The organism is Bradyrhizobium sp. HKCCYLS3013, assembly GCF_051167615.1.
Classification (GTDB): Bacteria; Pseudomonadota; Alphaproteobacteria; order Rhizobiales; family Xanthobacteraceae; genus Bradyrhizobium.
In genome coordinates this window covers 57,488-114,290 of the sequence record NZ_JBNPTK010000007.1, presented here as the reverse complement: position 1 = coordinate 114,290, position 56,803 = coordinate 57,488, and the positions used below count along the sequence as shown (strand labels likewise).

51 protein-coding genes, 1 tRNA gene and 1 pseudogene (2 of these 53 cut by a window edge) are annotated in these 56,803 nt (G+C 66.3%); 20 read left to right on the top strand and 33 right to left on the bottom strand.

The features are described from left to right. Window positions 1-930, top strand: partial view of an ATP-dependent helicase gene (locus tag ACQR1F_RS15160; protein ID WP_434913377.1) — the final stretch only. 1,131 nt of this gene lie to the left of the window's left edge; only the last 930 of its 2,061 coding nucleotides appear in the window; its start codon lies off the left edge, out of view; its stop codon occupies window positions 928-930. Between the two features lie 488 nt (window positions 931-1,418). On the opposite strand, the gene ACQR1F_RS15155 is transcribed toward ACQR1F_RS15160, so the two are convergent. Both ACQR1F_RS15155 and ACQR1F_RS15150 read right to left on the bottom strand, forming a co-directional pair. Next, window positions 1,419-2,381 carry a fatty acid desaturase family protein gene (locus ACQR1F_RS15155; RefSeq protein ID WP_434913376.1) on the bottom strand — a complete coding sequence of 321 codons (963 nt, stop codon included), beginning with the start codon at window positions 2,379-2,381 and terminating at the stop codon, window positions 1,419-1,421. A 14-nt stretch (window positions 2,382-2,395) separates the two neighbouring features. Next, entirely contained in the window at window positions 2,396-3,427 is a 1,032-nt protein-coding gene (locus ACQR1F_RS15150) for an alpha/beta fold hydrolase (RefSeq protein WP_434913375.1), read from the bottom strand. 878 nt (window positions 3,428-4,305) lie between these two features. Here ACQR1F_RS15150 and ACQR1F_RS15145 point away from each other — a divergent pair. Both ACQR1F_RS15145 and ACQR1F_RS15140 read left to right on the top strand, forming a co-directional pair. Next, window positions 4,306-5,343 carry an LLM class flavin-dependent oxidoreductase gene (locus ACQR1F_RS15145; RefSeq protein ID WP_434913374.1) on the top strand — a complete coding sequence of 346 codons (1,038 nt, stop codon included), beginning with the start codon at window positions 4,306-4,308 and terminating at the stop codon, window positions 5,341-5,343. 234 nt (window positions 5,344-5,577) lie between these two features. Further along, entirely contained in the window at window positions 5,578-5,961 is a 384-nt protein-coding gene (locus ACQR1F_RS15140) for a hypothetical protein (protein ID WP_316216811.1), read from the top strand. A 10-nt stretch (window positions 5,962-5,971) separates the two neighbouring features. On the opposite strand, the gene ACQR1F_RS15135 is transcribed toward ACQR1F_RS15140, so the two are convergent. The 3 genes from ACQR1F_RS15135 to ACQR1F_RS15125 form a co-directional block, all read right to left on the bottom strand. Continuing rightward, entirely contained in the window at window positions 5,972-8,107 is a 2,136-nt protein-coding gene (locus ACQR1F_RS15135; RefSeq protein ID WP_434913373.1) for a tetratricopeptide repeat protein, read from the bottom strand. Window positions 8,108-8,189: 82 nt separating this feature from the next. Continuing rightward, window positions 8,190-8,882 (bottom strand): flavin reductase family protein, encoded by a 693-nt coding sequence (locus ACQR1F_RS15130; RefSeq protein ID WP_434913372.1) that lies wholly within the window; start codon window positions 8,880-8,882, stop codon window positions 8,190-8,192. Between the two features lie 187 nt (window positions 8,883-9,069). Further along, window positions 9,070-9,146 (bottom strand) — tRNA-Arg (locus tag ACQR1F_RS15125). Window positions 9,147-9,536: 390 nt separating this feature from the next. On the opposite strand from ACQR1F_RS15125, the gene ACQR1F_RS15120 reads away from it, so the two are divergent. From ACQR1F_RS15120 to ACQR1F_RS15110, 3 genes are read left to right on the top strand one after another with little or no spacing between them, the layout of a single operon-like run. Next, entirely contained in the window at window positions 9,537-10,460 is a 924-nt protein-coding gene (locus ACQR1F_RS15120) for a spermidine synthase (protein ID WP_316216814.1), read from the top strand. Then, the gene (locus ACQR1F_RS15115; RefSeq protein WP_315800559.1) at window positions 10,457-11,074 is read left to right on the top strand and encodes a fused MFS/spermidine synthase; all 618 of its coding nucleotides are present in this window, start codon (window positions 10,457-10,459) and stop codon (window positions 11,072-11,074) included. Before ACQR1F_RS15120 ends, ACQR1F_RS15115 begins: the two co-directional genes overlap by 4 nt. A 21-nt stretch (window positions 11,075-11,095) precedes the next feature. Next, window positions 11,096-12,040, top strand: coding sequence for a M28 family peptidase (locus ACQR1F_RS15110; RefSeq protein WP_434913371.1), 945 nt, complete (start codon window positions 11,096-11,098; stop codon window positions 12,038-12,040). 9 nt (window positions 12,041-12,049) lie between these two features. Here ACQR1F_RS15110 and ACQR1F_RS15105 read toward each other — a convergent pair whose 3' ends face one another. Further along, the gene (locus ACQR1F_RS15105) at window positions 12,050-14,176 is read right to left on the bottom strand and encodes an FAD-dependent oxidoreductase (protein WP_434913370.1); all 2,127 of its coding nucleotides are present in this window, start codon (window positions 14,174-14,176) and stop codon (window positions 12,050-12,052) included. Between the two features lie 353 nt (window positions 14,177-14,529). On the opposite strand from ACQR1F_RS15105, the gene ACQR1F_RS15100 reads away from it, so the two are divergent. The 3 genes from ACQR1F_RS15100 (at window position 14,530) to ACQR1F_RS15090 (ending at window position 16,238) form a co-directional block, all read left to right on the top strand. Next, window positions 14,530-15,246, top strand: coding sequence for a hypothetical protein (locus ACQR1F_RS15100; RefSeq protein WP_316182931.1), 717 nt, complete (start codon window positions 14,530-14,532; stop codon window positions 15,244-15,246). 101 nt (window positions 15,247-15,347) lie between these two features. Then, window positions 15,348-15,944: a YidB family protein gene (locus tag ACQR1F_RS15095; protein WP_315800563.1), complete on the top strand. Its 597-nt coding sequence runs from the start codon at window positions 15,348-15,350 to the stop codon at window positions 15,942-15,944. A 27-nt stretch (window positions 15,945-15,971) separates the two neighbouring features. Beyond that, a complete protein-coding gene (locus tag ACQR1F_RS15090) occupies window positions 15,972-16,238 on the top strand; it encodes a GlsB/YeaQ/YmgE family stress response membrane protein (RefSeq protein ID WP_315800564.1) in 267 nt (88 codons plus the stop codon). A 131-nt stretch (window positions 16,239-16,369) separates the two neighbouring features. Here ACQR1F_RS15090 and ACQR1F_RS15085 read toward each other — a convergent pair whose 3' ends face one another. Further along, entirely contained in the window at window positions 16,370-17,149 is a 780-nt protein-coding gene (locus ACQR1F_RS15085; RefSeq protein WP_315800565.1) for an SDR family NAD(P)-dependent oxidoreductase, read from the bottom strand. A 246-nt stretch (window positions 17,150-17,395) separates the two neighbouring features. On the opposite strand from ACQR1F_RS15085, the gene ACQR1F_RS15080 reads away from it, so the two are divergent. The 3 genes from ACQR1F_RS15080 (at window position 17,396) to ACQR1F_RS15070 (ending at window position 20,677) form a co-directional block, all read left to right on the top strand. Then, window positions 17,396-18,460 (top strand): acyl-CoA dehydrogenase family protein, encoded by a 1,065-nt coding sequence (locus ACQR1F_RS15080; RefSeq protein ID WP_434913369.1) that lies wholly within the window; start codon window positions 17,396-17,398, stop codon window positions 18,458-18,460. Between the two features lie 19 nt (window positions 18,461-18,479). Next, window positions 18,480-19,637, top strand: coding sequence for an acyl-CoA dehydrogenase family protein (locus ACQR1F_RS15075; RefSeq protein WP_316216819.1), 1,158 nt, complete (start codon window positions 18,480-18,482; stop codon window positions 19,635-19,637). Window positions 19,638-19,870: 233 nt separating this feature from the next. Continuing rightward, on the top strand, window positions 19,871-20,677 hold the full coding sequence (locus tag ACQR1F_RS15070; RefSeq protein ID WP_316216820.1) for an enoyl-CoA hydratase/isomerase family protein: 807 nt from the start codon (window positions 19,871-19,873) through the stop codon (window positions 20,675-20,677). 57 nt (window positions 20,678-20,734) lie between these two features. Here ACQR1F_RS15070 and ACQR1F_RS15065 read toward each other — a convergent pair whose 3' ends face one another. The 3 genes from ACQR1F_RS15065 to ACQR1F_RS15055 form a co-directional block, all read right to left on the bottom strand. Beyond that, window positions 20,735-21,505: a hypothetical protein gene (locus ACQR1F_RS15065; RefSeq protein ID WP_434913368.1), complete on the bottom strand. Its 771-nt coding sequence runs from the start codon at window positions 21,503-21,505 to the stop codon at window positions 20,735-20,737. Between the two features lie 68 nt (window positions 21,506-21,573). Continuing rightward, on the bottom strand, window positions 21,574-22,368 hold the full coding sequence (locus ACQR1F_RS15060) for an enoyl-CoA hydratase (RefSeq protein WP_315800570.1): 795 nt from the start codon (window positions 22,366-22,368) through the stop codon (window positions 21,574-21,576). Window positions 22,369-22,513: 145 nt separating this feature from the next. Further along, window positions 22,514-23,698: an ABC transporter substrate-binding protein gene (locus ACQR1F_RS15055; RefSeq protein ID WP_316182943.1), complete on the bottom strand. Its 1,185-nt coding sequence runs from the start codon at window positions 23,696-23,698 to the stop codon at window positions 22,514-22,516. A 222-nt stretch (window positions 23,699-23,920) separates the two neighbouring features. On the opposite strand from ACQR1F_RS15055, the gene ACQR1F_RS15050 reads away from it, so the two are divergent. Together ACQR1F_RS15050 and ACQR1F_RS15045 are read left to right on the top strand one after the other, a co-directional pair. Continuing rightward, window positions 23,921-24,697, top strand: a complete 777-nt coding sequence (locus ACQR1F_RS15050; protein ID WP_434913367.1) for a thermonuclease family protein — start codon at window positions 23,921-23,923, stop codon at window positions 24,695-24,697. 48 nt (window positions 24,698-24,745) lie between these two features. After that, window positions 24,746-26,212, top strand: coding sequence for a M48 family metalloprotease (locus ACQR1F_RS15045; RefSeq protein ID WP_315800914.1), 1,467 nt, complete (start codon window positions 24,746-24,748; stop codon window positions 26,210-26,212). A 92-nt stretch (window positions 26,213-26,304) separates the two neighbouring features. On the opposite strand, the gene ACQR1F_RS15040 is transcribed toward ACQR1F_RS15045, so the two are convergent. The 3 genes from ACQR1F_RS15040 to ACQR1F_RS15030 are packed head-to-tail and all read right to left on the bottom strand — an operon-like array spanning window position 26,305 to window position 27,879. Beyond that, window positions 26,305-26,697, bottom strand: coding sequence for a hypothetical protein (locus ACQR1F_RS15040; protein ID WP_434913366.1), 393 nt, complete (start codon window positions 26,695-26,697; stop codon window positions 26,305-26,307). Continuing rightward, window positions 26,619-27,164 (bottom strand): MBL fold metallo-hydrolase, encoded by a 546-nt coding sequence (locus ACQR1F_RS15035; RefSeq protein WP_434913365.1) that lies wholly within the window; start codon window positions 27,162-27,164, stop codon window positions 26,619-26,621. The genes ACQR1F_RS15040 and ACQR1F_RS15035 overlap by 79 nt, the downstream gene beginning before the upstream one ends. Further along, complete coding sequence (locus ACQR1F_RS15030; RefSeq protein WP_434890427.1) at window positions 27,124-27,879, bottom strand: SDR family NAD(P)-dependent oxidoreductase; 756 nt, start codon at window positions 27,877-27,879, stop codon at window positions 27,124-27,126. The genes ACQR1F_RS15035 and ACQR1F_RS15030 overlap by 41 nt, the downstream gene beginning before the upstream one ends. A gap of 135 nt (window positions 27,880-28,014) precedes the next feature. Here ACQR1F_RS15030 and ACQR1F_RS15025 point away from each other — a divergent pair. Then, window positions 28,015-28,905: pseudogene (locus ACQR1F_RS15025) on the top strand (AraC family transcriptional regulator N-terminal domain-containing protein). A gap of 130 nt (window positions 28,906-29,035) precedes the next feature. On the opposite strand, the gene ACQR1F_RS15020 reads toward ACQR1F_RS15025, so the two are convergent. The 5 genes from ACQR1F_RS15020 to ACQR1F_RS15000 form a co-directional block, all read right to left on the bottom strand. Continuing rightward, window positions 29,036-29,866 carry a CarD family transcriptional regulator gene (locus ACQR1F_RS15020; RefSeq protein ID WP_315800572.1) on the bottom strand — a complete coding sequence of 277 codons (831 nt, stop codon included), beginning with the start codon at window positions 29,864-29,866 and terminating at the stop codon, window positions 29,036-29,038. 499 nt (window positions 29,867-30,365) lie between these two features. Continuing rightward, window positions 30,366-30,704 carry a ferredoxin FdxA gene (fdxA, locus tag ACQR1F_RS15015; protein ID WP_035660174.1) on the bottom strand — a complete coding sequence of 113 codons (339 nt, stop codon included), beginning with the start codon at window positions 30,702-30,704 and terminating at the stop codon, window positions 30,366-30,368. Between the two features lie 113 nt (window positions 30,705-30,817). Further along, window positions 30,818-31,075, bottom strand: a complete 258-nt coding sequence (locus ACQR1F_RS15010; RefSeq protein ID WP_315800916.1) for an RNA-binding S4 domain-containing protein — start codon at window positions 31,073-31,075, stop codon at window positions 30,818-30,820. A 73-nt stretch (window positions 31,076-31,148) separates the two neighbouring features. Beyond that, complete coding sequence (locus tag ACQR1F_RS15005; protein ID WP_434873422.1) at window positions 31,149-34,706, bottom strand: helicase-related protein; 3,558 nt, start codon at window positions 34,704-34,706, stop codon at window positions 31,149-31,151. Window positions 34,707-35,244: 538 nt separating this feature from the next. Next, window positions 35,245-36,021 carry a DUF3108 domain-containing protein gene (locus ACQR1F_RS15000; RefSeq protein ID WP_315800917.1) on the bottom strand — a complete coding sequence of 259 codons (777 nt, stop codon included), beginning with the start codon at window positions 36,019-36,021 and terminating at the stop codon, window positions 35,245-35,247. A gap of 608 nt (window positions 36,022-36,629) precedes the next feature. Here ACQR1F_RS15000 and rpmB point away from each other — a divergent pair. Both rpmB and ACQR1F_RS14990 read left to right on the top strand, forming a co-directional pair. After that, window positions 36,630-36,938: a 50S ribosomal protein L28 gene (gene rpmB / locus ACQR1F_RS14995; protein ID WP_172114511.1), complete on the top strand. Its 309-nt coding sequence runs from the start codon at window positions 36,630-36,632 to the stop codon at window positions 36,936-36,938. Between the two features lie 342 nt (window positions 36,939-37,280). Beyond that, a complete protein-coding gene (locus ACQR1F_RS14990) occupies window positions 37,281-38,543 on the top strand; it encodes a T6SS phospholipase effector Tle1-like catalytic domain-containing protein (RefSeq protein ID WP_434913364.1) in 1,263 nt (420 codons plus the stop codon). 60 nt (window positions 38,544-38,603) lie between these two features. Here ACQR1F_RS14990 and ACQR1F_RS14985 read toward each other — a convergent pair whose 3' ends face one another. The 3 genes from ACQR1F_RS14985 to ACQR1F_RS14975 form a co-directional block, all read right to left on the bottom strand. Further along, the gene (locus ACQR1F_RS14985; RefSeq protein WP_315800575.1) at window positions 38,604-38,852 is read right to left on the bottom strand and encodes a hypothetical protein; all 249 of its coding nucleotides are present in this window, start codon (window positions 38,850-38,852) and stop codon (window positions 38,604-38,606) included. A 152-nt stretch (window positions 38,853-39,004) separates the two neighbouring features. Beyond that, entirely contained in the window at window positions 39,005-39,241 is a 237-nt protein-coding gene (locus ACQR1F_RS14980; RefSeq protein ID WP_434888174.1) for a transcriptional regulator, read from the bottom strand. A gap of 136 nt (window positions 39,242-39,377) precedes the next feature. Then, window positions 39,378-39,584, bottom strand: coding sequence for a cold-shock protein (locus ACQR1F_RS14975; protein WP_315715242.1), 207 nt, complete (start codon window positions 39,582-39,584; stop codon window positions 39,378-39,380). A gap of 458 nt (window positions 39,585-40,042) precedes the next feature. Between ACQR1F_RS14975 and rpsU the strand changes: the two genes are divergently transcribed. Next, on the top strand, window positions 40,043-40,366 hold the full coding sequence (gene rpsU / locus ACQR1F_RS14970) for a 30S ribosomal protein S21 (RefSeq protein WP_315800918.1): 324 nt from the start codon (window positions 40,043-40,045) through the stop codon (window positions 40,364-40,366). Window positions 40,367-40,413: 47 nt separating this feature from the next. On the opposite strand, the gene ACQR1F_RS14965 is transcribed toward rpsU, so the two are convergent. The 11 genes from ACQR1F_RS14965 to cobS form a co-directional block, all read right to left on the bottom strand. Further along, entirely contained in the window at window positions 40,414-40,602 is a 189-nt protein-coding gene (locus tag ACQR1F_RS14965; protein WP_315800577.1) for a hypothetical protein, read from the bottom strand. Between the two features lie 261 nt (window positions 40,603-40,863). Next, window positions 40,864-42,474, bottom strand: coding sequence for an ABC transporter ATP-binding protein (locus tag ACQR1F_RS14960; protein WP_434913363.1), 1,611 nt, complete (start codon window positions 42,472-42,474; stop codon window positions 40,864-40,866). A gap of 131 nt (window positions 42,475-42,605) precedes the next feature. Then, complete coding sequence (locus ACQR1F_RS14955; RefSeq protein ID WP_316182914.1) at window positions 42,606-43,445, bottom strand: ABC transporter permease; 840 nt, start codon at window positions 43,443-43,445, stop codon at window positions 42,606-42,608. Further along, a complete protein-coding gene (locus ACQR1F_RS14950; protein ID WP_315800580.1) occupies window positions 43,442-44,413 on the bottom strand; it encodes an ABC transporter permease in 972 nt (323 codons plus the stop codon). The genes ACQR1F_RS14955 and ACQR1F_RS14950 overlap by 4 nt, the downstream gene beginning before the upstream one ends. Before the next feature lie 80 nt (window positions 44,414-44,493). Further along, the gene (locus ACQR1F_RS14945; protein WP_434913362.1) at window positions 44,494-46,041 is read right to left on the bottom strand and encodes an ABC transporter substrate-binding protein; all 1,548 of its coding nucleotides are present in this window, start codon (window positions 46,039-46,041) and stop codon (window positions 44,494-44,496) included. A gap of 311 nt (window positions 46,042-46,352) precedes the next feature. Then, window positions 46,353-46,778 carry a hypothetical protein gene (locus ACQR1F_RS14940; protein ID WP_315800582.1) on the bottom strand — a complete coding sequence of 142 codons (426 nt, stop codon included), beginning with the start codon at window positions 46,776-46,778 and terminating at the stop codon, window positions 46,353-46,355. Window positions 46,779-46,972: 194 nt separating this feature from the next. Beyond that, a complete protein-coding gene (locus ACQR1F_RS14935; protein ID WP_316182913.1) occupies window positions 46,973-48,073 on the bottom strand; it encodes an LLM class flavin-dependent oxidoreductase in 1,101 nt (366 codons plus the stop codon). A gap of 217 nt (window positions 48,074-48,290) precedes the next feature. Beyond that, entirely contained in the window at window positions 48,291-49,403 is a 1,113-nt protein-coding gene (locus ACQR1F_RS14930) for an NADH:flavin oxidoreductase/NADH oxidase (protein ID WP_434913361.1), read from the bottom strand. A gap of 103 nt (window positions 49,404-49,506) precedes the next feature. Then, window positions 49,507-50,583, bottom strand: coding sequence for an esterase-like activity of phytase family protein (locus ACQR1F_RS14925; RefSeq protein WP_434873418.1), 1,077 nt, complete (start codon window positions 50,581-50,583; stop codon window positions 49,507-49,509). A gap of 64 nt (window positions 50,584-50,647) precedes the next feature. Then, window positions 50,648-52,549, bottom strand: a complete 1,902-nt coding sequence (cobT, locus tag ACQR1F_RS14920) for a cobaltochelatase subunit CobT (RefSeq protein ID WP_315800586.1) — start codon at window positions 52,547-52,549, stop codon at window positions 50,648-50,650. Between the two features lie 144 nt (window positions 52,550-52,693). Next, entirely contained in the window at window positions 52,694-53,692 is a 999-nt protein-coding gene (gene cobS / locus ACQR1F_RS14915) for a cobaltochelatase subunit CobS (protein WP_315800587.1), read from the bottom strand. A 296-nt stretch (window positions 53,693-53,988) separates the two neighbouring features. Between cobS and ACQR1F_RS14910 the strand changes: the two genes are divergently transcribed. After that, window positions 53,989-54,645, top strand: coding sequence for a DedA family protein (locus tag ACQR1F_RS14910; RefSeq protein WP_315800588.1), 657 nt, complete (start codon window positions 53,989-53,991; stop codon window positions 54,643-54,645). 4 nt (window positions 54,646-54,649) lie between these two features. Here ACQR1F_RS14910 and ACQR1F_RS14905 read toward each other — a convergent pair whose 3' ends face one another. Beyond that, window positions 54,650-55,873 (bottom strand): citrate/2-methylcitrate synthase, encoded by a 1,224-nt coding sequence (locus ACQR1F_RS14905; protein ID WP_434840289.1) that lies wholly within the window; start codon window positions 55,871-55,873, stop codon window positions 54,650-54,652. Window positions 55,874-55,955: 82 nt separating this feature from the next. On the opposite strand from ACQR1F_RS14905, the gene ACQR1F_RS14900 reads away from it, so the two are divergent. Further along, a protein-coding gene (locus ACQR1F_RS14900; protein ID WP_434907403.1) for a citrate synthase/methylcitrate synthase crosses the window boundary here: on the top strand, window positions 55,956-56,803 show its 5' portion. The gene runs 241 nt beyond the window's last position; the window shows 848 of its 1,089 coding nt (coding positions 1-848); it begins with the start codon at window positions 55,956-55,958; the stop codon falls past the right edge of the window.

The window sequence follows — 56,803 nt, the reverse complement described above, 5'->3', positions numbered from 1 at the left end:
CGCACGTCGTCGCACAGCGGTCCCCTGGAGTTCGAGCTCACGCGCCGCAACATCCCGTTCGTGAAGTTCGGCGGGCTGAAGTTCCTCGATGCCGCTCACGTGAAAGACGTGCTGGCCTGCCTGCGCTTCGTTGCCAATCCACGCGACCGCATCGCCGGCTTCCGCGTGCTGCATCTGATCCCGGGCATCGGGCCGGCTTCGGCGCAGCGCCTGCTCGATGCCATCAGCGACAGCGCCGATCCGATCGCGCGGCTGTGCGAGCAGGCCGCCCCGGCGCGCGCCGGCGAGGACTGGACCGCGTTCGTGCGCACGCTGGGGCAGTTGCGCGTCTCGCAATGGCCCGGAGATATCGAGCGCGTCAGGCACTGGTATCAGCCGCATCTCGAGCGCGTCCACGACGACGCCGAGGTCCGCACCGCCGATTTGCTGCAGCTCGAGCAGATCGCGAGCGGCTATCCCTCGCGCGAGCGCTTCCTCACCGAGCTGACGCTCGACCCGCCCGACGCCACCTCCGATCAGGCCGGCGTGCCCCTGCTCGACGAGGACTATCTGATCCTCTCCACCATCCATTCCGCCAAGGGGATGGAGTGGAATTCCGTACACGTCCTCAACGTCGTCGACGGCTGCATGCCATCCGATCTCGGCGCCGGCTCCAGCGCCGAATTGGAGGAGGAACGCCGGCTGCTCTATGTCGCGATGACCCGCGCCAAGGACGATCTGCATCTCCTGGTGCCGCAGCGCTTCTTCGTCCACGGCCAGCCGGTGCGCGGCGATCGTCATGTCTATGCCTCCCGCACGCGGTTCATTCCCGAAGCGCTGGTGCCGCTGTTCGAGCGGACCAGCTGGCCGCGGGCGCAGAGGGGCGCGGCGGTGGCGAGCCAGGGGCCGCGCATCGATCTTGGCGCGCGAATGCGCGAGCGGTGGCGGTGAGCTGACGGCACAGCGATGACATCAGCGCGGCGCCAATGACTGAGCCTCCCCCATAAGGCGGGTGCCGGGAAGTAGCGCACCGGTCGAGTGCAATGGTTTGCCGAAATCTTTAGCGACGTGGTCGGTCTGCGCCTCCCCCGCTTGCGGGGGAGGTCGCATCGCATCGTCAGATGCGATGCGGGCGGGGGATGCTCTGGAAAGACTGCCGCTGTGGCGCCCCCACCCAGCCCTCCCCCGCAAGCGCAGGGCTATCGCATATGGCCACTCTGAGTGTGTCGCGAAACCGTCTCCACATCGTCATGCCCGGGCTCCGTCCCGGGCATCCACGTCGTTCTCAGCATGCCGGACGACGTGGATGGCCGGGACAAGCCCGGCCATGACGACGCGGAGGGAGATGGGCGCAAAACATCGATCGCCATATGCGATAGCCCTGCCCGCAAGCGGGAGAGGGAGCGCACCGGCCGAGCGGCGATAACTCGGACCCGAACTCATGATGGATGAGACTTCGTTTCCTTCCACTGAGCGCGAAACCATGCCCGGGTGTGCCGCGTCACGGCGAGGTAGCCCTGCCCGCGATGCTTGATCTCGCCGTCGACGATCGCATGCAGCTTCGGCAGCGCGTGGAACGGCACTGCCGGATAGGCGTGGTGCTCGACGTGATAGGGCATGTTCCAGGCGAGCCAATGCACGACCTGCGTGGTGAAGGTGGTGCGGGTGTTCTGGAAGGCACTCTTGGCATGATCGCAGCCGGTGTGCTCGGCGTAGAGATAAGGCCGCAGGACCAGCTGTCCCAGCAGCAGCGGCAGCACCCAGATCCAAAGCAATAGCGCGCTGTGCAGCGCGAACGAGCCGATCAAGAGCAGCGCGTAGCCTGCGGCGTAGGCGCGCGCCTCGCGCACGATGGTGGCGCGGCGGCCGGCGGGGACCCAGGGCACCGTCACCTCACCGGTCACCGCATGCTTCAGCAGCAGCCTGAGACGGCCGGCCACCTGGACCAGGCCGGAATAGGCGATCGCAAGCTGGGTCTCCGAGCGCGGCTTGGGGCCGACGATCAGCTCCGGATCGCGGAGGGGATCCTGGGTGTGGCGGTGATGCTCCCAGTGGAACAGGCAGTAATATTCATAGGGCAGTCCGATCAGGAAGCCGGAGAGATTGCCGATCGCGAGGTTGAGCCTGCGGCTGTCGAACGCGGTCTTGTGCGCAGTCTCGTGCACCGCCATGAACAGGAACGCGATCAGCACGCCCTGCACCGGCAGCAAGGGCAGCGCCCACAGCGCACCATGCGTCGATGCGATCACTCCGATCAGCGCACCCACCCCGATGATCGCACCGTAATGGCTGAGCGTGCGGAGCGCGCCCTGCAGGTTGGAGCGCGTGCAGAGCTGCTGCAACACCGGCGGTGTCAGCAGCTTCGGGCGGGGCGCGAATTCGTCGGTGGGCACGTCGGTCATGTCGAACTCGGGTGTCAGCTCTGGAGAAGCGCGGAAACGTTGGCCTTGATGAAGTCGTGATCGGCCGGGATGCGGACGGGATTGCCGGCCCGGTGGCCGTGGATCGAGGGGATCGGCCGCAGCACGGCGGAACGGGCGTTGACCAGTTTCGGCAGCTCGCGTTCGTTGTCGCGCCAGTCGAAATAGCGGTCGGTCTGCCCCGGCATCAGCAGTATGTGCGCGCTGATCGCCGCCAGCGCCCGATCGAGATCGCCGCCGAACGCCGCGCAATTGCTGATGTCGCCACCCTGCCAGATCGCGATCTGCGCCAGCAGGTTGTCGGCATCGCGATGCGCGAACGCTAAGTCCCAGGTCGCGGCGAGATAGTCCTCCTGCGAGCCAAAACCCTGCTCGCGCCAGGCCTCGTCGCGGTAGAACTCATAGGACATCGCCCAGCCGGCATAGATGCGGCCCATGGCGCGCAGGCCGGCGACAGGCTTCTCGACGAAGCGGCCGTTGCGGAACGCGGGATCGGCCGTCAGCGCCGCCTTCACGGCGTCCAGGAACAGATGGTTATACGGCGAGCAGCGCGCGCTGCCGCACACCACCGCCGCACGCTCCACCATGTCCGGATGGCGCGCGGCCCAGTGATAGGCCTGCATGCCGCCCATCGACCAGCCATACACCAGCGCAATCCGGCTGATCCCGAACTGCTCCTCCACGAGCCGGCGCTGCACCGCGACCGCGTCGTGATAGTTGATCGACGGGAACGGCGCGTCGCCGAACAGTTCGCGCGTATTCGAGGGCGACGACGACAGGCCATTGCCGAACAGGTTCGGAATGATGATGAAGTAGCTGCTCGGATCGAGCGCGCCGCCGGGCGCGACCAGCCACTCGGTGTCGACGTGCTGGGCGCCGAACGAGGTCGGATAGAGGATGACGTTGTCCTTGGCCGCGTTCAGCGTGCCATAGGTCTTGTAGGCGAGCCGCAGTGACGGGAACGTCACGCCCGATTGCAGCACGATGTCGCCTGCCTCGAAGATCTGATAGTCGCTGCCGGTCGCCATGTGCGTCATCCCGTTTTGATCGATGATCGGAGCCTAGGTGATGCGCGGCCGCGCCACACGCCCATTTTTTGGCATGGCATGACCGCACAAGAGGCGCGGCCGGCCATCGCGTCGGCCGAGGTCACGCGGTCGCGCTCTCGCGGCCGCGCAAGCCCGAGCTTTGTCCGGATCGTTTGCCCTCCGAAACGTGAGGGCGCAGGGAAGACCGGGAGCTCGCCGCCCCCATGGCCCGCCTGCGAAAAAAATGCAGGCGGCAGGAACCACAGGTTCGGCTGGAACATCCCGGCCTTCCCTGCGCGATGGTCTTAACAGCTGCTTCGCGATCTCCCTGGGGACCGGCTGTCTTGCCCCCATCGTCGGCGCGGTGCGCTGCCGCACCGCCATCCGGCTTGACCTCAGCACCGGGAGGCCAGGACCACGCGACTTGACTGTCCGTAACGGATCGTTCGTCGGCGCGAAACCGCGCTGCGACCCGCTGCGGCCACCGCATCCCCGCCTCGCGTCTCGTGACGACCGCGCGTACGCCCCTCATCGATGAGGCAGGATAGATGCAATAGAGCACACTTTCTGGAAAAACGAAAGAGAATTTTTTGCCGCCTTGACATTCACGCGGACGGTGACCGAGCCGCCTTCTCCCCCTCCCTCCACCGTCATGGCCGGGCTTGTCCCGGCCATCCACGTCGTTCGCCGGATGTCGATGGGCGTGGATGCCCGGGGCATGACGTGCCTCAAGCCAACAGGCGAGCTCTCCACAGGGGATTCTGTCGTTGCCGCACCATCGAAACCCTGTGTTTCGCTCCAGCCGCTTGCAATCCTGCTCCGCCCCTTCCAGCTGACGGCGTGACGCCGTATGACGGCCCGACGCAATGGAATGAGATATGACCACACGGATCGAATTCGGCCTGGACACGTTCGGCGACGTCACCCGCGGCGCTGATGGCGACATGGCCTCGCATGCCCAGGTGATCCGCGACGTGGTCGAGGAAGCGGTGCTGGCCGACCAGCTCGGGCTCGATTTCATCGGGCTCGGCGAGCACCATCGCGGCGATTTCGCGATCTCGGCGCCCGAAGTGGCGCTGGCCGCGATCGCGGCGCGGACCTCGCGCATCAAGCTCGGCTCGGCGGTGACGGTGCTGAGCTCGGACGATCCGATCCGCGTGTTCCAGCGATTTTCGACGCTGGACGCCGTCTCGAACGGCCGCGCCGAGGTGATCCTCGGCCGCGGCTCCTTCACCGAGTCCTTCCCGCTGTTCGGCTTCGATCTCAAGGACTACGAGGCGCTGTTCGAGGAGAAGCTCGATCTGTTCGTCAGCCTGCTGCCGCAGCAGCCGCTGACCTGGCAGGGCAATCTGCGCCCGCCGCTGCGCGAGCAGCTGGTCTACCCGCCGGTCGAGCACGGCCGGCTGAAGGCCTGGATCGGCGTCGGCGGCAGCCCGGAGTCCGTGGTGCGCGCGGTGCATTACGAGCTGCCGCTAATGCTCGCGATCATCGGCGGCGATCCGAAACGCTTCGCTGCCTATGTCGAGCTGTACCATCGCGCGATCAAACAGTTCGGCCGCGAGACGAAGCCGATCGGCGTGCATTCGCCCGGCTATGTTGCCGACACCGACGAAGTGGCACGCGAGGAGCTGTGGCCGGACTACAAGACCATGCGCGACCGCATCGGCCGCGAGCGCGGCTGGCCGCCGATGGGCCGCGACGAATTCGTGCAGGAGGCCGACCACGGCTCGCTCTATGTCGGCTCGCCGGAGACCGTGGCGCGGAAGATCGCCGCGACGATCAAGGCCCTCGGCCTGTCGCGCTTTCAACTGAAGTATTCGGCCGGCCCGCTGCCGCATGCGAAGCTGATGCGCAGCATCGAGCTGTATGGCCGGGTGGTGGTGCCGCGGGTGCGGGAGTTGCTGGCGGAGCAGTAGGCCGCCTCCGCGGTTCTTGACCATGTCCGCAACCGCGCCTGGCTCCTGCATCACGGGACCTGGATCAAAGGCGGGCGGCTCGTTCAGGACAATCCAAGCGAGCCGATTAAGAGAGCCTTCGTGACACGCAGCATAAGCTCGACGTCGCGCACGCCTGCTCCGATCAAGGGGGCGCAATCCGATCGGCTGCCCGGAGGCAGACGACGATCTCGCGGGCCTGGGAACGAACTGATGTTGCTGAAGATCATCGCGGTGGTTTACGGACTCTGGTTCGTCCAGGCCGCCCTGGACTCCGGCTTCTACGATACGCCGGCTCACATGGTGAGCTCGACGCTCGCGCTCGGCGGGTTGCTCGCGCTGTTCGATCATGCCTTCAGGATGGGCTTGCTCTCCGCCAACATCTGGCGGGTGGTTGCGCTTGTCTACGTCGCCGACGGCCTGGTCCACGTGGTACCGAGCGCCAAGGCTCTGATCGAGGCGCAACGTTTCGAGGTGCTGGCAGGCGCTGCGGCGATCAGCTTCGTTTTCCAACTCCCGATGCTGTTCAGCTTGTGGCGATTGTCGTTTCCGTCCACGCGCTCGGATCAGACCGGTCTCGCACGCATGGCCACGCGATAGGCGTCGGGCCTCATAAGCCTTCGACGTCCGCTCTCGGCCTCATACCCGGCCCGGGCGACAGCAGCCCGCGCTCACCTGCTACCAGCCGCGCAAGCTCCCCGGCCGTCCGCGCCAGCACACCATCCCAGGCCATCGGCTTGTCCTGGCGGAACAGCCGCATGGTCGGATACCACGGGCTGTCGGCGCGGGCGCGCAGCCAGCGCCAGTCGAGCGCGTAAGGCAACAGCACCCAGACCGGGCGGCCGAGCGCGCCGGCGAGATGCGCCACCGACGTGTCGACGGAGATGACGAGATCGAGCGCGGCGACGGCAGCTGCGGTCTCGGCGAAGTCGCTGAGCAGCGGCCCGAGATCGATGACGTCGGTGCCAAGCTCGGCGAGCCCTAGCGCATCGCCCGGCCGCGGCTCCTTCTGCAAGGAATAGAGCTGCACGCCCGGCATCACCAGCCGCGGCAGCACCGCCTGCGCGGTGAGCGAGCGCTGGCGGTCGCCCTTGTGCCTGGGATTGCCGGCCCAGACGACGCCGACTTTCAACGACGGCGCGCGCCCGAGCACGTTGCGCCACGCGGCCATCTTGATCGGATCGGCCGCGAGATACGGCACCTCGGCCGGGATCGTCTCCAAGGTCGTGCCGAAGATCCGCGGCAGATCCATCAGCGGCAGTTGCAGGTCGAACGGCGGCAGCTTCTCGCCGCGCCCGACCACCGTGACGCCGTCGAGGCTGCGCAGCAACGGCGCGATCGCCGGCTGCACCTGCAGCACGATGTTGCCGCCCATCGCCTTGGCGCGATCGACATAGCGCACGAACTGCAGCGCATCGCCGATGCCATATTCGGCGAACAGCAGCAGGGTGCGTCCGTCGAGCGGCGCGCCCTGCCATTCCGGCGCGTCGAAGCGCGGCATGCCCGCGGAGAGGTCCGGACAGTCGCGGCCCCAGCGATGCTCGGCAAAACCGTTCACGAGGTCGCCGCACATCAGCAGGAAATGCGCGTGATTGTAGCGGGCGAGCGCATTGTCGGGCGCCAGCGCGATCGCACGATGCGAGGCGGCCAGCGCCGCGTCGATGTCGCCGGCGTTGCGCAGCGCCACCGCGAGGTTGGCGTGGCCCTTGGCGTAACCGGGATCGGAGGCCACGGCGCGGCGATGCGCCGCGACGGCCTCGATGGTCTCGCCGCGCATCTCATGGATGATGCCCAGATTGGTATGCGCCGGGGCGTGATCGGGCAGCAAGGCCAGCGCGTGCTCGCAGGCGGCCATCGCCGCATCGAGCTGGCCGGTCCCGCACAGGCAGGCCGCGAGATTGCTGAGCACGACCACATCGGTGGGATCGAGCACGGCGGCGCGCCGATAGGCCTCGACGGCCTCGGCCGGGCGGTCGGCCTCATGCAGCGCGTGCCCGAGCAGCCGTGCAGCGTTGACATCGCCGGGCGCGAGATCGCAGGCCCGACGATAATGGAGCGCGGCCTCGGCAAAGGCGCGCTGCTTGTAGAGCACATCGCCAAGGCTGAGATGCAGGCCGGCATCGGCCGGATGGACGGCGAGCGCATGCTGATAGGCCGGCACCGCCGCCGCATGATTTGCCTGGTCGGCGAGCACATGCGCCAGCGCCCGCCACGCCTCGGGGTAGGCCGGGTCGCGTTCGAGCAGCGCACGGTAGACGGCTTCGGCCTCCGCGAGGCGGCCCTGACGCGTCAGGGCCAGCGCGAGATTCCAGCGCGCATGCGCGAGCGCAGGATCGAGCGTCAGCGCGTGGCGATAGGCGGCCTCGGCCTCGGCGAAGCGCGACAGCTCCAGCAGCGCGCTGCCGAGCCTGCTGTGAATTGCCGCATCAAGCGGCCGCAACGCCGCTGCGCGTGCGAACGCATCGGCGGCACCGTTGCGCTCGCCTTTCACCGCCAACGCATCGCCGAGCGTGACATAGGCTGGCGCATGGTGGGGATCGCGGGCGAAGATGCGCCCGAGCAGCTCCGCGCCCTCGGCCATGCGGCCGTCGGCAAAGGCGAGGATCGCGGACAGATGCAGCGCCGGCAGATGATCCGGCACCGCCTGGAGGATGTCGCCGCACAGTGCCTTGGCCGGTCCGGCGCGCTCCGCATTGTAATGATCGGCCGCCTCGATCAGCAGCCGGTCGACAGCCACAGCCCCCATGATGTCCTTGACCTCTCGCACCCGGATGCAAGCTTGAACGGGCGGCCGGGTGATTCCAGGCGAGACTCGAGGCCGAGCCGGCTCAGCCGGCCGCCGCCTCCATCCGCGTCGGCACCTTGCGCGCGCGCTCGACATCGGGCGTGCGATAGGCCGCCTCTGGGATGGTGCCCAGCCGCGAATCGTGAAGGCGCGGGCCGAGGCCATAGAACTGCTGGAAGCTCATGATCAGCGGCCGCCATTTGTCGGGATCGATGCGGTCGCGCGCGCCGTCCACCAGGAGGGCGCCGTCGACATGAACGCGCTGGACGCGGACCTCGAAGCACAGGATGTGCCCCTTCAGCAGCGCGTCGTCATCGGCGACGCCATGCACCGCTTCGACGCGCGCTTCGAGCTGAACCGGACATTCGGCGACACGCGGCGCGGCCACCGTTTCGGACCTGACCGCGGTGAGGCCGGCCGCGGCGAACTTGTCCGGCTCATGGCGGTAGCCCTTGCGCTGCTTCATTGCCGGCACCGGGTCCGATCCCGTGGTCAGCGCCAGGCGATCGACCGCGGCGACGAGATCGACCGACGCCAGGTTCAGCACGCACTCGCCGGTGCGGCGCATGTTCTGCGGCGTCTTCGATCCCGCCGCGAGGCCCAGCATGCAGCGCCAGCCGAGCCAGAATGCCGACGACATCGGCGCGAGATTGAAGCCGCCGTCCTCGTTGACCGTGCTGATGAGGACGACCGGCGTCCCGAAATAAAGAATGCCCGGCTCGATGGTCGTATGCATGGAAAACTCTCCAGGGTGATGCGTCTCGGCGGCGACTGCGCGCCGCGTGGACGGGGCTCAGGCCGCCGTCTCACCCGGAGAAGGTCCTCGATGGCAGCGACGCGCTCCACCCGATTCCCGGTCGGGCCTGATCAAGCACGCAATGGGTTTGATCTGGAGAGGTCTGCGCGCGCAAGGCTGCGGCAGATGGCGATCCCGGCATGACTCGAACATGCGACCTACGGTTTAGGAAACCGCCGCTCTATCCAGCTGAGCTACGGGACCGGAGCCTGCACCGAAGTGCACCTGCTTCGCTGCCTCCATAGCAGACCCGGCCACCGACCGGAAGCCTCTCCGGTCAATGCCTGGACCGGACAGCCGGCCGTGGCACAACGACGCTCGGGTCCTGCGATGGGAAGACGGTGGGAACGCGGCCGCGCGATCCCGGTTGAGGCGGCGCCGACCGATCACACCCCCGTTTGGGAGGGGCGGTTTGACTATCCGGACGGCAGCCGATGGTCTAAGAGAACGGCGCCGATCCGGAACCCGGCCTCGGGATTGCCGTATTGGTCGTGCCTGAGCGCATCTCGTGGCCGGGCCAGCCGGCCGGCGCCGCGAGATCCGACTTGATTCAAGCGCGCCTGCCCATTTCAGCCGAGGGAAACAGACAAGTCGATGCTCATCCGGTCGGTCATTTCAGGCGCGCTCGCAAGCTTCCTCTCCATCGCCGCCGCAAGCGCGCAGGACACCCGCAATCTGCTGGAGTCCAAGGAGTCGCTCTACAACAACATCTATGTCTATGAGCAGGCGCCCTACCGCAGCATGACGTTCGGTCACAACCGCCGCATCTATACCGAGAGCGTCTACAACACCCGCGACGAGCTCGACCTGCCGGTCGACTATACCCGCTTCATGACCGCGAGCGTGATGTACGCCAAGAATGTCAGCTCCATTCTCGAGATCGGCTTCGGCGGCGGCCGCACCGCGTGGTACCTGCACCGCTTCCTGCCCAAGGTGCAGGTGACGTCGGTCGAGCTCGATCCGACGGTGCTGGAGCTCGCCAAGAAATATTTCGGCATCAAGGAGGAGCCGAACTTCCACGTCGCCAACCGCGACGGCCGGCTGTTCGTGCAGGAATCCAAGGACCGCTACGACATCATCCTGATCGACGCCTATCGCGGGCCGTTCGTGCCGTTTCATCTCCTGACCAAGGAATTCTACCAGCTCGTCAAGGACCATCTCGCCGAGGGCGGCGTGGTGGCGCAGAACGTCGAGCCGTCGACGATGCTGTTCGACGCCGCGGTGAAGACCATTCACAGCGTGTTCCCGCAGGTCGACTTCTACGAGGCCGGCGGCAACATCGTCATGGTCGCCTATCCCGGCGACGAGCGGAAGGCGGAAGATCTCGCCGGCATCGCGCAGGAGCGCGACAAGGAATTCGGCTTCCGCTACAAGCTCGCCGACATGCTGGCGCAGCGCAAGCGCATCGACATCGACAACGGCCAGGTGATCGACGCCAAGGCCAAGGTGCTGACCGACGACTTCGCGCCGGTGGAGGCGCTGAAGAGCATCGAGCGCCACAACAAGAAGCTGCCATGAGCGAGCACGTGTCCCGCGCCGGCATGCTGGCGATCTATGTCTGCTCGTTCCTGGTCGGCTGCGTGCTGATGGGCTTCGAGATGCTCGGCAGCCGCTACCTCAACCCGTATTTCGGCAGCGGCATCGGCGCCTGGGCGAGCCTGATCTCGACCGTGCTGTGCGCGCTCGCGATCGGCTATTTCGCCGGCAGCGCCATCGTCGACCGGCAACCGTCGACGCGCACCATCGGCACCATGATCCTCATCGCCGCCGCCTACATGGCGCTGGTGCCGGCGACCGCCGATACCGTGATGGCCGACATCCTCGACAGCATCGGCGACGGACCGATGGCGACGCTGATGGCCTCGACCGCGCTGCTGCTGGTGCCGCTGACCCTGCTCGGCACCTTCTCGCCGATCGCCGTCAGCCTGCTGACGCGCTCGGCCGGCGAGGCCGGCCGTGTCGCCGGCCTGGTCTACGGCGTCTCGACCATCGGCAACGTCGTCGGCACGCTGGTCACGACGTTCGCACTGATTCCGACCATCGGCTCGCGCGCCATCACCTATTATTTCGCCGTGGTGCTGGCTGGCTGCGCCGGCATCCTGTTCATTCCCTTCGGCAAGAAGCCGTCCTGACATCGTTGAAGAGCTTTTCGGATGACCGAGTTCTGGCCCCGCCTCGCCGCCACCGCGACAACGGCCGCGTTGCTGCTGACGTCGCCGGCCGCCCACGCCGCGGACGCAAAGATCGAATTGTGGGACGGCCAGCGCGCGATGTCCGTGATCGCCGATCTCTTGCGCTTCACGCCGCGCTCGATGGGCGAGCCGGGACACCAGAAGACCATCGACTACATCAAGGATGCGATGGCCAGAAGCGCGGCGGATGCGGTGCTCACGCAGAGCTTCACCGCCAAGGGCGATGACGGCAAGGCGATCCCGCTCACCAACATCATCGCCCGCTTCCAGGTGCAGAACCCGCGGCGCATCATCGTCGCGACCCATTACGACAGCATCATCAAGGCTTACCGCGATCCGAAGTCATCGGATGCGCCGATGCCCGGCGCCAACAACTCCGCCTCGGCGGTGGCGCTGCTGCTCGAGACCGCACGCGTGCTGTCGCTGTCGCCGCGGCCCGACGTCGGCATCGACATGATCTTCTTCGACGGTGAGGAGGGACCGAAATCGCTCGGCGCCGGCGATCCGACCTGGCGTCCCCTCGGCTCGCCGCATTTCGCGGCCAACCTGAAGACCTATTATCCGACGCACAAGCCGGAGAAGGCGGTCGATTTCGACATGGTCTGCGACAAGGATCTCAAGCTGCAGCCGGAGCCGTCGTCGCTGGCCTCGGCGCTGCCGGAGGTCAAGAAGTTCTGGAGCATCGGCAGCCGGATCGCGCCGCAGGCGTTCTCGCCGGAGCCCACGACGTACCCGATCAGCGACGACCACACGGCGCTGCAGCAGGCCGGCATTCCGAGCTTCCTGGTCATCGACTTCGACTACGAGCCCTATTTCAACACCACGCAGGATACGATCGAGCAGTGCTCGGCGCAGAGCCTGGAGACCGTCGGCCGCACCCTGCTGCGCTACCTCTACACGCCCTGATCGCCGCGCTCATGCCGCCTTCGGCGGCGCCGTCATTGCGTCCGATGCGACATCTGATACGCGCGCCAGCAGGCCGGGCACGAGCGCCTCGGCCGCCTCCGCGCCCGAGATCACCACGGCCTCGACGCCGGCTCCGGCATTGCCGCCGCCGGCGATGACGAGATTGCGCACCGGCGCCTTGGCGCCCTTCAGCCGTCCCGACCGGGCCACGCCATAGATCGCGCCGGCACTGGCGAGGTCGTAGCGCGCATAGGTCACGGGGCTGGCGTCGGTGCGGTAGACGATATGCTGCGACAGGCCGGGAATGATGGTCTCGGCGGCGGCGACCATGGCATCGCCGAGCTGCTGCTTGCGCGCCTCGTAGTCCGGCGAGCGCCGCCACGCCTTCCAGTCGTCGCCGCCCTCGTCGGGAAACCAGCTCTTGGCCTGTTCGTGAGGAACGAGGGTGATGATCGTCATCGTCGCATGGCCTTCCGGCGCCGCCGACGGATCGAGCTTGGACATCACGGCGAGACCGATCCCCATCGGCGTGTCGAGATGCGTGGCGGGCGCGACGTCCGGCACCATGTCGAGGCCGAGATGCACCGAGAAGCACGACGTCGCCGGTACGAGGGCACGGGCGCGCTCGCGAAAGCCGGCCGGCAGATCGTCGGCCTTCAGAAGCTCGGTGAAGGTGCGGCCGAGATCGGCATTCGAGACCACCGCCTGCGCGCGGACCGTGCGGCCATTGCCGAGCACGACGCCGGCGGCGCGGCCCTGCTCGACCAGGATGCGGGTGACCCTGGATTTCAGATGCACCTCGCCTCCCCGGGCGGTGACCGCCTCTGCGAGCACGTCCGCGAGGTGGCCGGAGCCGTCGACCGGATAGAAGCCGCCCTTGAAATAGTAGCCGAAGATCGGAACCATCTGCGCGCAGCTCAGCGTCTCGCTGCCGTCGCCGAGATAGCCCGACAGCGCATTGAGAGTGGCGATCAGCTCGGGATCGGAGACGTGGGCGGCGACGAGCTCGTCGAACGGGCGGTTCATCCACCTGTACGCCTGCGGATGCTTGCGCGGGAAGGCCAGCATCTCCTCCAATGTGGCGGGCATGCCGGGAATGCCGCTGCGGCCCTGCCCCGTCGCATACATGCTCTCGAAGATGGCATGGATGGTGTCGAACAGCCGGGTCAGCCCGTCCGCGCTGGCTGGAAACATCTCGCAAAGCAGTCGGACATAGGCGCGCCAGTCGTCTGGCACCTCGATGCGCCGGCCGGCGAGACGGTAGGAGTGGGTGACCCGCCGCCATTGGATACGGTCAGCGACGCCGAGCCGGCGCAGCACGCCGTCGACCGGCCCGCCGGGCCAGACGCCGGAGAAATCGTGCGGCCCGGCATCGAATCGATACAGCACCGGCTTGTTGTCGTGGTGCGCCTTGCGAAGATAAGTGTGGCAGAAGCCGCCGGGCACGACGTGGTGGTCGAACACCTTCACCTTCAGCCCGGACTCCGCGAGCAGGGCCGCGGCCGTCAGCCCGCCGATCCCAGCGCCGATCACCGCGACATCGCAATCGGTCTCGGCCGCGGAGGCGAAGCCCGGCGCCGGCCAATGGCACTCCTCGCGCGCGGCCCGCATGCGCAGCAAGGCCTGGCGAATTGCGAAGCGGGGGCCGAAGATCGAGATCAGCGCGCCGCCGACGACGATCGCCGTCGTGATCCAGGAGGCGACGCTGGCCCAGCGGCACAGGCCGAGCACCAGGAACAGCACGCCCCAGAGCCCGGTCATCAGCATGTTGATCAAATGGAATTGGGGCGTCGAGGCGCTGTCGGCATAGGCCGACCGGGAATAATCCGCGGTCCAGGGGCGGCCGACGGCGAGCGAAGCGAAGCTGATGAGGCCGAGCCCAGCGAAGGACAGCCACAGGGCATTGCCGGCCGTCCAATTCGGCGCGACGTCGTTGGCGATCGCCAGCACGACGAAAAGGGCGAGGCTTCCGAGTTCCAGCAGCGCGAGCTCGCTCCGGGAGGCGCGCCAGACATTGGCGGCCAGCGCCAGGGCCAGCGCGGACCACACCGCCCATGCCGGCTGATGCCAGGCCAGCAGGGTCCAGAACACGACGAACGGCAGCAGCGCCAGCTTGACCGTGAGGAACACCTTCATCGCAGCCTCCTCCGCGCCGGGCGGCGCAATCTATCTTTCCAGTGTCAAGATATTCATAGGAGCGCTTGTGCGGTCCAGTCAACACCAATCTTTCCATCGTCAAGATTAGTTTCGTCAACTACGGCGGGATGAAAATGGTGGAAAAAAGCTGCGTATCGTTCCGGCGCCACAGCAAGGTGCGATTCACGAACGGCGCCGCCGTCATTGCCGACCCGACTGTGGCAACGAGATCACGGAACCACGGCAGATAAAGAAGAAAGTCGCAAATTACGCAGCATTGGAGTCACACATCGCCGCAAATTGGCGACAATCTCCCGTCATCTGAGGCGGGGAGCCGCTGAGGATTGCCGTTCGTGTACCGACCCCACTTGCCAATTCTGGTCTTTGCAGCGATCACCTGCCTGCCTGCGGTGCAACCTCAACGCGCGCATGCGGAATGGTGGAGCCGCGCCCCGACGGATTTCGAGGAGTGCGCCGACGCCGCCGAGAAGTCCGCCTCCAAGGAGGAGAAGACCGCGGCGCTGGCGCAATGCAACGCCAAATTTGCCGGGAGACGGAAGCCGGGCGGCGGCTATGTCTACTACGACTTCATGCAGGACCGCAGCTTCGACATCGCCGGGCCCAATCCCACGGCCGAAGAGCAGAAGTTCATCGACCAGCAGTATACGCAATACCTCGAGCGCCAGCGCCACGCCAATATGAGCTCGGCAATGATGTCGCGGCCGCAGACGCAGGACCTCCAGCCCTCGCTCCGGGACATGACGGCGCGGGCCGCGATCGAGCCGCCGAAGCCGGCCATGCCGGCGCCGCCGCCGCAACGGCCGAGCAAGCCGCCGGCCGCGACCGCGCAGGGCGGCTTGCCACCGCCGGCGTCGAACGTGGAGGCACGCGCCCGCATCAAGGCAGCGCAATGCGCCAAGGATGGCTGGCGGCGCGATTCGTTCTCGTGCAACTTTCCGGTCCTGTCGGAGAAGCTCGACGAGCTGAAGCGGATGTTCACCGGCCCGAGCCAGACCGCTGCCGCACCGCCCGGAGCCAAGGCGCCGAAACGGGCCGAAGCCCGGAACTGAGCCGCGCGCGACACGTTCCCCTGTGCGACCCTTCTGACCGCGGCTTGTAACGCTCCGTGCAAGCCAATAGCTTTGTCGGCGTGGGGCGCAGGAGGCAGGTCATGGGTCTACTCGATATCCTCAACGGCATGCAGAACGGCCCGAATGGGCCAAGTCATCCGGCCACGCAGAAGAGCGGCGGCATGTCGCCAATGACGATGGCGATCCTCGCTTTGCTGGCGTGGAAAGCGGTGAAGCATTTCTCGCAGAATGGGCAGCAGCCGAATGCGGCGCCCGCGCCGGTCCCGCCGTCTCAGCCGACCGGGAATCAAGGCGGCCCGCTCGGCGGTGCGCTTGGTGGCGGATTGAGCGGCGGCCTCGGCAACATCATCGCTGGCGGACTCGGCGGCCTGCTCGCCGGCGGCGCCGCCGGCAGCGTCTTGTCCGGCGGGCTCGGCGATCTGCTGCGCCAGTTGCAGGACAAGGGCCATGGCGACACCGCGAACTCCTGGGTCTCCCCCGGCGAGAACAAGCCGATCTCGCCCGGCGACCTCGCCAATGCGCTCGGCGCCGACCAGATCGATCAGCTCACCGCGCAGAGCGGGCTGTCGCGCGACGAGCTGTTGAACGGGCTGAGCCAGTACCTGCCGAAGGTGGTCGATCAGCTCACGCCGGACGGGCGGCTGCCGACCGAGCACGAGTTGGCGAGCCGGATCTGAGCGCGACCTTCAGGCAAGGATCATGTCATGCTCTATATTTTGATCGTCGGGCTTGTCGCCGGCTTCCTCGCCCGGCTTCTGTCGCCGGGACCGAACAACCCCTCCGGCTTCATCCTGACCGCCGTGCTCGGCATCGTCGGCGCATTCCTCGCCACCGCGGTGGGACAGGCGATCGGGCACTATGGTCCGAACCAGGGCGCCGGCTTCATCACCGCGACGATCGGCGCCGTGGTGGTGCTGTTCATCTGGAACAGGCTGGTCGCCAGCGGCACGATCCGCGATTTCAATCGCTAGCGCGCTCGCTCCAAGCGCTCTCACTCCAAGTCATTGCCAGCCAGGCGGCGACGCAATCCAGCACCAACAAGGTCTGGACTGCGCCGTCGCGTCGGCTGTTCACCACGACGGCGTCGCCCCAAGAAACGGCGTCACCCCAACAGATGCATCCCCGCATCCATGCGCACGACCTCGCCGGTCATGTGGCCTGACGCCGGGCTCGCCAGGAACGCCACGAGCTGCGCGATATCCTCGGCGGACGAAGCCGCGCGCAGCGGCACCCGCGCCACCACCGCATCGCGCACCTGCTTGGCGCCGGCCTCGCCGCGGCCCTTGGTGAACCACGGCGTATCGATGTAGCCGGGGCAGACGGTGTTGATGCGGATCGCTGGCGCCAGGGCGCGCGCCAGCGACAGCGTCATCGTGTTCAGCGCGCCCTTGCTGGCGGCATAGGCAACCGACGAGCCGACGCCGCTGATGCCGGCCACCGACGAGACGTTGACGACCGCGGACGCACGCGCCGTCGCCTTGGCCGCTGCTTCCAGCAGCGGCCGTGCGGCGCGCACCATCTGGAAGGGGCCGATGGTGTTGACCGCGAAGATGCGCTGGAAATCCTCCGCCGAAAGGCCGTCGAGCTGATCGTGCGGGACGTGCTTGGTGGTGCCGGCATTGTTGACGAGGGCATCCAGCCGGCCCCAGGCCGCGGCGGCGGCGACGATCTTGCGGCAATCCTCGTCGCGCGACACGTCGCCTTGAATGACGACGACCTCGACTCCTTCCTTGCGGCAGAGATCAGCGGTCTGCTCGGCTTCACTCTTGCTGTTCGAATAGTTCACGACGATGCGCATGCCGGCCTTCGCCAGCAGCAACGCGGTCGCGGCTCCGAGGCCGGACGCCGACCCCGTCACGACCGCGCACAGACCTTCAGCCATTCCGCACCTCCCTGTTTGCCTTTGCCTGTTACCTTGCTTCTTCTTAGCCAACATCGCTGCATCTGCAAAATCGGCAAAATCTCCGCAGCGCGGAAATCGCTCGCCTCCATGCGGCGAGCGGACGGGGCCCTGCAGCGCGCTACGCTTGTCAGGGCCATCGCTTGCGCCCATCATGCCGGCAAGACATCGCCGGCGCGCGCAGGACATGGCGCGCCGAGACCGACGATAACGAGGGCGAGGAGCGCTGTGGCGGAAGCTGAGAACATCGTCGTTGCGACCGCGGAGAAGATCTTCGCCGATCTCGCCGACCCGCAGACGATCAACCACGACAAGGACGGCCGCTGGACGGCGCCGCTGTGGCAGGCGCTGAGCGAGGCCGGCCTGACGCTCGCCTGGGTGGGCGAGGAGTTCGGCGGCGCCGGCACTGACCTCGCCGACGGCTTCGAGATCATCAATGCCGCCGGCCGTTTTGCGATTGCGGTGCCGCTGGCCGAGACGCTGCTCGCAGGCTGGCTGCTGCAACAAGGCGGCATTGCCTCGCCCGACGGCGCCATGACGATCGCGCCGGCTCATCCGAGAGACCGGATCACGCTCGACACCGACGGCACCTTGTCCGGCCGTGCCCGCGGCGTGCCGTTCGCCAGAGCCGCGAAGCATGTTGCCGTGCTCGCCCAGGGCGGAGACGGCGTGTCGATCGCGCTGGTCGAGACCGCGCGGCTGCGCATCGACGCGGGCCTCAACCTCGCCAACGATCCCAGCGACACGCTGACGTTCGACAAGATCACGCCGGTGGCATGCCGGCCGGCGCCGGCCGGCTTCGACGCCACGACATTGATGCTGATGGGCGGCGTTGCCCGCGGACTGCAGATCGCCGGCGCGCTGGATCGGCTGCTCGCGATCAGCGTCAACTATGCGGGTGAGCGCGTCGCCTTCGAGAAGCCGATCGGCAAATTCCAGGCGGTGCAGCACAATCTCGCACGGCTGGCCGGTGAGAGCGCCGCCGCGAGCGCGGCCGCGACATCGGCCGCGGATGCGATCGCGCGGGCCGCCGCATTCGACGACGCGGTGTTTCTCGAAGCCGCCGCGGCCAAGATCCGCTGCGCCGAGGCCGCCGAGAAGGGCGCGGCGATCGCGCATCAGGTGCACGGCGCCATCGGCTTCACCACCGAGCACATCCTGCATCGCTTCTCCTTGCGCGCGCTGGGCTGGCGCGACGATTTCGGCTCCGAGAGCTATTGGGCCGTCGAGCTCGGTAAGCGCGTCGCCGCACACGGCGCCGATGAGCTGTGGCCGCTGGTCGCCTCGCGCTGACGACGAAGAGGATTGCCGCATGACCGCACTTCGTTTCGATCCGATCCGCCTGCCGAGGGAATGCGAGGAGCTGCGCAAGGAGGTGCGCGCCTTCCTCGCTGATGAGATCGCGGCCGGCACCTTCAACCCGTACCAGCCCAAGCGAGAGGATGCCGACGCACGTGAGTTTGCGGCCCGCGTCGGCGCGCGCGGCTGGATCGGCATGACCTGGCCGAAGCAATATGGCGGCCACGAGCGCTCGTTCCTGGAGCGCTACGTCGTGACCGAGGAGATGCGGGTTGCCAACGCGCCTGTCAGGCGCTTCTTCGTCGCCGACCGGCAGAGCGGGCCGATCCTGCTGCGCTACGCGCCCGAGCATATCAAGATGGACATCCTGCCGCGCATCTGCCGCGGCGAGCTGTGCTTCGCGATCGGCATGAGCGAGCCGAACTCGGGCTCCGACCTGTTCGCCGCCAAGACGCGCGCGACCAGGACGGACGGCGGCTGGCTGATCAACGGCTCGAAGATCTGGACCACGTCGGCGCACATGGCCGACTACATGATCGCGATCTTCCGCACGTCGCCGGCCACCAAGGAGAACCGTCGTCATGGCCTGACGCAGTTCCTGGTAAACATGAAATCACCGGGAATCAAGGTGAACCCGATTGGGCAGATCACCGGGCAGAAGGAGTTCAACGAGGTCGTCTTCACCGACGCCTTCGTGCCGGACGATCATCAGCTCGGCGAGATCGACGGCGCCTGGAAGCAGGCCACCTCCGAGCTCGCCTATGAGCGCTCGGGGCCCGAGCGTTTCCTCGAAACCTACTATGTGCTGACCGAGCTGGTGCGCGCGGTCGGTCCCAACCCCGACACGCGCAGCGCGGAGGGCATCGGTCGCCTGGTGGCGCAGCTGCACACGATGCGGCGGATGTCGGTGTCGGTCGCCGGCATGCTGCAGGCCGGCAAGGAGCCGGTGGTCGAGGCCTCGATCGTCAAGGACGTCGGTACGGTCTGGGAGCAGCAGCTGCCGCACCGCGTCCGCGACCTCGCCGCGTTCGTCGAGGACAACGCAGGAAATCGCGAGACCTTGGAGAGCCAGCTGACCTTCGCGATGCAGACCGCGCCGAAGCTGACCATCCAGGGCGGCACCACCGAAGTGCTACGCGGCATCATCGCGCGCGGGCTGGGGTTGAGGTGATTGTAGGAGCCAATTCGGCTTGCTCGGTGCACCCTCTCCCCTTGTGGGAGAGGGTGCCGGAGATGCGAAGCATCGGAGGCGGGTGAGGGGTCTCCATCCGCACGGCCAACTGCCGAGAGAACCCCTCACCCGGCTCGCCGTCGCTTTCGCGTCGGCGATCCACCCTCTCCCACAAGGGGAGAGGGTGCACCGGCCGTACCGCTGCATTAGGTAACTAATCAGGAGACCCCACCATGACCCACTTCCCTGACATCGGCGTCGAGATCCACGGCCATGTCGGCCTGATCGAGATTCGCCGGCCGCCGCTCAACTTCTTCGACATTTCACTGATCAACCAGATCGCCGATGCGCTGGAAGGCTTCGACCGCGACATCGAGATCCGCGCCTCGGTGCTGGCGGCGCAAGGCAAGGCGTTCTGCGCCGGCGCCAACTTCACCGATCCGGCGCGCCAGGCGCAGGAAGCGGCCGGCGCCAAAGGCGATCCGGCCGACAGCCTCGGGGCGATCAACCATCTCTACATGCAGGCGGTGCGGATCTTCCGCTGCAAGAAGCCGGTGGTCGCCGCGGTGCACGGCGCCGCCATCGGCGGCGGGCTCGGCCTCGCCGTCTCGGCCGACTTCCGCGTCACCTGTCCGGAGGCGCGGTTCTCGGCCAATTTCACCAAGCTCGGCTTCCATCCCGGCTTCGGGCTGACGGTGACGCTGCCGGAGCTGGTCGGCAAGAACAACGCGGAGCTGATGTTCTACACCAGCCGCCGCGTCACCGGCGAGGAGGCGCTCAGAATCGGCCTCGCCAATGAATGCGTGCCGCAGGACCAGGTGCGAACGGCCGCGATGAAGCTCGCCGCCGAGATCGCCGAATGCTCGCCGCTCGGCCTGCTGTCGACCCGCGCGACGATGCGCGCCAATCTCGCCGACCGTGTGATGGCGGCAACCGAGCACGAGCTCGCCGAACAGACCCGGCTGCGCGCGACCGAGGATTTCAAGGAAGGCGTCAAGGCCACCGAGGAGCGGCGCTTCGCGAACTTCAAGGGGCGGTGACGAACCGCGAGCTTCGAACGTCGGCATGGCCGGGCTCGTCCCGGCCATGCCGATCGACTAGTTGGCGACCGCCCCCTGCAACGCGAAGGCAACGCCGCCAATTGTGAAACAGCCGCCTGAAACTGCATAGCCACGGGCGCGCGCAGCGTCGGCCACACGCGCAGCATCGGCGACGCGGAACGTCAGGCCGCTCATGAGCTCGCGCTCGCCGGGTTCGACACGAATACCGGCGTTCGGCAATTTCAACTGCTGAACACCATCTCGGGCAGACGGCACCACATCGAGAATGCGCCCCCAATGCCCGGCGAGCGCGGCCGGCTCGGGGCTCTGCAGCACCACCTCGGTCATCGCCGTCGTCACGTCGCTGCGAATCGCGCGCGTCCAATCCGGCCCAGCGGGCGGATAGGCGCCGAGCACATCGTCGCTGGCCGCGGTGTGATTGAGCTCGATGAAGGCGGCGCGGCAGTCGCGGGGATGTAGTTGCACGCCGTGATAGGGCGGATGATCGATCACGTTGGCGGTGCGCACGCCCATCGCATTGGCTCGGGACGCGCGGCCATCGGGATCATCGCAGGCGAAGATCGCCATGTAGCCGCCGCGGCCGCCGGTCTTGTCGAGGAAGCGTCCGGCCGCGGTGTCCTCGCGGGTCGGCGCGATCACCTCGAGCAGGATCGGCCCGACCGGCAGCAGCGCGTTCTCCAGCCCGTATTTGCCGACATGCGGGTCGCGATAGCAGATCTCCAGGCCCATGATCGCAGCGATGTCCGAGACGACCGGCTCGAGGCTGCGTGCGACGAGACAGATCTGGCGCAGGTGGAGGTAAGGCATGCGGTCCTCCTCGAGGCTTTACCTGTTCACACAGGCCAGCGGCTTCAGCAGCGTCATTGCGAGCGACGCTACCGCCCCTGGAACAGCGGCGCGCGCTTCTCGACGAAGGCTTTCGCCGCCTCTCTGTGGTCCTCGGTGTCGCTGCAGCGCGAGTGATGCATCGCCTCGGCGTCGAAGCAGGCCTCGAGCGTCATCGTCTCGGCATTGTTGATGTTGCGCTTGATGTAGCCGAGCGTCACGCTCGGCCCCTGCGCCAGCGACATCGCCAGCGCGCGCGTCGCGGCTTCGACCTCGGCGTCGGGCACGACCTTGGTGACCATGCCCAGGGCGAGCGCCTCCTGCGCCGTCAGGACCGGCGAGGTCAGATACAGCTCCCGCGCCTTGGCGCTGCCGAGCAGTTGCGTGAGGAAGTAGGTGCCGCCGAAATCGCCCGACAGCCCGACCTTGGCGAAGGCCGTCGTGATCTTGGCCGACTCGCCGGCCACCCGCAGATCGCAGGCCAGCGCGATCGACAGGCCGGCGCCGGCGGCCGCGCCGTCGATCTGCGCCACCACCGGCTTCTGCATCTGGTGCAGCAGCCGCGACACCTCCATGCGCTCGCGCAGGGTCGTCACCTTGGTCTCGAACGAGGGCGCGGTCTTGGCTTCGGCCATCGCCTTGACGTCGCCGCCGACGCAGAACGTGCCGCCGGCGCCCTTGAGCAGCACGGCGCGTACCTCCGGATCATTGGCGGCGCGATGCGCCGCCTCGACCAGGCCCTTGGTCATGTCGCTGTTCAGCGCGTTGCGCCGCTCCGGCCGGTTCATCGTGATCGTGAGCAGGCCGGCCTCGACGTGCTGCAGGACGGTGGTGTTGGTGGTCATGGTAGCCGCTCCGCTGTTGCTCGTGATGGTCTCGTCATTCCGGGGCGACGCGCGAGCGTCGAACCCGGAATCCAGAGCTGATTGTCTCACATCGAGATTCCGGGTTCGCGCTCACGCGCGCCCCGGAATGACGGCCGTTCGGCCGTTACTTCTTCACCAGCGGGCAGCGCGACGCCTCGAGCGGCTGGAATGCCTCGTTGCCCGACACGGTCGCGAGCAGCTTGTAGTCGTCGGACTTGGCCTTCGACTCCGACGGCTTCTTGACCTCGAACAGGTACATGTCGTGCACCATGCGGCCGTCCTCGCGGATGCGGCCTCCCTTGGCGAACATGTCGTTGATCGGCGTCGCCTTCATCAGCTTCATCACGGCGTCCGCGTCGGTCGTACCCGCAGCCTTCACCGCCTTCAGATAGTGCGTCACCGAGGAGTAGACGCCGGCCTGGGCCGAGGTCGGCACGCGCTTGGTACGCTCCATGAAGCGCTTGGTGAAGGCGCGGGTGTCGTCGTTGAGATCCCAGTAGAACGCTTCCGCGACCAGCAGCCCCTGCGCCGTCTCCAGTCCGACGCTGTCGATGTCGGAGACGAAGGCGAGCAGCGGCGACAGCTTCTGTCCGCCCTTGGTGAGGCCGAATTCGGCCGCCTGCTTGATCGCGTTGATGGTGTCGCCTCCGGCATTGGCGAGCCCGATCACCTTGGCCTTGGAGGCCTGCGCCTGCAGCAGGAAGGAGGAGAAGTCGGAGGTGTTGAGCGGATGACGCACGCTGCCGAGCACCTTGCCGCCCGACTTCACCACCACGGCGGTGGTGTCCTTTTCCAGATCCTGGCCGAACGCGTAGTCGGCGGTCAGGAAGAACCAGCTGTCGAGGCCGGACTTCACCGCCGCCAGGCCGGTGACGTTGGCCTGCGCGAAGGTGTCGAACACGTAGTGCACGGTGTAGGGGCCGCACGCCTCGTTGGAGAGCCTGACAGAGCCGGGACCGTTGAAGATGATGATCTTGTTGCGCGCCTTGGCGATCTCGCCTGCGGCCAGCGCGGTGGCGGAAGCCGCGACATCCCAGATCATCTCGACGCCCTGGTTGTCGAGCATGTCGCGGGCGATGTTGGCGGCGAGATCGGCCTTGTTGAGATGGTCGGCCGCGATCACCTCGATCTTGCGGCCGAGCACCTCGCCGCCGAAATCCTCCACCGCCATCTTCGCCGCGGCCTCGCTGCCCGGACCGGTGATGTCGGCGTAGAGGCTCGACATGTCGAGAATGCCGCCGATCTTCAGCGGCGGCTTGCTCTGCGCATGCGCCACGCCTGCGGACAACGTCAGCGCCGACGCCAGCATGAACAACGACGCCGCCGCGCCGCGGATGGTTCTGCTCATCGATATCCTCCCTGCCGGGCACGTCGCTACATGGCGACGGCCTCTTTGATAGTTCGCATCATGGCGCACGCATGCGCATGCGGCAAGCGCTCAGCACGCTCGGCAAAGCGTCGCCGGTCGCCGCTTTCCGCTCAGTGGAATGGAAATTTCGTGCGATGATGCAGCATGACGAGAGTGCGCGGAATGCAGAGCGGACGAAGGCTGATTGCGCTCGGTGCGAGCGTCGCGATCATCGCGATGATGTCGGCAAGTCACGCCACGCCGTGCATGCTCGCGGAGCTCGGCGAAGGCCACGTCAGCGAGATCATCGATGCACGCGGCTTCCGTCTCGATGACGGTCGCGAGGTCAGGCTCGCCGGCATCGAGGTGCCGCCGGAGGAGCAGCGCGCGACGTCGGTGGATGCGCTGGGCGCGCTGCTGCGCGACCGCGACGTCGTGCTCCGCGGTGAGGACGATACCCCCGACCGCTACGGCCGGCAGCGCGCCTTCGTCTTCGTGGCCGGCGCGGACCAGCCGGTGCAAAGCGAGCTGCTGCGGCAGGGCGCCGTGCTGCGCGGGATCGACCTGCCCGACCGGGATTGCGCCCTCAGCCTGGGCGCGGCGGAAGCCGAGGCCCGCAACGCCGGGCGTGGTCTCTGGAAGATTGCGACCGTCATAAAAAACACGGAAAGTCCAGACGATATTTTGTCTCGCGTAGGGCTATTTACGGTTGTCGAAGGGAAGGTGTTGTCCGTACGACAGACGGGGACAACAACTTATCTGAACTTCGCTCGTAACTGGACACGGGGCTTCGCGGTGACTATTCCAAAGCGTATGATGGCGGTATTGGAAGGTGCCGGCATCGACGTCAAATCACTTGCGAATCGGCAGGTTCGCGTGCGCGGTTGGATTGAAGCGCATGCGGGTCCGAGACTGGAACTGACGCAGACCGCCCAGATCGAGATTTTAAGCGGGAATTGACCGCTGAGGTACATGAGTAGCGACGTGAACCTGTCTGTTCGAAAGCGCATGACGGTGATGAACTGCGGTTCGCGGATCGCACCGGCGCTGCTGTGCCTGGGGCTGGCGCTGGCCGGTTGCAGCGACATGGGCAAGTTGCAGCAGGCGACGGCGCCGTTGCCGACGCCGCGGCCGAAGCCGGCGATGGTGCAGACGACGCCGGCAAGCGATCGCGAGCACGAGCGCATTCTTGCAACCTATGGCGGTGCCTATGAGGATCCTCAGCTCGAGGGCCTGATCTCCAAGATCGTCGACCGGCTGGTGGCTGTGTCCGATCGCCCCGACCAGGGCTACAAGGTCACGATCCTGAACTCCGGTGCGGTCAACGCTTTCGCGCTGCCGACCGGCCAGCTCTACGTGACGCGCGGGCTGATTGCGCTCGCCAACGACACCTCCGAATTGTCCTCGGTGCTCAGCCACGAAATGGCGCATGTGCTGGCGCGCCATGCCGCGATCCGCGAGGACCAGGCGCGGCAGGCCGCAGTGGTGACCCGCGTCGTGTCCGACATGGGCAACGATCCGGACCTGACGGCCCTGGCGCTCGCCAAGACCAAGCTGACGATGGCGAGCTTCTCGCGCACCCAGGAGTTCGAGGCCGACGGCATCGGCGTCGGCATCTCCGCCAAGGCCAAGTTCGATCCCTACGGCGCGGCGCGCTTCCTGACCTCGATGGAGCGCAACGCAGAGTTGAAGGCCGGCAAGGTCGCGATCGACCCGCGCGCGCAGGACTTCCTGTCGTCGCATCCGGCGACGCCGGAGCGGGTGCAGAACGCCGCCGCCATCGCCAAGCAATACGTCTCCCCCGAGGCCAGGGAGCATGACCGCGAGACCTACTTGGCTGCAGTCGACAACATCGTCTATGGCGAGGACCCGAGCGAGGGCTTCGTGCGCGGACGGCGCTTCCTGCATCCGAAGCTCGGCTTCACCTTCCAGGCGCCGGAGAACTTCACGCTCGACAACACCGCGCAGGCGGTGATCGGCGTACGCGAGGGCGGCGCCCAGGCGATGCGCTTCGACGTGGTGCGCGTGCCGGCCCAGCAGACGCTCGGCGACTATCTGAATTCCGGCTGGATGGAGAACGTCGACAAGTCGGCGACCGAGGAGCTGACGATCAACGGCTTCCCGGCGGCCTCCACGACGGCGAGCGGCGATCCCTGGCAGTTCAAGGTCTATGCGCTGCGCGTCGGCAGCGACGTCTACCGCTTCATCTTCGCCTCGCGGCAGAAGACCACCGAGAGCGAGCGCAATGCGCGGGAGACGGTGAACTCGTTCCGCCGGCTCAGCCTGGAGGAGATCCAGTCGGCGCGGCCGCTGCGCATCAAGGTGATCACCGTGCAGCCCGGCGACACGGTCGAATCGCTGGCGCACCGCATGACCGGCGTCGACCGCCCGGTCGAGCGCTTCCGCGTCCTCAACGGCCTCGACGCCCGCGCCCAGGTCAAGGTCCGCGACCGCGTCAAGATCGTGGTGGAGTGAGCGCGATTTACCCTGAGCAAACCCTCAGGGCTGCTGCTCGCTCGAGCAGCTCGGCTGATCGGTCGAGGGGCGGACGGACGAGTGAACGCCCCCTAGTCGAAATACGCCGGCGCGTGCGCAAGCCCCGCCGACTGCGCCGTATCATGGTTGAGCCACAGCTGCGCGCGCTCTGCATCGACGATGGCGGCGATCCGCTCCATTGATGTCAGGGTCGCCTCGGCGCTTGCATTCATCGTCGGCACGCAGCGATGCGCCATGTTGTAGCGGTCATGCGCGGCGTCGCCCGATAGCAGGACCGCCCCGGAGCCGGCGAGCCGCACCAGCAGCGAGCAGTGGCCCGGCGTATGGCCAGGCGTTGAGATGACGCGCACCGAACCGTCACCGAACAGATCGACATCCCCGTCCATCAATTCGAGGCGGGCTTGCCGGAGGCAATCGTAGAGCAATGGCGCGTAGCCGAAGGTGCTGAAGTCCTTGCCGAACATCGCCGCGTGCTCCGCCGCTGGATGTACCAGCGCGCATCGCGGAACAGCCTGGCATTGCCGATGTGATCGAAATGGGCATGGGACAGCAGCACCATCGCGACATCGGCCGGCGCGAGGCCGATTTCGGCTAGCTGAGCAGTGAGAGGCTTAGTGACCAGGCCTCTGATGCCGTGCGCGATGATCCGGCCTTCCGGCGCATCGGCCAGCCTCTCGTCGATCCCGGTGTCCCACAGGATCCATTCGCCCCGTCGCTGCAGCAGATAGGCATGGCAGCTCAGCGTCGCCGGCTCGCCCTGCCATTTGCCCGGCGTGTAGACGGACCGATCCGGCGCGATCGCCGTGCCGGCTGCGAGCACGTACAGACGATCGATCGTTCCCAACTGTCCTGTCATGGCGCTCACGGCAATCTCCTGCTTGCGGGCTCGATCAGATCGCCTGGCCGCCGGAGACTTCGATTCGCTGCGCATTGATCCATCGGTTGTCCTCGGACAGCAGGCTCGCGATCATCGGGCCGATATCGTCGGGCACGCCGACGCGGCCGAGCGCAGTCATGCTGGCGAACACCCTGTTGATCTCGGGATTGTCGCGCACCGCACCGCCGCCGAAGTCGGTTTCGATCGCCCCTGGCGCCACGGTGTTCACCGCGATGCCGCGGCTGCCCAGCTCCTTCGCCAGATAGAGGGAGAGAACCTCCACTGCACCTTTCGCGGCCGCATAGGCCGCATAACCTGGAAACGAGACCCGCGTCAGGCCGGACGACAGATTGACGATGCGGCCGCCATCGGCGAGTAGCGGCAGCAGCGCCTGGGTCAGGAAATAGACGCCCTTGAAGTGAACATCGACCAGTCGGTCGAACTGCGCCTCCGTTGTGTCGGCGATCAGCGCATGGTCACCATGGCCGGCGTTGTTAACGAGGTGGTCGAACGTGTCGCGCTGCCAAGTCCGGCGCAGCGCTCCGCGCAGCGTCTCCGCAAACGGCGCAAAGGCGGCGACATCACCGGTGTCGAGCTGGAAGGCCAGCGCCTTGCGGCCCATCGCCTCGATCTCTTCGACGACGGCCGCCGCGTCCTCGGCCCGGTTCTGATAGGTGAGGATGAGGTCACTGCCGCGTTGGGCAATATGACGTGCCGCGCTACGGCCGAGCCCGCGGCTGGCGCCGGTCACGAGTGCGATCCTGGTCATGATTTTTCTCCGGTCGGGTTTGACTGGTCGGATATTGGACACCGACCACCGGCGGAGTTGCCGGAACCGCGCCGTTCCTTGCCTGATCCTCCAAATCGGGGTGTGTGGAGAGCGAGAGCGGGCTAAGTTACGGACATGACCAGCCTGCTCAATGCCGTCAGCCGCTATGCCGCTGTCCACGCCGATACAGCCGGGATTGCCAGGACCCCGATCCCCGGACTCACGACGGTGCGCGCGACCGCACCGAGCGAGCTCGTCTACGCCATCTCGCGGCCGCTGGTGTGCCAGGTTGTGCAGGGCAGCAAGCAGGTCACGATGGGGCTGCAGGGACTGACGTTTTCCGCAGGCGATTCGCTGATCATCACCGCCGACGTGCCGACCGTCAGCCAGATCACGCGCGCGACCCGCGCGGCGCCCTATCTGTCGCTGGTACTGGAGCTCGATTCGGCGCTGATCGCGGAGCTGATCCTGCAGATGGACGGCACGACGGCGACGGACGGTTTTGCCGTCCGGGTCGAGCCGACCGAGGCGGAAGTGACGGACGCGGCGCTACGCCTGATGCGCTTGCTCGATCGTCCTGCCGGATTGTAGGTGCTGCAGGCTCAACTCTTGCGCGAGATGCATTATTGGCTGCTCGCCGGCCGGCACGGCGCGGCGATCCGCCGGCTCGGTGGCCCCGACAGCCACGCCCAGCGCATCGCCCGTGCTGTAGCCCTGTTGCGCGCCGAGTTCACCCAGGCCCTGCCGGTCGAGCGGCTCGCGGCTGTCGCGGGTATGAGCCTGTCCTCCTTCCACCAGCACTTCCGCAGACACACCTCCCTGTCGCCACTGCAATTCCACAAGCAGCTTCGGCTGATCGAGGCGCGCCGGCTGATGTTGGCCGAAGGCATCAGCGCGAGCAGTGCGGCGTTCGCCGTGGGTTACGAAAGCGTGCCGCAGTTCACGCGCGAATATCGTCGCCTGTTCGGCCGTCCGCCGGTGCAAGACATCAAGGCGGCACAGGCCAAAGTCGAAGCTGTTGCGTGAGCTGCGTGCGGGTGCCGTGCCGGGGACTTGCCGGTCTCGACAGCGTCCCCTTTGAGCCAGGCAAACAAAAAGCCCGACCTTGCGGCCGGGCTTTCGTAAGCAACTAATTCGAAAACGCTTGAACGGTCGATCAGGCGGCCTCGTCGGCCACGGCGGTATCGTCGCCGTCGATGTCATCACCCTCGCCTTCCGCATCGCCCTCGGCGACCGCATCGGCTTCGGTCTTGGCGCCGCGGCGCGGGCTCTTGGCGAGCTGCGTCTCGATCTCCTTGACGGCCTCGGTCTCGGTCGAGTGCTGCACGACGGCGATCTCGCGCGAGAGACGGTCGAGCGCGGCTTCATAGAGCTGGCGTTCGCTGTAGGACTGCTCCGGCTGCGACTCCGAGCGATACAGATCGCGCACGACCTCGGCGATGGCGACGATGTCGCCCGAATTGATCTTCGCTTCGTATTCCTGGGCGCGGCGCGACCACATCGTGCGCTTGACGCGGGCGCGGCCCTTCAGGGTCTCCAGCGCCTTCTTGACCAGCGCCGGGTCGGACAGCTTGCGCATGCCGACATTGGCGACCTTGGCGGTCGGCACGCGCAGCGTCATCTTGTCCTTGATGAAGTTGATGACGAACAGCTCGAGCTTCGCACCCGCGATCTCCTGCTCCTCGATGGCCAGGATCTGGCCGACGCCGTGAGCCGGATAGACGACGAATTCGTTGGTCTTGAAGCCCTGGCGCTGGGTCGGCAGCTTCTTCTCCTCGACGCGCGGCGCGGCCGCGACGGGAGCAGCCGGCTTAGCGGCGACGGCGGGCTTGGCAACAGGGGCAGCAGCCGCAGGAATGGCGGTCTTGGTGGCAGCCTTGGGCGCAGCGGCGGCCTTGGCGGGCGCAGCCTTGGCAACAGAGTCCTTTGCAAGAGTGGTCTTCGCGGCGGATGCTTTCGCGGCAGTCTTGGCAGTCTTTTCAGGCATTGCGCTTCTTTTGTTCTTGGTGGACTTGGCAGCCGAGGCCTTCGCGGCAGCCCGAATCTCCTTTACAGGAGCCCGGGCACGGCCCTTGGAAACGCTGCGGCTGGCCGCGGCGGCTTTTTTTGTACTCTTGGAAGCACTCTTTTTACGCGTTTTCTGTGACACAGCCTGCGCGCGGAACTGCCACGCCCCTGTTTGATGTTGCGGGAACCTAAAAGGGCGGCCAAAAAAAGGTACGCATGGCCGGGTTCGGCTCTGAGAATGTGCTATATATAGCACATTTACCGCAAAAATCAATGATTTAGAGGCCGCAGGGGCGGTATTGTGACGGGTCCACGAAGTTAGGGTTAAGTGAAGCGTGCCGGAATAGAACAACTCATGCGGCGGTTCCCGCTCGCCGCAATCTCGTTCTAGGCCATTGTTTCCGCGTGGCGATTCCAATCAGCCACGGCCAGCGGCAGAATTGCCGGCGCCGCTCTCGCGCCAGCGCAGAGGTGACCCGTCAGTCTCCGGCGCCCGGCTTCGATGAAAAATATTTCTCGAATTTTCCGTCCTCGCCGTCGTGCTCCTTGGCATCCGCCGGCGGGTCCTTCTTCTGCGTGATATTGGGCCAGGACTTGGCATATTCGGCGTTCACGCCCAGCCATTTCTCCAGCCCCGGCTCGGTATCCGGCTTGATCGCGTCGGCCGGGCATTCCGGCTCGCACACGCCGCAATCGATGCATTCGTCCGGATGGATCACCAGCATGTTGTCGCCCTCGTAGAAGCAGTCTACCGGGCAGACCTCAACGCAATCGGTGTATTTGCATTTGATACAGTTTTCGGTGACGACGTAAGTCATCCAGGGCTCCGGAACGGATCGACAAATCGGCTGGCTTGGACTAGCGCAGGACGTGGTGTGCCGCAAGTGAAGCGGGGCGAAGAACTGAATTGGAATTGCGCCGGCGCAACCAATCAACTTCGGCCGCGACCTTCGAGGTCGTCGTAGAGCCCGCGCACGGACGCGGCGTCGCCGCGACGCGCGGCAAAGCCGGTCACCTTGAGCACGCGCACGCTGCGATCGAGCGCGATGGTCAGCACATCACCGGTCTTCACCCCATGGCCCGGCGAGGTCTCGCGCACACCATTGACCCGGACATGCCCCGACGACACCAGCGCCGCGGCGCTGGTGCGCGCCTTCACCAGCCGCGCATGCCACAGCCATTTGTCGATGCGCTGGCGCTCTGACGGGGTGTCGGACGTCGGCGTTGTCCTTCCAACCAATCTTGCCAACCGATCTTGCCGCTCAGTCCTTGCGGTTGTTCCCCGCGAGCTGCTCCTTGAGCGCAGCAAGCTTGGCAAACGGCGAATTGGGATCGACCGGACGGTCGCGATCCCGGCCGCCGCCGCTGCTCGATGCGTAGGGCCGCAGCGCCGGGCCGCTGTCGCGCTTGTCGCGGCCGCCCTTGCCGAAGTCGCGGCCACCGCGCCCCTCGCGGTCGCCCCCGAACTTGCCGCCCTTGTTGCGATCCCGGTTCTGGTCGCGCCCCTTGGCATCATGATCGCGGCGCGGCCCGCGATCCTCGCGCGCCGGCGCCGATGCGCCCTCGGCTGGCGCCGCACCCGCCTCCGGCGGGCCCTTGCGGAAGTCCTTGCCGAACTCTTTCATCCGGTCGCGCCGGCCATGGCCGCGGTGATGGCGCTCGCGCGCCTCGCCGCCCTCGGCCGGAGCGGTCCCGGCCGATGCCTGACCGCCGCCGCCCCCCTGCCCGCGCTCATGCTGCGGACGGTTGGGCCGGCCGCGATGATGATGGTCGTGGCGCGGCCTGCGCTCCTCCGACCGCCCGCCCGGCCGCCAGACCTCGACCAGGACGGGCTCGGCAGCAGGCGAGGCCTCGGCGGGAGAAGCCTCGGTGGCGGTCGATCCAGCAGCAGTTTCCGCCGCGGCAGCTTCAGCCGAAGCGTCGCCGATGCTTGTTGCCTCGTTCGCAACGGCCTCCGCGGCTTCTGGCTGCGGCGCATCCGCAGCGACGGCGGTTTCCGCCTCGGCGACGACGCTTTCGGCAGCCGTCTCGGCCATGGAAGCGGCGTCCGCCACATCCGGCGTGACGAAATCGACGGTCGGCAGCGATGCCAGGGCCGATCCCGACGTGGTTTCCGGCTGCTCCTCACCGACCATCGCGGGCACGGCGACGGCCTGCTCGGTCACCGGAGCGACGGCGGCCTCCGCGACGGTGGGAACCTGCTCGTCGGCCGGCTCGCCGGCGACAACTGCGAGGTCCTCGCCCGGCACAGCCTGCGCATCTGCCGGAGCGGCTTCGGCAGCAGCAGCTTCCGCGATGGCAGCAGCCTCGACGGGCTTCTCAATCGGCTTGGGCGGCAGCGGCGGACGCTTCTCCATGCGATAGCCGAGCGCGCGCAGGATGGAGGCGAAGTCCTCGCCGGCCGAGCCGGTGAGCGAGGTCATCGCCTGCGTCACCACGAAGCCGCGGCCGTCGAAGGCGCCGGCCGGCTTCTCGCCCGGCGCATTGTCGCGCCAGGCCAGGGCGGGACGAATCAGGTCCGCCAGCCGCTCCAGGATGTCGACGCGCACGGCGCGCTCGCCGGCCTGCTTATAGCCGAGCACGCGATAGGCATCGCGCGGCAGCGCCTTGTCGACCGGGAACGAGGTACGGCCCGAGCTCGCCAGATGCTGGGCGCCGGTCAGCGCGGACATGTCGACATTGCCCTGCTTCTCGGCCCACAGCAGCGCGGCGAGCGCGCGCGCCGCCGGCTTGAGCAGTGCCGGGACGTAGATGTGATAGGCCCCGAAGCGCACGCCATATTTGCGCAAGGTGGCGCGCGACGGCTGGTCGAGATCCTTCATCTCGGCGGCGATCTTGGCGCGCTCGATGACGCCGAGCGCCTCCACGAGCTGGAACGCGATGCCGCGGCCGATGCCGGTGATGTCCTCGGCCTTGGACAGCTCGAACAGCGGGCCGAGCAGCTTCTCGATATGCGTCTTCAGCCACAGATCGAGCCGCGCCTGGACCTTGTCGCGCGCAGCACCCGTCAGCCGCTCGTCGGCGATGATGCGCAGGCGCGGATGCAGCGCGTCGTCGGCCGCGACCAGCTTGGCGACCGCGTCGCCGGTCCAGCGCATCGTGCCGTCGGCGGTGAGCACGATGTGCTCGTCGGGCGCGCCGGACAGCTTCTCGGCGCGCGCCTCGATCTCGCCGGCCAGCGCCTTCTGGGCAGCAGCCTGCAAGGCCTTGGCCTCCGAGCCGGCTTCGGCGGCGTCGGGCGCGAAGGTGAATCCATCCAGGCGGCCGATCGCGTGCCCTTCAACGATCACTTCGCCGGTCTTGCCGATTTCCGTATTCAAAACACTGTTCTCCCGCAGGCGCCGCATCAATACACTGGTACGACGATCAACGAAACGCTCCGTGAGCCGTTCATGAAGGGCGTCTGACAATTTATTTTCGAGTTCGCGGGTAATCCCCTGCCAATAATCAGGGTCGCGCAGCCAGTCGGGCCGGTTGGCCACGAAGGTCCAGGTGCGAATCTGTGCAATCCGCCCCGACAGCGTATCGATGTCGCCATCGACGCGGTCGGCCTGATCGACCTGGGCCGCGTACCAGGCGTCCGGAATACGCCCCTTCTGCATCAGGAAGCCGAACACGGTGGTCACCAGCTCCGCATGGGCAGCCGGCGACAGCCTGCGATAGTCGGGAATCTGGCAGGTTTCCCAGAGACGCTCGACCGCTTCAGCGCCATGCGCCATGTCGCGCACCTCGGCATCGCGCGCGGCATGATCGAGCACGCGCAGATCCTCCGCGGTCGGCGCGCGCGTCAGCGCGTCATGCCCCGGCGTAATCGCCAGGGAGACCTGGAGCGCGCTCAAGGACGCGAAATCAAGCCTGGAGTTGCGCCATTGCAGCACCTTCACGGTATCGAAGGTGTGGTTCTGGAGCGCATTGACCAGCTCGGGCTCGAACGGCGCACAACGTCCGGTGGTGCCGAACGTGCCGTTACGTGTCGCGCGTCCGGCACGGCCGGCGATCTGGGCAAACTCCGACGGCGTGAGCCGGCGGAACTGATAGCCGTCATATTTGCGGTCGGATGCGAAGGCGACGTGATCGACGTCGAGATTGAGCCCCATGCCGATCGCATCGGTGGCGACGAGATAGTCGACGTCGCCGTTCTGGAACATCGCCACCTGCGCGTTGCGCGTGCGCGGCGACAGCGATCCCAGCACGACAGCAGCGCCGCCATGCTGGCGGCGGATCAGCTCGGCGATGGCGTACACCTCGTCAGCCGAGAACGCCACGATGGCGGTCCGGCGCGGCTGCCGCGTGATCTTCCGGTCGCCGGCGAATTCGAGCTGCGACAATCGTGGCCGTGTCACCATCGACGCACCGGGCAACAGCCGCTCGATGATGGGGCGCATCGTCGCAGCCCCGAGCAGCAGCGTCTCGTCGCGCCCGCGGCGATTGAGGATGCGGTCGGTGAAGACATGGCCGCGCTCGAGATCGGACGCGATCTGGATCTCGTCGACGGCCAGGAACGACACGTCGAGATCCCTGGGCATCGCCTCGACCGTCGACACCCAATAGCGCGGGTTCTTCGGCTTGATCTTCTCCTCGCCGGTGATCAGCGCGACGGCCTCGCTGCCGACGCGATCGGCGATCTTGTTGTAGACCTCGCGCGCGAGCAGCCGCAGCGGCAGTCCGATGATGCCGGAGGAATGCGCGAGCATGCGCTCGATCGCCAGATGCGTCTTGCCGGTGTTGGTGGGGCCGAGCACGGCGGTGACGCCGCTTCCGGGAGCACGGTCGGACGTGCGCTCGAAAGGCGAGGCAGCCGAAGAGGACGAAAAAGCCATTCGTTAAATGTGGGTCTCGAAGCCGGCGTTGGAAGCGCGTCGTTCACGCGCGACGGATGCGGAATTGTCGTGTGTCTGGAGAGGCTGAGATGCTGACCCCTGTCTCACATTGTGACGCATATAGTGCCGCAGCTTAAGCTTCGGAACGCCTTGAGAACGAATCGCGAAGGAATCGCTGACTCTGTCGGCTTTCAGGCTTCGTTCACCGCAACATCTCGCGCTCTGCGATCAAGCCAGCACTAGATCAAGTTTTCGCGGGCTCCACAAGCAACGCTTTCGCGATGGAACTGGCGCGCATTTCAGGGCGTCCCGAGTCGAATCAGAATCAGGGAAGAGTCAAACGGATTCACGCGCAGCAGACAGCATCCATACGGGGACCGGCAAATCGGAGGTCAACGCGGAATCTCCATCGCATTCAAGCGAGAGCGGACGGCATGCCGCCAGACCTTCACGCCACGGCCGCTGTTGCGGCTCAGCCGCTGACGGGGCCGTGCCACAGCGACGAGATTCGGATGTGGAGGAGCAGCGATACGAGGCGCTACTGGGTCTTGGCGACGTGCGGCGCCGCCTGGGTGATGAACGACGTCGCCTCCAGCATCGCGGTCCCCAGCGGGGTCGGGATCACCATCTTGAACGGCACCAGCACGCGGGTGCCGGCGATCGGCACGAAGAAGATCTCCATGTTGCGGGCCTGAGCCAGATATTTGATGACCGGCCGGTCCGGGATGTAGCCCGCGACCGGCGTGAAGTAGATCGCGCAGACCAGCGCCGGACCGCGATAGCCCTTGTCAGCCTTGACGTTCTCCATGCGCTTGTAGTCGAGCTTGAGCTCGTAGCGCATGCGGCCGTCGAACACGGGCGCAGCGCCGCGGCAGGAGTCCGGCGACAGCAGTTCGCCATTGCCCGGCACCCGCACCAGAGAGGCCGTCATCGGATCGAGCACGCCGCGCTTGTGGGCATCCGTCACCGGAATGCGGTCGGGATCGACTGGAGGCGCCGGCTCGATGGCGAAGTCCTTCACGGTGCCGTTCTGCAGATTGATGCGGATCTGCTCCGATTTCTTTCCCGTGGAGGTCGAGGCCTGGTAGCTCTGGCCGACCAGGGCGCCGTTGACGACGCGTCCCTGCACCGAGCCCGTGCCTGATCCTTGCGAGAAGCTCTTGAGCAGGCCGGCGGTGCCGCCCTGAGCCGCAGCACCATACTGATCATCCCCGATCTCGACCGCCCAGGTGCCCTTGCCGACGGGGATGCCGGCCAGGGACGCCTCGTATTGAGCGTCCAACCGAGCCTGCGCCTGGGCGCCTTGCGCCAGCAACAACAGGCAGAGCGCTGCCCCGGCCGCGGCCAGGCGGCCCGAGAGAAATGAGGGAACCGAGATGATGGTCACGTGACGAATGATCCTGCCGATCCGCCTGCCTGAGCGCCGGACCGATCCGACGCGCCGTCCTTGCTACTTAAGCCAAAAACGCCTTCAAACAACGCGAACCGTCCGACAATGGCGGTTTGTCCAGCGCTTTGCGCCTGAACAGCACTCAGAACCGTCGTCCGCAGCGCTGCCGGAACCGAGCCGCGAACCTCCGACCGCGCCAGCATGCCGCCATTCCGGACCGTTCGCGGGATATCCATCCATCACGTCCGAATGCGCCCTTTATATGGTCTAAACTGCCGGCTATACTATTGATTACACGCCTGCTTTTCTGCTGGTCGGCGATTTCGGCCCGACCAGGAGGAGGCATGGGTCGCGTCCTCCAGGTTCGCCGGCCCGGCTCCCTGTATTTGCTGCGGCCTTCAAAACCTTGACGAAAAGCCGCATCCCCCCTATAGGACCGCATCTCCCAGAGACGAGCTGGACGAGTTTTGGACCCCCGCGGCCCGCCGACATAGGCGGACGAAGGGTGCGGGGATGAGAGAGGATTTATTGCCATGTCGCGGCGCTGTGAACTGACGGCCAAGGGTCCCCAGGTTGGCCACAAGGTCAGCCACTCCAACATCAAGACCAAGCGGCGCTTCCTGCCGAACCTGTGCAACGTGACCTTCATCTCGGATGCACTCGGCCGCAACGTGCGCCTGCGCGTTTCGACTAACGCGCTCAAGAGCGTCGACCACAATGGCGGCCTCGACGCCTATCTGCTCAAGGCCAACGCCGCGACCCTGTCGCCGCGCGCGCTGGAGCTGAAGCGCGCCATCGAGAAGAAGGCGGCGGACGCTGCCCCGGTCGCGAAGGCGAGCTGAGAGAGCCAACCGAAATTCAAGATTGATGCAGAAGCCGGACGCGTCACGAGCGGGGCTTCGAGCTGAACGAGATGTCGAAACGGCCGGGTCGAGAGATCCGGCCGTTTTGCTTGCGGATGCCGTGATCAACTGACAACTCTGGACAAGGCAGCCGGCGCGGGGCGGCAGGACAGGTCGGGTGACCATCCGTTCGTACAACGGCGCCCAGCAGTCACTCCGCCATGTCGGCCGCGCCGCGCGCAACAGCGACCCAGACGAAGTGCCATAGGGAACCGACCTCCCCAACACCAGCCGGATGCTCTACACTCGTTGCGGTAGCATTATTGCGGACATTCCTTTGCCATGAAGAATATTGTCATCTGCTGCGACGGCACCGGCAACGAGATCAGCGAGAACATCTCGAACGTACTCAAGCTCTATCGCTGCCTGCGCAAGACCGACAAGACGACACCGCATCAGGCCGTATTCTACGATCCCGGCGTCGGCACGCTGACCCAGCCCGACACCTGGCACCGCTTCAAGGCCAATTTCAACATGGTGCTGGGGCTCGCGACCGGCTACGGCCTCGACGACAACGTCATCAACGCCTACTCCTTCCTGGCCACGCATTACGAGGACGGCGACCGCATCTTTCTGTTCGGCTTCTCGCGGGGCGCCTACACCGTGCGCGTGCTGGCCGGGCTGATCCACAAGATCGGGCTGATCTCGCCGGGTCAGATCAATCTCGTCGGCCCGGGCGTGATCGCCTACAAGAAGTACTCCTCGGACAATCCGAAGGCCGGGCGCGGCATCACCAAGGAGCTCGAGAGCACCGAGGAGGACGGGCCGATCCCGGAGAGCCGCGACGACCACGCCGCGCAGTTCGCGCGGATCACCTCGGCGCGCTGGCCGACGATCCATTTCGTCGGCGTGTGGGACACGGTGGCGAGCGTGATCGTGCCGCGCACCGACCGGCTGTTCGCGCTGCCGAGCCTCGAGGAGCTCGCCTTCACGATCGAGAACCCGAGCGTGAAGATCTTCCGCCAGGCTGCGGCGATCGACGAGCGCCGCTGCATGTTCCGGCTGAAGCCGTGGGGCATGCCGCAGACCTTCACGCCGAACCGCTTCAACAAGGCGCAGGCGCGCCCGCAGGACGCCAAACAGGTGTGGTTCGCCGGCGTGCATTCCGACGTCGGCGGCGGCTATCCCGAGGTCCAGTCGGCGGCGTCGAAATATCCGCTACTGTGGATGATCGACGAGGCGGTCGAGGCGGGACTCACGGTCAATCCGCGCACGGTGAACCAGCTCGCCTGGGGCGTGCAGCGCAAGAACAGTCCGTTCTCCTATGTGGCGCCGAGCGTCCAGGGACCGCTGCACGATTCGATGACAGCGGCCTGGCGGGTGCTCGAATGGCTGCCGAAGAGCGCGACGTACAAGGAATGGCCGGAACGCAAGGCGCATTTCGGCTTCTACATTCCGAATGGCGAACCGCGCTTCATCCCCGACGGCGCCTTCGTTCATGAGAGCGTGCTGATGCGGATCGCGGAATCGAAGGACTATCGCCCCGTCAACCTGCCCGCGTCCTATGAGCGCATTCCGCTTCCGGTCAAACAGAAGGCGGAGTAGCAGCAACAGCGCGTTGCGCGTCGAGCACGGCCTTCGGAGGCCCGCGTGTGGCGGATCGCCTCAGATCATGCGCAGATGGATGACGCCGTCGGTCACCTCGCCACGGGCAAACTGCTCGCGCGCCATCTGCTCGAACGCCGTGCGGTTCCGTTGCAGATAGGCGAACGCCTGGTTGCGCGTGCAGAAGCAGGTCTCGAGATGACAGACCTGCCGTGTGGCGCCGATTGCGAGCGCGAATGCGATCGTCTGGGCTCCACGCTGCGTCTCATCCTTGGCAATGCGAACGTCTGTAGCGGTCGGCTTGGCCACGTCAGCCTCCTCGGTACGAAGGTCGGGTCTGTACGCGGGACACGGTTGGGGCGTAGTAATCAGGCATGGATCGCCCGTCTGTTCGAGCACCGGCAACGAAGTTCCGATAATTCCACCGGGCACCCGACGCCGGAAGGCGCGATGAAGCAGCCCTAGCGAGCGACCTTCTTGCGCCGCTTCGGCGCAGGCGCCGCCTCAGAACCCGCTTGCGCAGCTTCCGCTTCCTTGGCGAGCCGCAACACGCGCAGCCGCTCCATGTTCTTGCGGACCGCCATCGCGCGCTGATCCCATTCGGCGCGCGCCTTCGCCCCGTCCTCGGCGGCGACGCGCTGGCGCTCCGACCGCGCAATGCTTTCCGGGGAGCGTTCTGACATCTTCTTGGTAGCCATCGACTGATCCTTCCGGAGATGCGGGTTACCGTCGGAACGCGGAAAGCCCGCTCAATACAGGATCGAGCGGGCAAACCAGCCATTTCAGTACATCCGTGAAATGGCCTAAGACGTCAGAGACGTCTGATCAGTACGGTCAGACCAGCGCGAGATTTTCTGCGCTGGTTTTACCGCGCATCTTGTCCGTCTTGACCTCAAAACTGACTTTTTGGCCCTCAGCCAGACCGGCGAGACCAGCGCGTTCAACCGCGCTGATGTGAACGAACACGTCGTTCCCGCCATCCTGCGGCTGAATGAAACCAAAGCCCTTCTGGCCATTGAACCACTTGACGGTACCCTGCATGTCTATCTCCAAATCATTCATCGCGCGACCATCACGCGATCTCATTCAACTGAGCGATGACTTTTGGAAATAGCCCACAGGCACATTCAGAAAGGCACAGCGGCTAATCGAACTACCTCAAGGTAGAGATTTTCTGGGGGATTACAAGGCCGCGCGGCGAATATAGTTTGCCGAGGGCCGGAACCGTTGAGTCGGCTCGCGCTGGCAATATCAGCAGATTGCCCTTATCTTCACAGCACCATCGGTAACGGCCTGGCCATCGATGGCTGAGAGACACTCGTGCTCCCGCCTTCCGACGAAGGGGATCACCGTGTCTCGCACGCATCGTGCCTCATCACATTGTGAGCAACACGTTTCATTGGTGCCGCTCAGCTGAGCGCGCCGCTCTCCCCGCCGCAGCGCCGATCGGCTTCGCCAACCGAATTTCATCGATAGAGATGAAGACAAGGAGGACACTTTTGCAGGTTCTTGTTCGTGACAACGACGTCGAGAAGGCGTTGCGCATCCTGAAGCGGAAGATGCAGCGCGAAGGCGTATTCCGCGAGATGAAGCGCCGTAGATCCTACGAGAAGCCATCGGAGCGCAAGACGCGCGAGAAATCCGATGCGATCAGGCGCCAACGCAAAGTCGCGCGCAAGCAGGCCATCCGCGAAGGCTTGCTGCCGGCGCCGGTCAAGAAGGTGCCTGCGGCGCGGCCGGGCGCGCTCCCCTCAACGACCTCGACGCGCACCGATCGTGAACGGCCGCAGGGCCAGCTCACCGCTACGCCTCCGCGCAGCTGAGCGAGCGACGGCATGCCCGCCGAAATCGACGGGACGAGGCTGGCGGTTCACGCCAGCTTCTTCGGCTGCTTGCCGGCGCTGTCAGCCGCTTCACGCGCCAAGCGCTCGGCCTTCAGCCGCTCGCGGTTCTGATCGAACGCGGCCTGTGCCTTTTCATAATCGCTTCTCGTCGGCTCGGCCGGCTTGAAGGCTTTTTGAGCCTCGCGCACGGCGGCCGTTGGCTTGCGCTCCGACATGATGAGAGTCCTCGTTGGGATGGTGAACGCCGCTGCGACATCCTGTCGAGACTGACGCTTCATGGGCACGGTTCAATGACAGCCTCGGGTAGAGGGAGCACGAGCCCGCTGTCTTGGCGCGGACCAGCTAGGGCGACCACCCTGCGGCCTCATCGGGGTCCAATGCTATTATAATCCAAATACGCCGAAGATGTTGCAAGTAATTGAACCCGGCCCGGCACGATGCGCCATGGTTCCGACCGGCGGTCGGTTTACGCACAATCACGCCATTCCGTGCTTGCGGCCGGGAACGGCAGCGAGCAGCTCGCGAGTATAGGCGTGTTCGGGATTGGCGAACAGCGCGGCGGTCGGCTTCAGCTCGACGATCTCGCCCTTCTGCATGACGGCGATCCGATCGCAGATCTGCGCGGCCACCCGCAGGTCATGCGTGATGAACAGCATCGACAGACCAAGGCGCGCCTTCAAATCTTCCAGCAGCCGCAGCACCTGCGCCTGGACGGACACGTCGAGCGCCGACACCGCTTCGTCCGCGACGATGATCTCCGGATCGAGCGCGAGCGCGCGCGCGATGCCGATGCGCTGACGCTGGCCGCCGGAGAATTCGTGCGGATAGCGGCCGATCGCGCCCGCGTCGAGCCCGACCATGCCGAGCAGCTCCTGGGCGCGCTTCAGCGCGGCATCGAGCGGCGTGCCGCGCGCGACCATGCCGTCGGCGATGATGCGGCCGACCTTGCGGCGCGGGTTGAGCGAGGCGAACGGATCCTGGAAGATCATTTGGATGCGATGACGCTGCGCACGCAAGGCGCCGCCCTCCAGCGCCGTGAGATCGACGTCGCCGATCCGCACCGTGCCGCGATCGGCCTCGATCAGCCGCATCACGAGACGCGCGACGGACGACTTTCCCGAGCCGGACTCGCCGACGAGGCCGAGCGTCTCGCCCTGATGGATCGCGAAATTGACCGCATGCGCAGCGCGCGTCTCGCGCTTCGGGCGGAACCAGCCGGTCGGCGTCACATAGGTCTTGTCGAGGCCGATCACGTCGATCGCCTTCGGAACGTCCTCGCGGGATTGCCGCGGCGGCGGATCGAAAGAGGGCACCGCGGCGAGCAGCGCCTTGGTGTAGTCGTGCTGCGGATTGCCCAGCACGGACTCGGCCACGCCTTCCTCCACCACCTTGCCATGGCGCAACACGACCACCTGGTCGGCGATGTCGGCGACGACGCCGAAATCATGGGTGATGAACATCACCGCCATGTTGTGGCTGGCCTGGAGGCTACGGATCAGCTTGAGGATCTGCGCCTGGGTCGTCACGTCGAGCGCGGTGGTCGGCTCGTCAGCGACCAGCACCGCCGGCTCGAGCGCCAGCGCCATTGCGATCATCGCGCGCTGGCGTTGGCCGCCGGAGAGCTGATGCGGATAGGCGCGGATGATCCGCTCGGGATCGGGCAGCCCGACCTCGCGCACCAGCGCCAGCGCCTTGGCGCGGCGCTCGCGGGGGCTCAGCAGATCATGCGCCTCGAACACCTCCATCAGTTGGTCACCGATGCGCATCAAGGGATTGAGCGCGGTCATCGGCTCCTGGAACACCATGGCGATGCGGCGACCGCGCAGATCGCGCCAGCCGTCCTCATCGACGGCAAGCAGGTCGTGCCCTTCGAAGCGGATCTCGCCGCTCTCGACGTTCACCGTATCGGGCAGCAGCCCGAGCAGCGCGTGCGCGCACATCGACTTGCCCGAGCCGGATTCGCCGACCACGCAGACGATCCTGCCGGCGGTGAGATCGAACGAGACGCCGTCGACCGCGTGGGTGCGCTCGGCGCCTTTGGGCAAGGCGATGCGCAGGTTCCTGATGGCAACGACAGAGTCAGCCATGGCTCACCGCCACAGCGTCGTAGGGTGGGCAAAGCGAAGCGTGCCCACCATCGGCAGATGAGGTCGAAAAATCGGTGGGCACGGCGCGGTGCGCCTTTGCCCACCCTGCGGACTCATGGTCGATCATGGCCTCACCTGCCCTCGCGCGACAGGCGCGGGTTGAGGGCATCGTTCAGGCCCTCGCCGATCAAATTGAGGCCGAGCACCGACAGCAGGATCGCGACGCCGGGAAACACCGTGATCCACCACGCTTGGCGAATGACGGTGCGGCCGGCGCCGACCATGTAGCCCCAGGAGATCAGGTTGGGATCGCCGAGCCCGAGGAACGACAGCGAGGATTCCAGCAGGATCGCGGTCGCGACCATCAGCGAGGCCAGCACGATGACAGGCGACAGCGCGTTGGGCAGGATCTCGCGCCAGATGATCCAGGCATTGCTCTGGCCGGTGACGACCGCAGCCTGGACATATTCGCGGGTGCGCAGGCTCAGCACCTCGCCGCGGACGAGACGCGCCACCGGTGGCCAGCTGACGAGGCCGATCGCGGCGACGATCGAATAGATCGAGGGCTGCAGGATCGCCACCAGCACGATCGCGAGCGCGAAGCTCGGGATGGTCTGGAAGAACTCCGTGAAGCGCATCAGCGCGTCGTCGACACGGCCGCCGAAATAGCCGGCGATGGCGCCAAGCGGCACGCCGACGATCAGCGCCACCAGCGTCGAGACCAGCCCGACCAGCAGCGAGACGCGAGCCCCGAAGATCAGGCCGGCCAGCACGTCGCGCCCGAGCGCGTCGGTACCGAGCGGGACCTTGGACAGCGTGAACGGCGGAACGAACGGCCGCTGTACCATGCGCCACGGCGAGTTCGGGAAGTAGAGCGGTCCGGCGACCGCGATCACGATCGCGAGCACGAGAATGATCAGCCCGATGACGCCGCTCGGGCTGCGCAGCATGGTGCGCCAGAACTGCCTCATGAGGCGTACTCGATGCGCGGATCGACCAGACGGTAGACGAGGTCGGTGACGAGGTTGAAGATCAGCACCATGGCCGAGGACACCACGAACACGCCGAGCAGGAGATTGTAGTCACGCTGGATCAGCGCGTCGTACATCAGCCGGCCGATGCCCGGCCATGCGAACACCGTCTCCGTCAAGACCGCGCCGCCGACCAGCGTGCCGGCATGAACGCCAGCCAGGGTCACCACCGGCAGCAGCGCGTTGCGCAGCACGTGGCGGCGCAGGATGACGCCGTCGCGCAGCCCCTTGGCGCGCGCGGTCTTGACGAAATCGAGCCGCTTGACCTCGAGCATGGAAGCGCGGGTCATGCGGGTGTAGGTCGCCATGAAGAACAGCCCGAGCGTCGCAGCCGGCATGGCGAGATGCGCGGCGACGTCGAGCGCGTGGCGGACTCCCGTATAGCCGGCACCGATCGTCTCATAGCCGAAGCTCGGCAGCCAATCGACCCAGACCGAGAACAACAGGATCGCGATCAGCGCGATCCAGAACAGCGGCGTTGCGTAGAAGATCAGCGCGAGCACCGTGATCGCGGTGTCGAGGATGGTGCCGGCGAAGCGCGCGGCGAGCACACCGAACAGGATGCCGAGACCGAGCGAGATCGCGAACGCCGTCAGCGTCAGCAGCAGCGTCGCCGGCAGCCGCTCGGCGATCAGCCTGGCGACCGGCGCCTGCTGGCGGAACGAGAAGCCGAGATCGAGGCTGGCGATGCCCTTGACGTAGATCAGCAGCTGCTCCGGCAGCGGACGGTCGAGGCCGAACTTCTCGCGCAACTGCGCCACGAAGATCTGGTCGGAGGCGCCGGCCTCGCCGGCCATGACCACGGCCGGATCGCCCGGCGCCAGCCGGATCAGGAAGAAATTCAGCACGATGATGGCGAGAAGGACGATGATGCCTTTCACGACGCGCTGAGCGATGAAGGAGAGCATGAAAGGTCCGTGAAGGTCAGCTCGGGAGGACAGCGAAGCACCGGAGCGCGGGGATCATGGCCGCGCCCCGGAGTGCACCGCTATTTGTCGAGCCAAGCGTCGCGGAAGCCGTCGTTGACGCCGATGCCGGTGGTGATCAGGTTCTTCACCTTGCACTTGGTGATGGTCGGGAACTGGAGCTCGAGCAGCCAGGCCACCGGCACGTCCTCGGCCAGGATCTTCTGCACCTTGTCATAGGCCTCCTTGCGCTTGGCGTCGGTCGGCGCCGTCGCGCCCTCGGCGAACAGCTTGTCCACTTCCGGATTGGAATAGCCTTCGACATTGTTGAACAACTGGCCCTTGGCGATCGCCGAGGTGATGTAGTTGCGGGACACGCCGAGCGCGGGATCGCCGTACTGATAGAGATAGGTGAAGGCGATGTCGTAGTCCCACTCCATGATCTTCTGGTTGCCGCCGGGCACGTCGGTCGCGATCGTCTCGATGTTCATGCCGACATCCTGCAGGTTCTGCTTCACCGCCTCGCCCCAGCGCTGCCAGGTCTCGCCATAGGCGAGCGGCAGCATGCGGATCTTCTCGCCCGTGTAGCCGGCTTCCTTCAAGAGCGCCTTGGCCTTGGCCGGATCGTACGGATATTTCGGCACGTCATCGGAATAGAACTTGATGGTCGAGGCCGACGGACCGGTCGCCACCTTGCCGAGGCCGTTCCAGATCACGTCCTTGGCGAAGTCGCGGTCGATGGCATACATGATCGCCTGGCGCACCTTCTTGTTGGCCAGGATCGGATGCCGGTTGTTGAGCCACATCCAGGCCAGCGGCGAGAAAAACTCCCAGCCGGCACCGGTGACGCAGGCGCCCGGCAGCTTGGAGACGCGCGGCACGTCGAAATTCTCGATCGAGCCGCCCGGCAGCACATCGACCTTGCCGGTCTCGAAGGCCACCGCGCGCGCCGCCGCGTCGGGAATGATCTGCCAGTAGACCTCGTCGAGATAGGGCTTGCCCTTCTCGTGGTAGTTGGGATTTTTCACCATCCGGATGAAGGAGCCCTTCTGCCATTCCTTGAACATGAAGGGACCGGTGCCGATCGGCGCGTTGTTGTTCGGATTGGTCTTGTAGTCGGTGCCTTCATACAGGTGCTTCGGCACCATCGGCATCGAGCCGACCTCGAAAATACCGATGAAGGGACCGAACGGCTCCTTCAGCGTGAACACCACCGTGAGATCGTCCGGCGCCTCGACCTTCTCGACGATTGCGAGGTTGTTGCGGGCGCGCGCATGCGTCTGCTTCAGCATCTCGATCGAGAACAGCACGTCGGCCGACGTGAACGGCTTGCCGTCGTGCCAGGTCACGCCAGGCTTGAGCTTGAAGGTGTAGACCTTGGCATCCGGGCTGATCGTCCAACTTTCGGCGAGGCCGGGCAGCGGCTCGAGCTTGGGGCTGTAGCGCAGCAGGCCCTCAAAGATGTTGCCGGCGACCATCTGCGTCGGGCCGTTCTGGACCATCGCCAGCATCAGGCCCGGCGGCTCGGGCTGAATGACGGCATTGACCACGCCGCCGACCTTCGGCTCCTCCGCTTGCGCCGCGGACAGTCCGCAGCCAATGACCACACCCAGCAGCACCCGTTTCAACATGATGAACTTCCCAAATGTCCTTGCCGCCTGCAATGCATCAAGCGCGCCAACGCGCGCGGAATCGCCATGCGGCGTTTTGATGCTGCGCTTGCTCTGGGCGCATGGACGCTGGCTTTGTCGCGACCCCGCGCCGAAATGCAGCCTGATCATTTGCCGGATCACCGGCCGGCAAGTTGGCTCGCCGACGGTGCCGTCGCTGCTCAGTATCAGCTAGTTCCGCAGAGCAGAACTCAACGAGGAGCCTATGCGCCACCTGTTCGCCGCAAGATGAAACTCGCGACAGCGTCAGCCCAAAAATTGAACAGGGAAAATCAGCGCCGCAGACGCGCGATCGCGCCGGCAACGATCTGCATGATCACGCCGATGATCCAGCCGACCATGATCAGCGACGTCCAGACGATGTGCGGATCTTCGCGCAGGATGATGATGGCAACGGCGAAGAACGCCGTGAGGGTTGCGAGGAAGGTCCCGACGGCGCTCAGAAATTCGGCCGTGTCGATCTTCGTCTCCGTCGGCGAGTTCTCGTCATGAGGATGAAAAGGCAGTTGCGGCGTGTCGATGCCGAGATAGAAGCCCAGCGCCCCAGACAGCATCATCACGATCAGGAAGCCCTGCGTGGTCAGCAACGGAACGCTGGAGCCGACATGGGCCCCGACGAAGACGCCGCAGGCGGCGCCTGCCAGAGCCAGACCCGAGCGTTCGAGGATATGGGCAAACTTCCTGACGCGAAACCGCATGACCTGCCCCCAGATGTCAGACCCGCCACGCGCATGCAGCGGATTCGACGCCTGGATCCGTCCTAACGGCAAGACCGTCACCCAAACGTCAAATCTGAAGCTGCACTCGCGCGAAAATTTTAGCTACATTTCTTTTGACGCCAGCATTGCCCGAAAGGGAGGGGGAATGCTGGCGCCAAGATACTAGGACGTTACTAGGCGGCCTTGGTCAGGCCGGCATTGAGGTGGCTCAATCTCGGCATCACCTCCTGCTTCAACAGGCGCAGCGAGTTGTGCCAGGCTTCCGGCTTGTGCTTGTAGTCGAAGCCGAACACGCACAGCGTCCCGAAGCCGCCGACCTCGTGCCAGATCTTCTCGATCTTCTCGGTCACCGTGGCCGGCGAGCCGACGATCCAGTTGCGCTTGGCGCAATAGTCCACCGTCACGTCGGAATCCGGCACCTCGGGTGAGTGCTTCAGATAGTCCTTGAAGCCGAAATGGCCGAGCAGTGGCAGGAAATATTCGCCCATCATCCGCCCCATCATGTCGCCGGAGGACAAGCGCCAGGCTTCCTCGTCAGTCTCGGCGACGAACACCTCGCGCACCAGCCGCCAGTCATTGCGGCTGGGCTTTCGCCCGGACTTGGCCGCGCCGGCCTCGACCGAGTCCCAGTGCGACGACACATAGGCCGGGTTGAGGTTGAGGCTCATCGGGATGAAGCCGCGCTCGCCGGCGAGCTTGAGCGTGTCGGAGTTCTTCGACAGGCCGGCGACGCCGATCGGCGGATGCGGCGCCTGCACCGGCTTGATGTGCGGCTTGAGGAAGTCGAACATCACGTCGGGCTTGGTCACCGTCCAGTATTTGCCCTTGTGCGTGAACGGTGCCGGCTCGGTCCACAGACGCAGGATGATCTCCAGCGCCTCGCGCGTCATCTCGCGGTTCTGGCCGCTCATGCCGTCGACGTTGAACATCGCCCAGTCGCTCGGCAGACCGGATGCGGCAATGCCGAAATTGAGCCGGCCGTCGGACAGATGATCCAGCATCGCAACGCGGTTGGCGAGCTCGGCCGGGTGATGATAGGGCAGAAGGAAGCCGCCCGGCCCAAGCCGGATGTTCTTCGTTTCACGGAAGGCCTGCGCCAGAATGAGATCGGGTGCCGGGTGCGGCTCCCAGGGCGCGGTGTGATGCTCGCCGATCCAGGCTTCCTGATAGCCGAGTTCGTCGAGCCACCGCAGGACCTGCAGGTCCCATTCCTGCCCCTCCTTCAATCCGCACTCCGGCGGATGCGAGGGCATCGTGAAGTATCCGATTTCCATGGCGCTTTCCTCTCGCGTTTGTATTGCGGCGCATCTTTGTGATGCGCTCATCGTCACGCGAGACGAAACACGACCAGACGAGTCGGCATCGCCGCACGTGGTCTGCGAAGTCTAGCACTTCGTCCGACAGCGACAATCGTCAGCCGTGTCGCGGGCGGAATGATGACCGCAGAATTTTGCAACGCTGGTGCGCAACATTGCGGTCATCAATTGCACGTCAGCGTGCGCCGAATGTCGTCTTGCCGAACAGCTCCTTCTGCGTCGACGGCTGCGAGCGCCAATATTGCGGAGGTGCGGCGACCTGTCCGCCGAGCTCCGCTGCCGCGTGCCAGCCCCAGCGCGGGTCGTAGAGCATGCCGCGGGCCAGCGCGACCATGTCGGCCTTGCCCGAGGCAACGATCTCCTCGGCCTGCTGCGCCTGCGTGATGAGACCGACCGCCATGGTCGGAAGCCCCGTCGCCTGTTTCACGGCCGCGGCAAACGGCACCTGGTAGCCGGGTCCGAGGGCGATCTTCTGCAACGGCGACACGCCGCCCGAGGAGACGTCGATCCAGTCGGCGCCGCGGCGCTTCAGCTCTTGCGCAAATATGATGGTCTGCTCGAGATCCCAGCCGCCGTCGACCCAGTCGGTGGCCGAGACACGCATGCCGACCGGCTTGTCCGCAGGCAAGACGGCGCGCACCGCATCGTAAACTTCGAGCGGAAAGCGCATGCGGTTCTCCAGAGACCCGCCATAGCTGTCGGTGCGCTGGTTGGCGATCGGCGACAGAAACTGATGCAACAGATAGCCATGCGCGCCGTGGAGCTCGATCGCGTCGATGCCGAGGCGCGACGCCCGTTGCGCTGCAGAACCGAACGCATCGCGAATGCGGGCCAGGCCCGCGAGATCGAGCGCCTCCGGCGCGAGCTCGCCCTCCTTGTGCGGCAAGGCCGATGGCGCGACCGTCTGCCATCCGCCGTCCGCGAGCGGAATCTGCTGTCCGCCATCCCACGGCTTGTAGCTGGAGCCCTTGCGGCCGGCATGGGCGAGCTGCATCGCAACCGCGGTCTTCGAATGTTTGCGAACCGAGGCCAGGATGGGCTTCAACGCAGCTTCCGTCACATCGTCCCACAGCCCGAGACAGCCGGGCGTGATGCGCCCGATCGGCTCGACATGCGTCGCCTCGATACAGAACATCGCCGCGCCCGACAGCGCCAGCGTGTTGATGTGGGTGAAGTGCCAGTCATTGGCCGCGCCATTCTCGGCCGAGTACTGGCACATCGGCGACACCATGATGCGGTTGGCGAGTTCGAGACTGCGCAGCTTGATCGGAGTGAACAGGGCGCTCATGCTGAGTTCCAGGTTGTGACGGTTGACGCGATGATCCGATGGCCGCGAGTGTCGATCATGGACGAGCCGCGGTCAACGCGAGCCGCCGCAGCGGTATCGCTGCTCACTCCATCAGCGTGAACTGCAGCAGCAGCGTGCGCTGGATCATCGAGAAGTTGTCGTCGGACACCAGCGTCAGCACGGTCTCGCCGTCCGGCGTGACATGCGCATCGATGCCCTCGAGATTGTCGATCTCCTGGCCGAGATCGGCGGAGAAGATCGCCGGACCATCGACCAGCGCGCCCGGCGCGATCTGCGCTAGCGTCAGCCGGCGGATTCGAATGCCGACCCCGTTGAACAGCGAGAACTTGCGTTCGAGCACCAGAAGATCACCGGACGGCAGCAGCACGGCATCACTGACGTCGAACTCGTTGCTACGGACGATGCTAAACTGTCCCGCGGCCGGTCCGCCGATCAGGAAGGCCAGCAGATTGCCGTTCGCGTCCAGACCGCGCTCGGACAGCGCGATCAGGGTGCCGGCGAGCGGCAGGCCCTTCGGCACGACCACCAACGCCTCCAGTCCCTTGTTGTGGGGCAGCCGCTTGGCGGCCGGCGGCAGCGGCACGATCTCGCCGCGCGCGCCGGTTCCACCCTTGGCGAAGTCGTAGCGCAGGAGCTGGTTGACGCGTTCGAGGCCGACATAGACGATGTCTCCATCGCGCGCGAGCGACTCGGAATCATACCAACCGCGATCGGTGATGGGCCGTCCGTCCGGACCAAGCAGCGGCGCCGCTTCGACGTCGGCGAGCCCCGCGATCTCGCGACCGGAATAGGCAATGCGGCCGGTGAACCAGCCGCCCTTGTCGCTGACCGCGAGGAAGCGTTCACCCTTGGCATCGAGCCGGATGCCGGACAGGCCACCGAAGCCGGGAAAAGACGAGGTCAGCGCCACGCCGCTGCGATATTGCAGCATCCCGAAGCGCAGATGCGTCCGATCACGGAGGTCGAACGAGGGCAGCGGTCGCGCGTTGACCTCGATCTTGACCGCCGATGTGACGGAGTGCTCGTCGATGGTGACGCGTCCGCGGACCGGTGCCGGCGCAAGCTGCGCGCGAGCCGTCCTGGACCATGCGAATGCCGACACTCCGCCGATGGTCAGCGCGAGAAAGCGCCTGCGGTCGGCAATCGCCTGCAGCGACATCGTCAGCGGAGCCCCCTCCCCCACCTCCTCCAAGACGGAGGAGACGCAGCCGGCCGACGGCCGCTTACGAATGCAGCCTGCGCTTTGGTCCCGGCGCAGGCTGCGGTGCCGCGTGGGTCTCCGTGAACAATTCGGCGAGCTTCTCGGTGATGGCGCCACCGAGCTCCTCGGCATCGACGATGGTCACCGCGCGACGGTAGTAGCGGGTGACGTCGTGGCCGATGCCGATCGCGATCAGCTCGACCGGCGAGCGGGTCTCGATCTCCTCGATGATGTGGCGCAGATGCCGCTCGAGATAGTTGCCGGGATTGACCGACAGCGTGGAGTCATCGACCGGCGCGCCGTCCGAGATCATCATCAGGATCTTGCGCTGCTCGGCACGCCCGAGCAGGCGCTTGTGCGCCCAGTCGAGCGCCTCGCCGTCGATGTTCTCTTTCAACAGCCCTTCGCGCATCATCAGGCCAAGATTCTTGCGCGCCCGCCGCCACGGCGCATCGGCCGACTTGTAGATGATATGGCGGAGATCGTTGAGGCGGCCGGGATTGGCCGGCTTGCCGGCGGCAAGCCACGCCTCGCGCGACTGCCCGCCCTTCCAGGCCCGCGTCGTGAAGCCGAGGATCTCGACCTTGACGCCGCAGCGCTCCAGCGTGCGGGCGAGGATGTCGGCGCAAGTCGCGGCCACCGTGATCGGTCGGCCACGCATCGAGCCGGAATTGTCGAGCAGCAGGGTCACCACGGTGTCACGGAAGGTCGCTTCCTTCTCACGCATGAACGACAGCGGTTGATAGGGGTCGATGACCACGCGCGACAGCCGCGCCGGATCGAGGATGCCTTCCTCGAGATCGAACTCCCAGGCGCGGTTCTGCTGCGCCATCAGCCGGCGCTGCAGCCGGTTGGCGAGCCGCGCCACGATGCCCTGCAGATGTGCGAGCTGCTTGTCGAGATAGGAGCGCAGCCGCTCCAGCTCGTCATGGTCGCACAGGTCTTCCGCGGCAATGACCTCGTCGAACTTCGGCGCGAAGGCGTGATATTCCGGCCCGCGCGGCTCGTTGGCGCCGCCGCGGTTCGGACGCGTCGCCTCGCCCGGCGTCTCGTCGTCGCCGAGCTCGCCGTCGTCGAGCGTGTCGGACGCCGAAGCCTGGGCGGCCTCCATCGCGCTCTCCGACATCTCGTCCGACGTCGTCTGCGCCTGGTCTGCGCTCATCTCCTGCGCGGCGTCGGATTCGGGCGAGCCCTCGGCGCCGGACTGGTCGTTGTCGCCGTCGCGGCTGTCGTCGTTGTCCTCGTCCTCTTCGGAATCGGCGTTGCGCTCGTCGCCGAGATCCAGCGCCGACAAGAGATCGTGCACGAGGTCGCCGAACTTCGCCTGATCCTCGGTGAAGCGGCCGAGCTCATCGAGACGCTGGCCGATCCTGTCCTCCAGGAACGGACGCCAGAGATCGACCACCTTGCGCGCCGCGTTCGGCGGCGCCATGCCAGTGAGGCGCTCACGCACCATCATGGCCAACGCATCCGACAGCGGTGCGTCGGCACGGTCGGTGATCTCGTCATATTTGCCGCGATGGAAGTGATCATCGAGCATCGCCGTGAGATTCTTGGCGACGCCGGCCATGCGTTTTGCACCGATCGCCTCGACACGCGCCTGCTCGACCGCCTCGAACACGCCACGCGCCTGCGGATTGCCCGGGATCAGCTTGCGATGGATTTTCGGATCGTGGCAGGCGAGCTTCAGCGCGATCGAGTCGGCATGGCCGCGCACGACGGCGGCGTCGCGCTTGGTCATCTTGCGCGCCGGCTCCGGCAGCCGGGCCTTGCCCGGCGCAAGGCCGGGACGCTCGGCCGCGAAGGAGACTTCGAGCTCAGGCGCCCTGGCGATCGCGCGCAGGCACCCCGTGACCGACCTCTTGAAAGGTTCGGTCGGTGCTTCCTTGACGCCAGGACGGGGCTTGTTGCTCGGTGTGGTCATCTGGTTCCTGCGGCTATCGTCCCGGCGAACGCCAGGCCCGATAACCACCGGCGTTCGTTTGTTCGCACTCGCTCTCCCGCATCACCCCACGAGAGAGGCCGCGGCGTATGGGTCCCGGCCCGAGGCCGGGACCACGCCGTTGTGTCAGCTCAGCGCCACGTTGATGGAGGATTCCGGCAGCTCCGCATTGAAGCAGCGCTGATAGAATTCGGCGACCAGCGGACGCTCGAGCTCGTCGCACTTGTTGAGGAACGTCACACGGAAGGCGAAGCCGATGTCACCGAAGATCTCGGCGTTCTCGGCCCAGGTGATCACCGTGCGCGGGCTCATCACCGTCGACAGATCGCCATTGGCGAAGGCGTTGCGCGTGAGGTCGGCGAGCCGCACCATCTTGTTCACGATGTCGCGTCCCTGCGCGTTCTGATAGTGCTTGGCCTTGGCCAGCACGATCTCGACCTCCTCGTCATGGGCGAGGTAGTTGAGCGTGGTGACGATCGACCAGCGGTCCATCTGGCCCTGGTTGATCTGCTGGGTGCCGTGATAGAGGCCCGAGGTGTCGCCAAGGCCGATCGTATTGGCGGTCGCGAACAGGCGGAATGCCGGGTGCGGCTTGATCACCTTGTTCTGGTCGAGCAGCGTCAGGCGGCCCGACACCTCCAACACGCGCTGGATCACGAACATCACGTCCGGACGGCCGGCGTCGTATTCGTCGAACACCAGCGCGACGTTGTGCTGCAGTGCCCAGGGCAGGATGCCGTCACGGAACTCGGTCACCTGCTTGCCGTCCTTGACCACGATCGCGTCCTTGCCGACGAGGTCGATACGGCTGATGTGGCTGTCGAGATTGACCCGCACGCACGGCCAGTTGAGCCGCGCCGCGACCTGCTCGATATGGGTCGACTTGCCCGTTCCATGGTAGCCGGTCACCATCACGCGGCGGTTCTTGGCGAAGCCGGCCAGGATCGCCAGCGTGGTGGCGCGGTCGAAGCGGTAATCGGCATCGACCTCGGGAACGTGCGGGTCGGTCGCTGAAAAAGCCGGCACCTCAAGGTCGCTGTCGATCCCGAACACCTGCCGCACCGACACCTTCATGTCGGGCACACCGGTCATCTCCTGCGCATTGGTCGTAGCGGCGGTCGTCATTCATCCTCCGAGGTCCCGGGCATTCCCGAAACCAGATTTCATGTTTGGCTGCGGTTGAAGGGCTTCGACGCCAGCCTAGCAGAGAGCACGCGCGGGCAGAAGCCTAAGCCTTGATCAAAGTTCCGTCGTTATATCATCGAGATAGGCATGGGTGGCCGTTTTCGGAAGGCTGCCCTGCGAATCGTGCCACCTTTTCGCCCACCGGCTCTTCCCAGGAATCTCGACGTGGCACCCGGGGCCGGGGTTCCTACTTATCGGGAAGTCCCCGCCCCACCCTCTCCACCAACAGGAACCGCGTGGCCCATCTGCTCGACCCACTCATTGCCTTTGTCTCAGCGCATGCGGGACTGGCCTATCTCACCCTGTTTCTGGCCGCCTTGCTGGAGGCGATCCCGATCGTGGGCTCGGTGATTCCGGGCACGACCATCATCCTGGCGCTGAGCGCGCTGATTCCGGGCGGCGAGCTGACCCTGCAATGGGTGCTGGCGGCGGCCGTCCTGGGCGCGGTGCTCGGGGACGGCGGGGCGTTCTGGGTCGGCCATCGCCGGCAGCGCGAGATCCTGGCGAACTGGCCATTCTCGAACTATCCGCGCCTGGTGGCGCAGAGCGAGGCCTTCTTCCACCGGTTCGGCACCCTGGCGATCTTCTTCGCCCGCTTTGTCGCGCCGATCCGAGCCGTCGTGCCGATCACGGCCGGCGCGCTCGACATCCCTCCGCTGCGCTTCTACGCCGTGAACATCCCAGCCATCGCGCTGTGGGCCTGCGCCCACGTCCTGCCCGGCGTCTTCGCGGTGCAGCTGTTGCACCGTTATGGCGGGATTCCGCATCATAGCCATATCGCCAAGTCCACCTGGATCATCGCGGCTGTCGCGGGCACGATCGTGGTCTGGCTGGTCCTCAGATTGGTGCGGAAGCGGCGCGAGTCTGAGCTCGCCGCTGGCGTCACGGATTAGAACGCTACAGCGCATCCAACATGGCTCCGCGGCCGGGTGCGGGTCCGATATAGCGAGCACGTGGGCGGATCAGGCGGCCGTGCTGCAGCTGCTCGCAGGCATGGGCGAGCCAGCCGACGCAGCGTGCCATCGCGAACAGCGCCAGCTCGCTGCCGGCAGGCAGCCGCAGGCTATGCACCAGCACCGCCAGCGCATAGTCGATATTGACGAACTCGCCGGTCGCCTCGGCGATCCGCTCCGGCACCTCGCGGGTGAATTTGCGCGGCGCGCCGGCGCGCGTCAGCGCCTCCAGCAGCGAGATGGCGCGGGGGTCGCCGTGCTTGTAGACGCCGTGGCCGAAGCCGGCGAAGCGCTCGCCGAGCGCCACCCGCTCGCGGATCAGCGGCGCGGCATCGCGATCAACGAGGGTCTTCACCAGTTGCGACGCCAGGACGCCGGCGCCGCCGTGCTGCGGTCCTTTGAGCGCCGCAAGACCCGCGATGACGGCATCGTAGAGACTGAGGCCCGTCGACGCCGCACAGCGGACGGTGAAGGTCGACGCGTTCAGCTCATGATCGGCCAGCAGCACCAGGGTGCGGCGGATCAGGTCCGGCGCATGTTCATGTCCGGGCGCCCAGCTCCGCGCGACCTGAACATGCAGCGGATCGGCTGAGGCGGGCTGGTTCAACATGGTTGCGACCACCAGCCGGACGATGCGCGCGCCGACCAGCGCCCGACCATCGGGAGCGCGGTTGAACGCCGCGGGATCGGCATGTGTCGCCAGCGCCAGCACCGCGATGGCCCGGTCGATCGGCGCCGCGCGCCGCGCGGCATCGGCGATGAAACCCATCTCCTCCGACACGGCCGGAAGGTTGCCCGGCGCAAACGGATCGAGCGCGGTCACGTCCCACAGCAGGGTCGCAGCATGTTCCAGCGTGCCGCGCACGGCTAGGTCGACGCAATTGACGCCTCGATAGATCGGACCGGCTTCGGTGATTGTCGACACGGCGGAATCGAACACGGGGAGGTCCGCATCGAAGCTGCGGAAGGCGCGCGGCTCGGGGGCCGGTGCGCGCCGCTCCTTCAGGGCCCGGATGTCCTCGGCGCGATAGCGGTTGCTGCGCGAATTCGGCGACGGCTCGGAGCGGACCAGTCCGCGGCTGACATAGGCGTAGAGGGTGGCCGGCGAGATCGCCAGTTCAGCCGAAGCTTCGCGCGCAGATAGGTAAAGACCGCTGTCTTTTTTCATATTGATCAGCTTAATCAAGATTGATCAAGTTGTCGACTGGGCGGATCTTGGCAGCGTGACCATTTCTCGAAGGAGACCCGCCATGACCATCCAGCTCGGCAAGACCCCCATCGGCCTCGACGGAATCGCCGCCGCCGAGACCGTGCTCAGCAACGTCGACGGCCAGCAGGGGGAGCTCATCATCGCCGGAGCGCGTGTGGCCGACCTCGCCGCCGCCAGCGGCTTCGAGGGCGTGACTGCCCGACTATGGAGCGCGGCGACGAAGCGCAGCGTCGGCGAGACGGATGTCCGTGCCAGCCTCGGCCAGGCCCGCGCGCGCGCCTTTACGCGGCTGCCCGAGCTGCTCGCCGCGACCTCCGGCCTGTCGATCATCGACGGCTTCCGCGCCGCCATCGCGGCGCTGCGGTCCGAGCCCGGGCTCGACGACGAAGCCACGATCGTCGGCGCCTGCCCGGTGATCGCCGGCGCCCTGGTCCAGCGCGCACAGGGAGCACAGCCGATTGCGCCCGATCCTGACGCCAGCCACGCCGCCGACACCCTGCGCATGGTCCGCGGCGATACGCCTGCGGCTGGCGAGGTGGCGACGCTGGACACGTATCTCGTCACCGTCAGCGATCACGGCATGAACGCCTCGACCTTCGCCGCGCGCGTCGTCGCCTCGACCCAGGCCGACCTGTTCGCATCGGTTACCGCCGGCTATTGCGCGCTCACCGGCCCGCTGCATGGCGGGGCGCCGGAGCCGGTGCTGGAGATGCTCAACGCGATCGGCACGCGCGAGAACATCAAGCCGTGGGTCGACGCGGCGCTCGGCCGCGGCGAGCGGCTGATGGGGTTCGGACATCGGATCTATCGCGTGCGCGATCCGCGGGCCGACGTGCTCAAGGCCGCGATCGAGCGGCTGGCGGGCAGCGGCGCCGACCTGCCGTTTGC

Coding starts and splice junctions, on each gene's coding strand:
- ACQR1F_RS15155 (WP_434913376.1), bottom strand. CDS start 2,381: ATGACCGACGTGCCCACCGACGAATTCGCGCCCCGCCCGAAGCTGCTG.
- ACQR1F_RS15150 (WP_434913375.1), bottom strand. CDS start 3,427: ATGGCGACCGGCAGCGACTATCAGATCTTCGAGGCAGGCGACATCGTG.
- ACQR1F_RS15145 (WP_434913374.1), top strand. CDS start 4,306: ATGACCACACGGATCGAATTCGGCCTGGACACGTTCGGCGACGTCACC.
- ACQR1F_RS15135 (WP_434913373.1), bottom strand. CDS start 8,107: ATGGGGGCTGTGGCTGTCGACCGGCTGCTGATCGAGGCGGCCGATCAT.
- ACQR1F_RS15130 (WP_434913372.1), bottom strand. CDS start 8,882: ATGCATACGACCATCGAGCCGGGCATTCTTTATTTCGGGACGCCGGTC.
- ACQR1F_RS15120 (WP_316216814.1), top strand. CDS start 9,537: ATGCTCATCCGGTCGGTCATTTCAGGCGCGCTCGCAAGCTTCCTCTCC.
- ACQR1F_RS15115 (WP_315800559.1), top strand. CDS start 10,457: ATGAGCGAGCACGTGTCCCGCGCCGGCATGCTGGCGATCTATGTCTGC.
- ACQR1F_RS15110 (WP_434913371.1), top strand. CDS start 11,096: ATGACCGAGTTCTGGCCCCGCCTCGCCGCCACCGCGACAACGGCCGCG.
- ACQR1F_RS15105 (WP_434913370.1), bottom strand. CDS start 14,176: ATGAAGGTGTTCCTCACGGTCAAGCTGGCGCTGCTGCCGTTCGTCGTG.
- ACQR1F_RS15095 (WP_315800563.1), top strand. CDS start 15,348: ATGGGTCTACTCGATATCCTCAACGGCATGCAGAACGGCCCGAATGGG.
- ACQR1F_RS15090 (WP_315800564.1), top strand. CDS start 15,972: ATGCTCTATATTTTGATCGTCGGGCTTGTCGCCGGCTTCCTCGCCCGG.
- ACQR1F_RS15085 (WP_315800565.1), bottom strand. CDS start 17,149: ATGGCTGAAGGTCTGTGCGCGGTCGTGACGGGGTCGGCGTCCGGCCTC.
- ACQR1F_RS15075 (WP_316216819.1), top strand. CDS start 18,480: ATGACCGCACTTCGTTTCGATCCGATCCGCCTGCCGAGGGAATGCGAG.
- ACQR1F_RS15070 (WP_316216820.1), top strand. CDS start 19,871: ATGACCCACTTCCCTGACATCGGCGTCGAGATCCACGGCCATGTCGGC.
- ACQR1F_RS15065 (WP_434913368.1), bottom strand. CDS start 21,505: ATGCCTTACCTCCACCTGCGCCAGATCTGTCTCGTCGCACGCAGCCTC.
- ACQR1F_RS15060 (WP_315800570.1), bottom strand. CDS start 22,368: ATGACCACCAACACCACCGTCCTGCAGCACGTCGAGGCCGGCCTGCTC.
- ACQR1F_RS15055 (WP_316182943.1), bottom strand. CDS start 23,698: ATGCTGGCGTCGGCGCTGACGTTGTCCGCAGGCGTGGCGCATGCGCAG.
- ACQR1F_RS15050 (WP_434913367.1), top strand. CDS start 23,921: ATGCAGAGCGGACGAAGGCTGATTGCGCTCGGTGCGAGCGTCGCGATC.
- ACQR1F_RS15045 (WP_315800914.1), top strand. CDS start 24,746: ATGACGGTGATGAACTGCGGTTCGCGGATCGCACCGGCGCTGCTGTGC.
- ACQR1F_RS15040 (WP_434913366.1), bottom strand. CDS start 26,697: ATGTTCGGCAAGGACTTCAGCACCTTCGGCTACGCGCCATTGCTCTAC.
- ACQR1F_RS15035 (WP_434913365.1), bottom strand. CDS start 27,164: ATGCGCAGCGAATCGAAGTCTCCGGCGGCCAGGCGATCTGATCGAGCC.
- ACQR1F_RS15030 (WP_434890427.1), bottom strand. CDS start 27,879: ATGACCAGGATCGCACTCGTGACCGGCGCCAGCCGCGGGCTCGGCCGT.
- ACQR1F_RS15020 (WP_315800572.1), bottom strand. CDS start 29,866: ATGCCTGAAAAGACTGCCAAGACTGCCGCGAAAGCATCCGCCGCGAAG.
- fdxA (WP_035660174.1), bottom strand. CDS start 30,704: ATGACTTACGTCGTCACCGAAAACTGTATCAAATGCAAATACACCGAT.
- ACQR1F_RS15005 (WP_434873422.1), bottom strand. CDS start 34,706: ATGGCTTTTTCGTCCTCTTCGGCTGCCTCGCCTTTCGAGCGCACGTCC.
- rpmB (WP_172114511.1), top strand. CDS start 36,630: ATGTCGCGGCGCTGTGAACTGACGGCCAAGGGTCCCCAGGTTGGCCAC.
- ACQR1F_RS14990 (WP_434913364.1), top strand. CDS start 37,281: ATGAAGAATATTGTCATCTGCTGCGACGGCACCGGCAACGAGATCAGC.
- ACQR1F_RS14980 (WP_434888174.1), bottom strand. CDS start 39,241: ATGGCTACCAAGAAGATGTCAGAACGCTCCCCGGAAAGCATTGCGCGG.
- ACQR1F_RS14975 (WP_315715242.1), bottom strand. CDS start 39,584: ATGCAGGGTACCGTCAAGTGGTTCAATGGCCAGAAGGGCTTTGGTTTC.
- ACQR1F_RS14965 (WP_315800577.1), bottom strand. CDS start 40,602: ATGTCGGAGCGCAAGCCAACGGCCGCCGTGCGCGAGGCTCAAAAAGCC.
- ACQR1F_RS14960 (WP_434913363.1), bottom strand. CDS start 42,474: ATGGCTGACTCTGTCGTTGCCATCAGGAACCTGCGCATCGCCTTGCCC.
- ACQR1F_RS14955 (WP_316182914.1), bottom strand. CDS start 43,445: ATGAGGCAGTTCTGGCGCACCATGCTGCGCAGCCCGAGCGGCGTCATC.
- ACQR1F_RS14950 (WP_315800580.1), bottom strand. CDS start 44,413: ATGCTCTCCTTCATCGCTCAGCGCGTCGTGAAAGGCATCATCGTCCTT.
- ACQR1F_RS14945 (WP_434913362.1), bottom strand. CDS start 46,041: ATGTTGAAACGGGTGCTGCTGGGTGTGGTCATTGGCTGCGGACTGTCC.
- ACQR1F_RS14940 (WP_315800582.1), bottom strand. CDS start 46,778: ATGCGGTTTCGCGTCAGGAAGTTTGCCCATATCCTCGAACGCTCGGGT.
- ACQR1F_RS14935 (WP_316182913.1), bottom strand. CDS start 48,073: ATGGAAATCGGATACTTCACGATGCCCTCGCATCCGCCGGAGTGCGGA.
- ACQR1F_RS14930 (WP_434913361.1), bottom strand. CDS start 49,403: ATGAGCGCCCTGTTCACTCCGATCAAGCTGCGCAGTCTCGAACTCGCC.
- ACQR1F_RS14925 (WP_434873418.1), bottom strand. CDS start 50,583: ATGTCGCTGCAGGCGATTGCCGACCGCAGGCGCTTTCTCGCGCTGACC.
- cobT (WP_315800586.1), bottom strand. CDS start 52,549: ATGACCACACCGAGCAACAAGCCCCGTCCTGGCGTCAAGGAAGCACCG.
- cobS (WP_315800587.1), bottom strand. CDS start 53,692: ATGACGACCGCCGCTACGACCAATGCGCAGGAGATGACCGGTGTGCCC.
- ACQR1F_RS14905 (WP_434840289.1), bottom strand. CDS start 55,873: ATGAAAAAAGACAGCGGTCTTTACCTATCTGCGCGCGAAGCTTCGGCT.